The sequence below is a fragment of the Enterococcus sp. genome (assembly GCF_032555305.1).
GTDB lineage: Bacteria > Bacillota > Bacilli > Lactobacillales > Enterococcaceae > Enterococcus_A.
Genome location: NZ_JAWGOQ010000009.1, coordinates 57672 through 115342 on the forward strand (window position 1 = coordinate 57672; position 57671 = coordinate 115342).

The following is a 57671-nucleotide window of genomic DNA, read 5'->3' on the forward strand; positions in this document are numbered from 1 at the left end:
GCATGTTTTTCGCAAGCTGGATGCCAACGGAAAAGTCTTCATTGAGTATGCGCCATTAGAATCAGCCTGGGTGCCGGTAGTAGGGGAGAATTATTTGTACATTTACTGCTTATGGGTCTCTGGCAGCTTCAAAGGCCAAGGACACGGAAAGAATTTGTTGAACTATTGTATTGAGGATGCAAAACGGCAAGGAAAATCAGGCATCTGTGTTATTAGCGCAAAAAAGAAGTCGCCTTTTTTATCGGATAAAAAGTTTATGACGAAAAATGGATTCAAAGAAGTTGATGAAATCGAAGGTGGGTATGAACTTTTAGCGTTATCCTTTGACGGAACTATTCCAGCCTTTTCTGATACCGCCAGAAAACAAACGATCGATAATCAAGAATTGACGATCTATTATGGTCGCCAATGTCCCTTTATTCCTAACGGACTGAAGGAAGTGCAAGCCTACTGCGACGAAGAAAAGATGCCACTGACGTTGATTCCGGTGGATAGTGTTGAAACGGCTAAAAATTTACCAGGTATTTTCAATAATTGGGCTGTCTATTATCAAGGAAAGTTTTTGACTGTGCATATGTTGAATAAGAATGTTCTAAAAAAATTGCTAGCAGATCAGTGAGGAAAGTCAGTGAAAAAATATATCGCTCTTTTGCGGGGAATCAATATTGGCGGTAGAAATAAAATCGCGATGCCGTTGTTGCGAGCCGCCTTTGAGAAGAAGGGTTTTTCGAATGTAACGACGTACATCAATAGTGGAAATGTTCTTTTCTCTAGTAACATTCAGGACAAGGACGAACTGATCGACATCTGCGAAGCGTTGATTGTGGAAGAATTTGATTTAGCGATTCCTGTCGCAGTGATTTCGGTCGAAGAGGCAGCGGAACAGTTAAGTCATGCGCCAGAGTGGTGGAACCAAGAAAAAGAAACGATTCATTACGTTATTTTTCTGATTCCGCCAATGACCGTGGAAGAAGTATTTGCGTCGGTTGGTGAAATTAAGCCTGAATACGAACAAATCGCGTATTATGGCGATATGATTTTCTGGTCAGCACCGCGAACAACCTTCAATAAAACTCGTTGGTCCAAAATCGCCAGCTCATCCGTCAATAATCACGTAACAATCCGCAATGCCAATACCGTTAATAAATTATTATCAATGGCTCAATAAAAAAGAAAAATCAAGCAGTTTGCGGCTGCTTGATTTTTTTCGTTTTATAAAAGCGGTACGATCTCTTGCTGAATAAAGTCGATTCGATCATAGACGTTTTCTTTAAAAAGAGCAGTGATAGCTATGACTAATTGTTTCTCATGATTGATATAGAGAACATTACCGCCATCGCCCATTGCGGCAATGATTGGCTTGGCGCTGTCAACGACCCACCATAAATAACCGTAATCCAGCTGTTCTTGCTCCCAATGACTATGCTTTTTCTGCATAGTATCTAACCACCTTTTTGGGATGATCTGCTTATCCTTCCAATACCCTCGATTCAAAATCAATTGGCCGATTTTAACCAGATCACGGTTTGAAAGTGTCAAGCCCCAGCCGCCAGCGTTCAAACCAGTGGCATCTTCCACCCAACCATTTGCTGTAGTTGATTGATTGAAGGCCATTTGGTTTTTGGCGGTCTTCAATTGGATCGCTTTTTCGACATTGATGTCCAACGGTTCGAACAACTCTTTACCTGCGAAGTTTAAAACACTTTGTTTGGTCGAACGAGCCAAAATCGCTGATAAAAGATCTGGTCCTATCAGTGGTGTGTACTTGAATTCCCCGATCGGCCGCTTGCCGCCAAGTTGTTTTAGCGTAAACTTAGTCCAATCTTTGCTGGTAAAATATTTGATATAGGCCAATGGTCCGTCTTTGTATTTATAAGGGGTTGTCATTGTTAACAGATTTTCTAGTGTGATCTTTCTGATGTTAGCGTCTTTCGTCTGAAACTCCGGAAAGTAGTCTAAGATCGGACGACTCACTTCCCCAATATATCCCTGTTCCTGTGCGATACCTAATAATAATGAGAGAATACTTTTAGTTACCGAATAGACATGAATCTTACTTGCTTCACTACAGTCATTAAAATAATGTTCATACAGCAGCTGTTCATTTTTTTGCACAGTAATCCCAGTGATATTCCCATAATCTGCTTCGATTTTTTGTTGGATTGTCTTGAATTTATTGTCGTTCATTGTGTTCCTCCATTTCCGAAGGCGCCTTCTATCCTTAGAGTAAATGCATTAAAAATCATAATCAAGTGTTATTTTAAAATTTCTTCAGAAATGTTTTGCTTCCTCTCTGAAATACACTCATGAGAATACACCAAAGAAAAAATGATCGCTCCTGCTACTTTCATTATGGAAAGAAATATGTGATTTGGCTTTACTTTTATTAAGTACAGTTCGAAAATACTTTACGATCTGCTCCTTCTCTTTTTTTGCTTCAAAAAGGGTAAAAGGAAATCTAGTGGACTTTGCTATAGTGAAGGAAAGAAAGAGAGGGATTAGTTATGGAACATCGAATTGTAGAATTAGAAAGTTTTAAGTTAGTTGGATTTAAGAAGGAATCAACGAATGATAAGCGGCAGGGCATGAAGGATTGTCCTGCATTTTGGAATGAGATTTTGTCTTCTGGTAAACAGGAAGCACTTTTACCGTTGATTAATCATGAACCATTTGGGCTGATTGGTGCGAGTTTTTATAATGTTGATGAGCAGGATGCTAAGAGATTTGACTATTATATTGCGGCGGCAACCACCAGTGATACGCCAGCTGAATTAGCTGAAGTGGAGGTTTCTGGCAATACATGGGCAGTCTTTCCATGTACGAGAAAAACTTCTGGCAAGACACAATTTGAGATCGTAACAAAATGGGCGCCTGAATCAACTGAATACGCATTACTGAATGATGGCTATGCAACAGGAGAGATGACTTCTGCCGGGCCAGATCTTGAGGTTTATGGACAAGGGGATGAGATTGAAATCTGGGTACCGGTTAGGAGAAAGTAAGTCAAAAAAATTTAATGCCCCTTCCTGAATATGCTATTCTTACTATAGAGAATTTTCAGGAGGGTACTATGTCAAAAGATTTAGAACGTTTTTCAGCTACTTTGGCTTATATCGAAAATCATTTGTTTGAAAATATTTCACTTAAAGAATTAGCCAAACAGGCTCTATTATCCGAATATACCTTTCATCGATTTTTTACCTATTTGACCGGTTTTTCCTTTTCAACGTATTTACGTAATCGTCGACTTTCTGAAGCAGTGGAGCAATTACGCAGCGAGGCTGCAATTGATGAAGTTTCTGAGTTATGCGGTTACGCAAATCGTTCGGCTTTTAACCGAGCGTTCTCAAAGTTTCATGGAATCACGCCTAGTCAAGCGAAAGAGATCAACGCTGCCATCAATTTCTTCCCGCCGATTCGGCTGGATATTCAAATTAACGGTGGAAAAACGTTGAATTATCACATTGAGCAGCTGCCGGGCTTTACCATCGTTGGAAAGATGGCGGAGTATCAGTTAGAGGAGGAGCTATTCCAGCATACTGGCAAACATTGGGAAAGTTTCTTTTCTGATCAAAAGCTGCGAGAATTTGCGGAAAGTGAAGCTACTAGAAAGAATTTCTTCGGATTAAATCGCGAACCCTATTTCGCAATCGCCAATCCTGTGGCACCAGTTTCGGGTTATTTGAATTATTTTACCGGGTTTGTTTTGAGTGAAAACGATGAGTCGGATTATTTAACACTGGAAATTCCTAAGCAGACTTATGCTGTTTTTGTCAGTGAACCTTATGATTACCGTCGAACTGAAAATGTCTCAAATGCCTACTATCAACTACAACAGCAAATATTTAACTCTTGGTTGCCGCAAACAGAATACAAGAAGCTCGATGGTCCTGAGCTGGAAACGTATGTCTCTCTGGAAGACAAAGCTTGTTTGGAAATCTGGTTGCCGATTGTAAAGTAACGATCATTTTAGAGCAAGGATACGTAAAGTATTCTTGTTTTTTACTTGACGTTTGTAAAGATTTGACGATATTTTACTATCCATAAAACGCAACGAAAGAATGAAATGCTTGAAGCTTACAGTCATACACCACCCGAGTTCAACATGCTAACCTTATATAAAAAGTACGGGAGGTTAGTCCTATGAACACTTCAATGAAACAAAAGATCATTCTATTTCTAGCTAGTCAAAACATTTCACTATTCGGTTCTCAATTAGTCAGTTATGCGATTATTTGGTACATCACTTTAGAGACATCCTCTGGTATTTGGCTGACTTTGGCTACTGTGTGTTCCATGATGCCACAGGCCCTTATCTCCTTATGGGGAGGTGTGTTAGCTGATCGCTATAATAAAAAGAAGCTGATCATTCTTGCTGACATGTTTATTGCAGTCGCAACGCTTTTACTGACTATTGCCTTTTTTTCAGGATACAAAAGTTTATATTTGATTCTGCTCGTTTCAATCATTCGCTCGATTGGTGCAGGTATCCAGACGCCTGCTGTCACCTCGTTTTTCCCTGAGCTCGTGCCTGAAGAGCAATTGACACGGGTTCAGGGAGTCAACCAAACGTTAGGCTCCGTAATGATGCTGTTGGCACCAGCTTTAGGCGGATTGGTTTTGAGTCAAATTGGCATTGTCTGGTCATTCTTGATCGATGTCTTATCAGCTATATTAGCCGTAGTAATCATGCTAAAAATAAAAGTTGAAGTGGAAGTAAGTAAAGAAAAGAAAACGACCATTCTATCGGATTTAACAAATGGATTATCCTATGCCTATCATCACCCAACATTGAGAGTGATCATGCTTGTTTATGCTGTTTCCTTTGTTCTTTTTGCTCCAGCAGCTAACTTGGCTCCGTTGCTCATTGAGCGCAGCTTTGGAAATGAGCTTTGGAGATTAAGCGTCAATCAAATTATCTGGGGGCTTGGTTCTATTGCTGGTGGAATGCTGATATCGTTTCTGGGAGAAATAAAGAGTAAAGTAAAAATAAGTTCTTGTCTTTTAAGCTTTTTTGGATTATTACTTATTTTAGAGGGTACTGCAACGAACTTCTGGATTTATCAACTTTTAGTCGGTATTTCAGGGATTTTACTTCCGATCATTATTACACTTCTGACAGTCAGTATCCAGCAAACTGCTGATATAAAAATTTTAGGTAGAGTTTTTTCAATTGTACAAGTAATCACTGCCAGTGCCATGCCGATTGCTATTCTCTTTTTTGGTCCATTGGCAGATCTAATAAGTATTCAAATAATTTTAATCGTTACTGGAGCGGGATTAGCGATAATGGGGTTGTTCTATCTGAAGAAAATGAAGCGGCAAAGCAAACTATTTAGTATCAAATGAGAGGATAAGTAGGATGAATGACAATAAACTTTACCATCCGATTGATTTAGCCAGAATGTTTGATGTTCACCCAAATACCATTCGGTTATATGAAAAATCTTCTTTCATCAGTAAAGCCGAGCGGAATAAGAATGGCTATCGAGAGTTCACGGAACTGCATGTTCTTCAGCTGCAAATCTGTCGGCGCATCTTTGGCTATCCATTTACTAAAAGACATATTAGAGATACAGGTAATGACTTGCTGCATTCTATAGCTGATCAGGATTGGTCATTGAGTCGAAGCCGCTACGAAAATTATATTGAAGCCATCAGGCAGGAGATTATTGTAGCTGAGTATGCTGGGAAAGTATTACACGAATGGAGCAAGCGAAAAAAAGATTTAGATAAAAAAATTGCTCCCAAAAGGTACAGTAGAAAAGATGTAGCTGAAAGATTTGGCGTCACCGTTGAGGCTGTAAGAAATTGGGAAAGAAACGGATTAGTTCATGCCGTTCCTTTAGAAACAGAGAAGCAGGTAGTATATTCCGGGGATATGATTGATCGTTTCTATGTTATCTATATGCTGCGACAAGCCGGTTATAGTATTTCTGCGATTCATCGGAGCATGAGAAATTTTGATCAAAGAGAACCTAATAACGTTTTGAGTTCTCTCCATCAGCCGGACCAGGACGAATTGATATCGGTTGGAGATCGCTGGCTGTATGAGCTGAAGAAACTGGAGAGGAATGGTACTGAAATTCCAGCAATCATTGATCGGCTCATGCTTCTGAAATCTGAAAATCCATGAATTTATTTTGAAAGAGGGCAAGTCAGATCAAGTATCTGATTTGTCTTTTTTTATAATGGAATAAAAGGGGGAGATTCAATGAAAACAGCAACCTGTTTATGCGGCAAGGTATCGATCAAGGTGAAGGATTTTCATTCAGAAGTGGGAGCCTGCCATTGTTCCATGTGTCGAAAATGGGGCTCAGGTCCGCTTTTGACTGTCGAAGCCGGAATAGCAAACGATATTCGTATTCAACCAGAAAACTTAGTTACCAGATTTAAATCTTCTGAATGGGCCGAAAGAGGCTTTTGTTCCCAGTGCGGTTCAAATTTGTTTTACCATTTATTGCCGACGGATGCCTACAGTATCCCAATTGATCTATTCGATGATCAGGAAGATGCTGCATTATCGACGGAAGTTTACTACGATCAAAAACCAGCATATTATGACTTTGCGAACAAGACGAAGAAACTGACCGAAGCAGAAATCATGAAAATGGTACAAGAAAAATATTTTGATGAATAGAAAGTGCTGATAGAATAAACGGATTCTAACGGTAAGAGATTCTTAAGATTTTTTGACGATAAAGCGTTTTCGTGCTATCGTAAAATCATAAGAAGAAAAGTGAGGGATCCCGTATGTATTATTCATCAATGAAGTAGAAAAGCTGCATTAAGACTGTACCTCAGGAGACTAAGGGAGCAGTGTGCAGATTTTCGAAAAATTGGTGGATGTACAGCGGGGTTCTTTTTTGCGCAAAGAAGGCTTATTTTTCTATAGGTCTGTTTGTCTAAAAATAGCTCAGCGACCCAGTTTTTCGAAAATAACTGGGTCTTTATTGACTTCATTTGAAGTCAAAACGAGGTGTTTATTATGACAAACATAAAAATCGAGCATTTAACATTTGGTTATGATCAACTAGGAACATTGCTGTTTGATGATGCGCAATTAAATATTTCAGCAGATTGGAAACTTGGCCTAGTTGGACGAAACGGACGTGGAAAAACGACGCTATTGAATTTATTACAAGAAAAGCTGCCTTACCAAGGACAGATTACCCACCAATTAGAAATGAACTATTTTCCCAAAAAAATCAATGATCCAACGCAGCTAACGTATTATGCACTGTCGGAAGAGAAGGAATTAGAGATTTGGAAGCTGGAGCGAGAATTGACCCTGATGGGTTGTGATCTGGATATTCTGTGGCGCCCTTTTTCTACTTTGTCAGGCGGCGAACAGACCAAAGTCCTTTTGGCACTCTTGTTTCTGGATGATCAATCGTTTCCTTTGATTGATGAACCGACGAATCATTTAGATATAAAAGGACGACAGCAAGTAGCGGAGTATCTTGGTAAGAAGCGGCAAGGCTACATCTTAGTCAGTCATGACCGAACTTTTTTGGATCAAACCGTCGATCATATTCTAGCCATTGAGAAGAGTCAATTGATTCTCTATCACGGAAATTTCTCGATCTATGAAGACCAAAAAGCTCAACGAGATGCCTATGAACAGGCACAAAACGACAAGCTGAGAAAGGAAATCACTCGGCTGCAAAAAACAGCAAAAGAAAAAGCTGAGTGGTCAAATTCACGGGAAAAAGACAAAATGAATAAACCCAAGGGCTGGATCGATACAGAATATCGACGTGTTAGTCCAGGAGCGATCGGAGCCGATGCTGCACGTATGATGAAACGTTCGAAGGCGATCATTCAGCGGGTGGAAGGGCAGATCGGTGAGAAGGAAAAACTGTTGAAAAATATTGAAACCGTTGATGCACTCAAAATGTCTTATGAACCGAGTTATCATCGGCGAATTTTGCAGGTAGAAGACTTATCGTTAAGCTATTCGGGAAAAAACTTGTTGAATGGAAAGAATTTTGAGTTACTACTTAACGAATGTATAGCAATTACAGGAAAAAATGGAAGTGGTAAGACGTCACTGATCCAAGCTTTATTAGGTGAGTTTGAAGGGGAGATTACCGGCATGATCCATCGTGCAAATGGATTGAAGATCAGTCGGGTGCGCCAAAATTACGAAAGCAATCAAGGGTCATTAGAGGATTTTGCGAAAAAAGAAGGATTGGATTACTCACAATTTTTAAACAACTTGAGAAAACTCGGTATGGAGCGTCGTGTTTTTGCCAACCGCATCCAGGATATGAGTATGGGACAACGGAAAAAAGTCGAACTGGCAAAATCTTTATCACAAACGGCTAATTTGTATATCTGGGATGAACCGTTGAATTACCTTGATGTCTTCAATCAGAAACAAATTCTAGAACTTCTGCGACGAGTCAAGCCAACCTTAATCTTGATTGAACATGATGAGTATTTTGTCCAAAAAGTCAGCAATAAAATTGTTTGCTTATAATTTTGTATTAATTAAAAAAAATGAATATCTATTTTCTGACAATGATTGAACATCTGGTTTGAGATTGATACAATTTTTTTAGAAACTGAATAGGATACTAGAAAGAAGAAAAGATGAAAGCTGGAAAGCGAAGAATGATTATACGGATCGTACTTGCCTTGCTGATGATGCTATTGCTTTATTTACTGGTTCAGTGGTTTTTGTGTCAGAAAACTGTAGGACAAGGCGAAGAAAGACTAAAAACTTATCAGGCAGAAAAAGTCGAGTTGAGCTATGGTAATATGACCTATGTTGATAAGGGAAGCGGAGAAACCATTCTCGTGGCGCACGGCATCAGTGGTGGTTATGATCAAGCTTTTGATACAGTCAAAGATAAAGCAGAGGAATACCGAATACTTGCTCCGTCACGGTTTGGTTACTTGGGAAGCGATATACCAAAGGATGCGACACCTGCTTCACAAGCGAAAGCTTATGTTGAGTTGTTAGACAAATTAGGAATCGAAAAAGTTTACATGCTGGGGACTTCAGCTGGCGGGACGAATGCTATTCGTTTTGCACTGGATTATCCGGAAAGGACAGCGGGATTAATCTTGTATTGCTCAGCCGCTCCGTTGACCAAGAAACCTGAAAAATATCTGAAGTACCAAGGTCCACCTGCTGTTTTATGTAATAATTATGCCATGTGGCTAATGAAACCACTTTTTGGTCCAATCATGGGGATGGAATCAGAGACCATTTATGAAATGATACCTGTAAATGAGCGGAAAGAAGGGATGGTGATAGATGCTTCCATCACTAATCCGGACATGGCTAGAAATTATGCTGAGTATCCGATTGAGAAGTTGAAGGTCCCGACGTTGATTTTCCATGCAAAGGATGATAAGTTATCCGATTATTCAGCAATGTCTAAAGTAGTTCGACGTTTTCCAAAAGCTACTTTTGTTTCGTTTCCTGAAGGTGGGCACCTTATGTCCGGACATGGCGAAGAAATAGACGAGGCGCTATCACATTTTATCAAGGAAAATCAATAACAAGAAAAGCCAAACAATCAATTACGATCAATTTTGAAAGTAATTGATTGTTTGGCTTTACATTTATAAAGTATTTTTCTAGAAGACTTTTCGATCTCTGCTGTTTGAACGATTACAAAGTCTTACTCAAGCGATTGTAGGCGATGATGCCAAAAATATATTGGAGAATCAGTAACCCTCCTAAACCAATACAGGCATATCTTGAAAACGGAGCAAAATACCCGAGAATACTTAGAATAGAGAAGGCAAATGCTAAAGCCAATTGCAAAATCATCGTCGCGATATAGGCTAGACGCCCGCTTTTATCGCGCAGCATAATCTTTCGTTCGTCCTTTAAATCAATGTTTTCTTTTTGTATCCGATTCGCATATTCAGCTTGATGCTCTGGTCTCAACCAGTAAAAATACCTTCCGATAATCAGGACACCTGGACCAATTCCTGCGCCGGCAATCCCCCAAAGCAATGCTTCAAGACGAAATTCTGTTGTTAATGCGATGATCATGCTGGTAATACCGACAAAACAATAAGCAAAACCTGTATAGAGCGTTGATTTTTTCATTGTGCTTCCTCCTCATAAATGAAAATATCTTCGATGCTGACATTAAAATAGCGAGCAATTTTGAAGGCCAAAAGAATGGAGGGATTGTACCGGCCATTCTCCAATGAGCCGATCGTTTGTCGGGATACTTCTAAAGAAATAGCCAACTCTTCTTGTTTTATACCACGTTCTTTACGCATTTCCTCTAAGCGATTTTTCATTTCATCACCTCAATTAAGGAAAGTTTACTTTCCATACATTAATTATAAACCCAATTCAATTAAATGTAAAGCTAACTTTCCATGCGTAGGAATCCACAAAAAAACCAGCTGAATAGGACATCAACTGGTTGTGTATTTAGCGTTTGATAAAATCATGGGGGACGCAGATTTTATCGTGTTTATTGTGATAAAAAGCTTCGAAAGCTTTTTTCCCGCAATCAGGCAAGTGATGATCTAGTGTAGAAAAGCCCATTACTTCACTGATCAGCAAATTTTCCCTTCCAATCACTAAAGGTTTGTTTGTTCTATATTGCTGCAAAATAGTAGCGGCAATATCGTCACCAAATGTCAAGATACCATCAACCTTTTGTTCTTTAAAAAAATGGGCAGCTTGAATTCCGTCAGAAGCCATGATGCAATCCCAAAAAATATTAGCCTCATCAAAATCAGGATAGACATCCTTCGCGATGCGGATCGAGAATCTTGAGTTATGACTGATATTTTTACTCCGACCCAACGTCATTCCGGGACGCTTAATCCCTTTTTCCTTCATGTAAGAGAAAGCTTCTCGAAGGGATTGTTTAAGATTTATATAGACACAGCTGACATCAGCATTTGGAATCTCTTCACAAAAGATGATGGGACCATATTGGAAATAGTCAAAAAATTCTTTGATCGGGTTAGATTTCGTAGTGACGATCAAGCCATCAAAGGATCGTTTTGCGAACTCTTCTAGATAGCGTTTCTCTAATTCTTGATCATAGTTGGTGGGTAGCAAACTAATCTGATATCCATGGTCAAAGGCCGCTTGTAGGATGCCGCTGAGCATCTGATCATAATAGGCATGATTAACAAAAGGCAGGATTACTCCGATGTTTTTTGTTTTGCCATAACTCAGATTTTGAGCGGATCGATTAGGCACATAATTCAACTCTGTCATAACCTCCAGCACCCTAGCTCGTTTTTCGTCATCGACATAAGGATGATTGTTGATGACACGAGAAATCGTGGAGACAGAGTAGCCAGTGAGTTTTGCGATATCGCGGATATTTGCCATGGAAACACCTCTTTGCTTTAAGCAGCTAAATTTTCTTTTAAATATTCAATGACAGCAGGACCAAATTGATAAAACGTATATCGACGATCCTGATAAAAGAAACTGACGATTGGACACCCTAACATTTCATTAATAAATAAATGTTTGATTTCAGACATTTTAAGATACTCGATAATTGGTCGCCGTAAACCGCGATTTCTAACCAGTCTTAATTGATCATTAGAAAAATGCAGGGAAACTTGAAAATGTTCTTGTGTATCAGCTTGTTGAACCTTTACATACGTATTCATAAAAAATTCCTCCTTTTTTTCTTTACAAGGGAAGTATAAGTTATGAAACGAGTTTCAGAGCAAGCATTTTATTCTACTTTTCTAAAATAAGGAGAGCTGTTCACGTTTATCTTCAAATTCATGTAAATAACCAAAAACTTCTTCTGTCCTCCAAAGGATATCATGTTTTTGACATGTGTCGATGAAAATCTCCATTAGCCGATCATTATTTGGACTATTACAAACATAATTATCACCGAATGCGTACTGATATTTTTTCTTCATACCAGGGAAATGCTTATCCAGTTGCTCATAAAAATACTCACGATTGCCGGCACGCATGGTGACACCAAAACCAAAACAGAGAATTCCTTTGACGCCTGCTTGAATGCAATAATTTAAAATTCCCCGCAGATTTTCTTCGCTGTCATTAATAAAAGGTAAGATGGGGGATAGCCAAACGACGGTGGGAATGCCGGCTTCTTTGAACGTCATCAAGGTTTCAAAACGTTCTTTAGTAGTAGAAACGTAAGGCTCCAGAATTTTACACAACTCTTCGTCATAAGTTGTTAACGTCATCTCCACGACCGCTTTTGTCTTTTGATTGATTGACTTTAGGACTTCTAAGTCGCGTAAGATTCGAGAAGATTTTGTTTGGATCGCTACACCAAATTCATATTTATCGATTAATTCCAAAGCACCCTGTGTGATTTTTAATCGTGGTTCTAATTGAATATAAGGATCAGTCATGGCTCCAGTGCCTATCATACAAGGTTTTCGGCGTCTCTGCAGTTCCTGTTCAAAAATTTCTAGCGCGTTCGCCTTTATTTCAATATCTTCAAAAGTATGGTTGATCTGGTAGCAATCACTGCGGCTATCGCAATATATACATCCGTGTGTACAGCCGCGGAAAAGATTCAGGCCGTTTTTCGCTGATAAAATTGTTTTGTATTCTTTATAATGCATAGTGCCACCTCCTAGAACGAATGTTCGTATTAATTATCCCATAAATTTTAGCTGATAACAATCGAAAGTATCGGTATAATTAGTAATGGAGGTGTTTTTATTGTTGAAAATAGGGGAATTTTCCCAACTCGGACAAGTATCGATCCGCACATTGCGCCACTACGACGAGATTGATCTGCTTCACCCCATATTAGTCGATGAAGAATCCGGCTATCGTTACTATTCAGTGAAACAATTAGAAGTGCTGGGCCAAATTGTTTTACTGCGTGAATTGAAATTTTCATTAAAAGAGATAAAAAGCCTGATTCAGCAGGATCCGAAGATTTTTACCGCTGCTTTATTAAAAAAGGATCGTGAAATTGAAAAGGAGATTCAGCGTGATCAATTTCGGCAGCAGCAGATCCATCAAATGATCCAACGAATGAAGCATAAAGGAAAATATCAGGTGACAATAAAAAATGTCCCTGCTTGTACCATCGTTAGCCTTAGAAAAAAAATCAAGAGCTTTTATCATGAAGGGTTATTATGGGAAGAATTCAAGACCCTTCTGGAAAAGCAGCAAATTGAATTTCCTCCAGAGCCTGATCAAAATTTAACGATTTTTCATGACAAAGAATATCTGGAAGAGGGTGTGGATGTAGAAGTTGCGATTGTTTCAGAAGCGGCAGCTCAGAGTCCCTTGAAGATGAGACAGCTTCCCGAACTTGAGCACGCTGCGATCATGTTTGTGGAAGGAAATTATCATCAGCTACCGGAAGCCTATCAATCATTCGCTAAATGGCTGGATGAACATCCAGAGTTTGAGATGGTGAAAGCAACTCGACAAATCTGTCACATAGGACCAGAACATACGGACAATCCAGAAGAATATCTAACAGAATTACAAATTCCATTAATTCCCTTGACTCCCTTGACTCTCACATAACGTGAGGATTTATCTTCTAATTAGAGGTCGCGACTCAAAATATTATTTGAAGAAAAGGGGAATTTGTCATGGAAATAAAAGAAATCGGTAAAGTAAAACAGACAGATGCAGGTGTTTATTTAGAGCTTTTGCCGGAATATCAAGAGGGTTTGATTGGATTGGATGATTTTAGTCATTTATATGTTTTGTATTGGTTCCATCATTTAGATATTCCTGAACTAAGAGGAACCACTGTCAGCAAGCCTTATACGAATGGACCCGAAGAATTAGGAACCTTTGCTACACGCGGACCGGTTAGACCCAATCCGATTGCTTTATCGGCTGCAAAAATTACCAGTATCCAAGGAAACAAAGTCTATCTCGAGTATTTGGACGCGGAAGATGATAGCCCGATTCTAGATATCAAGCCCTATACAGCGAGCTCAGATGTGTTAGAAACCTTCAAAGGCCCCGACTGGTGTGCGCATTGGCCGCAAAGCTTTGAAACCTCCGGCGATTTTGATTGGGCTGCAGAATTTAATTTTCCAGAGTAAAGCTAGAAGTCTCAGAAATGAGGCTTTTTTTTGTGATTGGTAGAATCGTCTTTACGATTTTTTGGAAAAATGCTCTATTTAAAATGAAGTAGCTGTCAATAAATTCTTGTCTTTAAAAGTAATTGTGACCGAAAAATATGTAAATAATTGAGAAAAATGAAAATTTCAATGATTTTCTGATAAAACAACTATTGTCGATGTTTCATCGTTGATAAATAAATACAATGATGCTATATTATCAAATGTAAGTGATACAGATTTTAAGGAGATGTAATACAGTGAGCAAAAAAGGTTCAGAAATCATTGTAAGTAGTTTAGAAAATCATAACGTACCATATATCTTTGGTATTCCCGGTGCCAAGATCGATGGTGTTTTTGATACATTAGAAGATCACGGGCCACAATTAATCTTGGCTCGTCATGAGCAAAATGCCGCTTTTATGGCGCAAGCAATCGGTCGTCTGACTGGAGAACCCGGTGTAGTAATCGCTACAAGCGGTCCTGGAGCAAGTAATTTGGCTACAGGTTTAGTTACCGCAACAGCAGAAGGCGATCCTGTTTTAGCGTTAGCTGGACAGGTAAAACGTTCCGATCTTTCGAAATTAACACATCAAAGTATGGACAATGCAGCACTATTTGCTCCTATTACAAAATATAGTTCAGAAATCCAAGATCCAGAGACCTTATCAGAAAATATTGCCAATGCTTTCCGAATCGCTAAGACGGCTAAAAAAGGAGCCAGCTTCTTATCCATTCCGCAAGATGTGACCGATGGAGAAGTCAAGGGAGAAGCAATCAAGCCTTTGTCTGCGCCAATTCTAGGAGCAGCTTCAGATGAAGACATCACGGATTTAGCAAAGCGAATCCAAGAAGCGAAACTACCAACCTTATTAGTCGGTATGCGGGCTTCTGGTAAAAAAGAAACAGCATCCATTCGTAAGTTAGTCGAAAAAACCGGCTTGCCAGTTGTTGAAACCTTCCAGGGTGCCGGGATTATTTCTCGTGAGTTAGAAAATCATTTCTTTGGTCGAGTGGGTTTATTCCGCAATCAACCAGGGGATATGTTGTTAAAACGCAGTGATTTAGTTTTAGCAATTGGTTACGATCCAATCGAATACGAAGCACGAAACTGGAATGCAGAGAAAGATGCACGTATTGTAGTAATAGACGAAGTGCCGATGGAAATCGATCAATACATGCAGCCAGAAGCTGAATTGATCGGCAGCATCGCGAAAACGATTGAAAAATTAAGCGATTCGATCGACAACTATCAATTATCAACGGATGCAAATAATTATTTATCGACACTGCAAGAAAAATTAGCCAACGGCAAACAGAAAAGTGAAACAGTTGAAGGCCGTGTGCATCCGTTAGAAGTAATCGACACTTTGCAAAAAAATGTCACCGATGAAATGACAGTAACAGTCGATGTCGGCAGTCATTATATTTGGATGGCCCGTCATTTCCGCAGTTACGAACCCCGTCACTTATTATTCAGTAATGGTATGCAAACCTTGGGCGTTGCTTTACCATGGGCAATTTCTTCTGCGTTGGTTCGACCTAATACGCAAATCTTTTCAATTTCTGGTGATGGCGGCTTCTTGTTCTCAGCGCAAGAACTAGAAACGGCGGTTCGGTTGAAACAAAAGATTATTCATTTGATCTGGAATGACGGCAGCTACAACATGGTGGAATTCCAGGAAGAAATGAAATACGATCGTTCATCAGGGGTTCATTTTGGTCCGGTTGATTTTGTGAAATACGCGGAAGCCTTTGGGGCAAAAGGGCTGCGTGCAACGTCAAAAGCTGAATTAGAAGCAGCAATTCAAGAAGGTTTAGCAACTGAAGGTCCTGTGATTATCGATATTCCAATCGATTACTCTGATAACAAAGAATTAGGTAAGACGATTTTACCGGATCAGTTTTATTAAAAGGACTATCTATCGAATACAGCAATCAGAAGTAGAAGGGGATTTCTCATGACAGTGAAAACTAAAAGTTATATCTACCAGCATGGAACACTTGGCGGATTGATGCAGGATCTAATGGACGGCACCGAAAAAATCGGGACTTTGTCTAACTATGGCGACTTTGGCTTAGGTACATTGGAAGGGTCCAATGGAGAAGTTATTTTCTTGGATGGCGTCATTTACCAAGCAGACGAAACAGGAAGGGTTAATCTGTTATCTGGCGATGAGCTGACACCCTATGCGGCAGTGACAAACTTTGAGTCAGATGAAGCATTTTCATTAATGCAAGTTTCTGACGATTCAGTAAAAAAAGCAATTCTTGAAAAAATCAGCCATAATCTATTCGCGGCTGTGAAAATAGATGGGACATTCAAGCACATGCACGTGCGGGTGGCTCCAAAACAAGAGAAGCCTTATCCGCGTTTCGTGGAAATCGCCCGCAATCAACCAGAGTTTGAAGCGGATAACATTTCAGGAACGATCGTTGGTTTCTTTACACCAAGATTATTTCATGGGGCTGCCGCTGCAGGTTTCCATTTGCATTTTATCAGTGATGATCGTAAATTTGGCGGACATGTTCTGGATTTTGAGTTAGCAGATGGAACAGTTGATTTGATGGAGTTGGCAGAATTCCGCCAACACTTTCCAACGGAAAATGCGGATTACCTATCAAACGAGATCAAACTAGAGGAAATCACAAAAGATATCGAAGAAGCAGAATAAAAACAGCAGAGCTGCAGGTTACCTGCAGTTCTGCTGTTTTAAACTTCTTTACCCATTTTTGATTTTGATGAGATCAGGCGGGAGCGTCCGGGTGCTTGGACTAAAAGCGTCAGTTCCTTCAACGCATCTTTAGCGATCCAATTTTTTGCTTTCGAATCTTCTTTTTGCATCGTTTCAGCTGCTTCTATAGCTAAGTTTTTTGCTTCTTCATTGGTTTTTCCAAGTTCTCTTAGCGCCCAAGAGGCAGCTTTCTTTACTAACAAGCGATCGTCATCAGAATAATCAGCGATCATTTTTAAATAATCCTTAATTTCTGAGATGGAAAGAGAGGCATGGGTGGAAGTACTAGCGATTAAGGTAAAAGCTGCCCGTTTGTAAAATAATTCATCAGAATTGATCCAATCCCTAATGAAATGGTCAAAGTCGCTTTGTTTTATCAGAATACTTTTACAAAAAAGATCGCAGAGATCCCATGAAATGATCCCGCTCATAAAGTAGCTGATGTCTTCATCCGTACAGTCTTTAGGCTTGAGCGCCAATACAGCGAGGATTCTGCATTCATGATAATTCGTCTGCCACAGTTCCATTAGAAAATCCTTGTCCTTAGGCAGCTTTCGCGCGAACTTGCGCAGTTCAGAAGTGGGGACACCGATTGTGTGTTCAGCAGGAATGCCTAATTTAATAATATTCTTTTTGAATTTTTCTGAGGAAGAAGCTTTCAAATAAGTAGTGATTTCATCAATCGTCAATCTTCGACATCCTTTCTCGTATTAAATAAAAAGTGTAAAACAATGATCAGAGATATTCTGATGATTGCTTTACACTTTTTATATCGTTCTTAAACGCCTAATAATGGGGCAGGGTTAACAAAGCCTGACCATAATGCAGTAGATACACCGAAGTGTAAATGAACACCAGTTGAATTACCAGTCGTTCCCATACCGCCTAAAACTTGTCCAGCGCTGACTTCAGAGCCAGTACTGACACTTGGTGCAGAGACCATGTGCATATAGTATGAATAGTAGCCGTCTGGATGCTGAATTACAACATGGTTACCAGCTGACCAATGGAAGCCTGCTTCTACGACTTTTCCGCCTTTAGAAGCCATGATCGGAGTACCAGCAGCTCCAGCAAAATCGATGCCATCATGCTGAGTACCAGAGGCTCCTGTTGGGTCTTGACGCGGTCCAAATGGACTAGTAACGACTAATCCGATTGACAAAGGTGAAGCCCAACCACTGCTATTTGTCGCAGGTTTTGCTTCATTTGTCGTTGGAACTGTTGGATTTGTAGTAACTTGACTAGCTCCAGCATCTGTAACAGTTTGTGCTTGCTGTTCTTGTTGTTTTGCTTGTTGCTCTTGTTTCTCAGCTTCCAATTGAGCGATTTCTGCTTCTTGCTTTTGTTTAGCAGTTTCAGCTGCAGCCGCTTGCTTTTCCGCTTCTTCAGCCGCTTTTTGTGCTTCCTCAGCAGCAATTTTCGCTTGCTTTTCAGCCTCAACTTGTGCTTTCGCACGTGCTTCTTCTTCTTTTTTCCGTTGTTCTTCCAAGGCTTTCAAAGCTGCTTGACGTTTCTTCTCAGCTTCTTCCTTTTGTTTTTCATATTTCTCTTTTTCGCCTTTTTCAGTTGCGATGCTGGCTTGAATCTCATTGATCTTCACTTGCTGATCTAATTTTGTTTGAACTAATTGCTCTTGTTTGGCTTTTAGTTCAGCAGTTTTCTTGTTGATCGATTGCAAGCGTTGTTCGGCTTCTTTTTCAAGCTTTTCTAGCTCAGTTTTGTCCTTTGTTTGTTGCTCCATGATGTTTTTGCTAGCTGTTAGAATAGTAGAGACAGCCATTGTTTTTTTCACGGCTTCGCCAACAGATTTAGAATTGATTACAGCATCAACAAGTGACGCGGAATCTTGTTTTGTTTGAACATCACGAGCTTGGCTGCGAATCTGTTCGTCGCGTTTTTGGATTTTTTCTTGAAGAATTGCAATTTTAGCGGTCAAATCGCTTAATTTCTTTTCTTCGTTCGTTTTTTCTTTTAAGACAGCCTGCACTTCTTGTTCAACAGCGGCAACTTGCTGTTCTAATGCTGCTTTTTGGTTTTCAGCCGATTGTTCTGTTTGTTGCAAGTCAGAGATCTTTTTATCTTGATCGGCAATCTTTTGATCGTACTCATCTGCTAGAACACTAATTGGGGTAGCGGTTAAGGTTAAGGCACATAAAGTTAGTGCTGTATATTTTTTTAACTTAATCAATGGATTCCCTCGCTTTTTTCATCTTTCGCGTTCAATTATATAAGAATTTGTGAAGAAAAAGTTTAAAGTATTTGAATTTTTATCTAACCGTATAGATTGTAATGATAATGAAATATTATGACGGAGAAATAAGTGATAAATCACTTGACAATCCAATGTATTACTGAGTTTTAATTCTTATTTTTTGTTTGATCGTCTATATCTTAAACAATGGAGTTATTCATCGAATTGGGGTAGAATAAACCAAAAGTGTCGACGCTCTTTACACGCGTGAATATTGAGAGTGGCACGACCAAAGAAATATTTATTTTATTGAATAGAAATTAGGAGGAATTACTGTGTCCTGGAAAAATCAAGAAGCAAAAGAAGAAGCATATAAACTATTATTGTTGCAGCAAAAAGCATTACTGGAAGGTGAAACTGATTTGATCGCCAATCTGGCAAACTCATCAGCTCTGCTGAATCAAACGTTACAAGAAACGGTCTTTGCAGGGTATTACTTGTTCAAAAATGATGAATTGATCTTAGGCCCATTCCAAGGCAATGTCTCATGTGTGCATATTGCGATGGGCAAGGGCGTATGCGGAGAAGCGGCTGAGAAGAACCAGACCTTGATCGTTGAAAACGTGCTGGAGCACAAGAATTATATTGCTTGTGACTCAGCGGCACGCTCAGAAATCGTTGTGCCGATGAAAAAAGGCGATCAATTAGTTGGTGTATTAGATTTAGACAGTTCTGAGATCGGTATGTATGATCAAATTGATCAATTTTACTTGGAACAATATGTGACGTTATTACTAGAAAATTTAAACTAAAAATTTAAAAAATAGCAAAAAAGATGGTTATTTGATAAATAACACCCTTAATGTAGTAATTCATTCCACTTAATGCTACTATATAAGTGTAGTATAAAACATTAATGAGGTGGTTGAATGAATAAAGAAGCGATTATTGTAGGGGAAAGCTATGAATGCCGGAAAACTGATTTTGCTCGGCCGATCATTGGAGAGGTGATCCGTAAAGAGAATAATGGCTGCATCGTGAATGTTGAGCGCTTTTACGGTTTAGATGCAGATAAGATTGATCAAGTAAATGGACATGTACTAATCAAATATAGTGAAGTAGCAGGGATTGTTTCTAAAGAATGTTTCTTTAGTTAACAGACTGTCCTGTTTAAAGAAAATCACTCAGATAACTTATTTGAGTGATTTTTTTGTGCTTAATTTTTAGATGATTAATCGATGATCAAATAAAAAAACATCTCCTTTTTTCTTATAATTCTTCAAAAAAATAGTTTCAGTATTCTTAAATAAAGATCGTAATGACGTTAATATGCGCATAAAGAAACCCATGGAGAAATTTCAACCATGGGTTTCTTTTGCTAAGCATTTTACATCGACTCAATTAAGCAGTCGGCGAACTTGGATGTTGATAATTCTTCAATCTCAAGCATTTGAGCAAAATCATGTGTCATTTGATTGCTTAGTAACGCTTGTTCGATGGCTGACATGATTTTATGGCTAGCTTCAAACCAACCAAGATGATCGAGCATCATGGTAGCTGAAAGCAGTAATGAGCAAGGATTCGCCCAGCCTTTACCAGCGATGTCAGGCGCAGTTCCATGAGTGGCTTCGAAGATTGCATGTCCAGTCTTGTAATTAATGTTCGCTCCTGGTGAGATACCGATTCCACCAACTTGTGCAGCAAGGGCATCAGAAATATAATCGCCGTTCAAATTCGTCGTAGCAACGACCTGATATTTTTCTGGATATAGGAGTATCTGCTGCAAGAAATTATCTGCGATGACATCATCAACGATAATTTTACCTGCGTTTCTTGCTTCCTCTAGTGCTGCATTTGCTGTTTCGTTGCCTGAATCAGCAGCGATTTTTTTGAATTGATTCATCGTGAAGGCTTGTGGATAGTTCTTTTCAATCAAATCATAGCCCCAGTTCTTAAAGCCGCCCTCAGTAAACTTCATGATATTTCCCTTATGGACTAAGGTGACACGTGTTTTCCCTTGTTCAATAGCATAATCAAGTGCTGCCCCGATCAATCGTTCGCTGCCTTCTTGAGAAATCGGTTTGATTCCTAACGCACTGGTTTCCGGGAAGCGAACTTTAGTAACAGACAGTTGTTCAGTTAAAAAGTTCAAAAGATTGTTTACTTCTTCCGACCCTTTGGCGAATTCGATTCCAGCATAGACATCCTCTGAATTTTCACGGAAGATCGTCATATCGGTTTTTTCCGGTTCTTTCAAAGGAGAAGGGACTCCTTTGAAATATCGTACAGGACGTACACAGGCATATAAATCCAGCTCTTGACGCAAGGTAACGTTCAGGGAACGGAAACCTTCCCCAATAGGAGTCGTCAAAGGTCCCTTGATTGCAACTTTATGTTCCTTGATGGCTTCCAATGTTTCTTCAGGAAGCCACGTACCTGTTTGATTAAAGGCCTTTTCACCGGCAAGAATCTCTAACCAGTTGATTTTTCGATCATCAGAGTATGCGGAGGAGACTGCTGCATCAACGACTTTTTTAGTTGCCTGCCAGATTTCTGGTCCGATCCCATCTCCTTCGATGTAGGGGATGACTGGATTCAATGTGTTTGTCATTATGCTTGCTCCTTTTGCATTTTTTTATTAATCACTAATGGTAAAATTCCCTGATTCTTCCAATAAGCAATATCTGCTTCAGAATCGAAGCGTAATTTTGCTTGGAAGTGGGTGTCTATTTCACCTTTTGCAGTCACATCGACCACTTGGTTAATCGTAGGTTCAGCAGGAAAATCAAAGCTATAGCTTTCCAAGCCGGTCAAACCAAGTGAATCAGCAGTTTCGCCCGGTAGGTATTCAAATGGGATTACACCCATCATCACTAGATTGCTGCGATGAATACGTTCGTAGCTCTCAGCTAAAACAGCTTTCACGCCTAATAGATTCGTTCCTTTAGCTGCCCAGTCACGAGAGGATCCCATGCCGTAGTCTTTTCCTGCAAGAATCAACGTGCCGATTTGTTCTTCCTGATAGCGCATCGCCGCATCATAGATTGACAGTTCTTCGCCAGTCGTCGCTAATTTTGTGTAACCCCCAGTAGTATCAGGGGTCAGTTGGTTCTGAATCCGAATGTTCCCAAATGTACCGCGCATCATGACTTCATGATTGCCTCGTCGAGAACCAAATGAGTTGAAGTCTTTATAGGTCAGACCACGATCTTTTAAATACTTCCCAGCAGGTGATTGAAGTCCGATGTTTCCGGCTGGAGAAATATGATCGGTGGTGACGGTATCGCCAAATTTAGCTAAGACTTGCAGGTTGGCTAGTGGATTTTCAACATCGCTCTTCTTGCCTAGATTGGTAAAGAATGGCGGATTTGCGATATAGGTAGACGCGTTATCCCATTCGTAACAATCGCCAACAGAGGTCTCTATTTGATTCCAACGTTCGTTTGATTGATAAACGTTTTTATAGGCTTCGCAGAAATCGTCAGGATTCAAGAAATCATTGATATAGGCATTTACTTCTTCTTGAGAAGGCCACAGATCTTTTAAGAAAATCTCTTTCCCATTGATTGTCGCTAGAGCTTCGGTTGTTAAATCCTTTTTGACCGTACCAGCCAGAGCATATGCAATCACTAAAGGAGGAGAGGCTAGATAGTTCGCTTTGATTAACGGATGAATACGTCCTTCAAAGTTTCGATTCCCAGATAAGACAGCGGAAACGACTAATTCGCTATCTTTAATTGTCGTTTCGATCTCTTCAGCTAATGGACCAGAGTTCCCGATACACGTTGTACAGCCATAGCCGACGATATCAAAACCTAAATCAGCTAAAGGCTCAAGCAAATTGCCTTTTTCCAAATATTGCGTCACGATTTTGGACCCAGGAGCCAAAGAAGTTTTGATTGTCGCAGGGACTTTCAAACCTAGTTCAACCGCTTTTTTAGCTAATAAACCAGCAGCTAGCATGACAGAGGGATTGCTTGTGTTTGTACAACTGGTGATTGCCGCTAAAGCAAGATCACCGGTCTCAATCGCATCGTCGCTCCCAGTGATTGCAACTTTGCGATCTATTTCATCGCTCTCCAAACCAAAGCCCTTTGGACCGCTTGGATTAGTCAATGAAGCCTGGAAATTTTCTGCTACCTCGGCTAAAGGTATCCGATCTTGCGGACGCTTGGGTCCAGCAAGAGACGAATGTACTGTTGATAGATCTAATTGGATAACGCGGGTATAGGTCGGTGTTTCGGTACCATCATAAAATAGTTGGTTTTGCTTTGCGTAAGCTTCGACCAAAGCGACCTGCTCTTCGGAACGACCAGTTAGGCGAAGATAACTTAAAGTTTCTTCATCAATCGGGCAGAAGCCGCAAGTAGCGCCATATTCGGGGGCCATGTTCGCGATCGTCGCCCGATCAGAAAGGCTCAAGCTCTTATAGCCTGTTCCAAAGTATTCGACAAATTTACCAACCACTTTTTCGTTACGTAAAAGTTCAGTCAGATATAGTGCTAAATCAGTTGCGGTGGCGCCCGGGCTCAATGCTCCAGTCAATTCCACACCAATTACTTCAGGAGTAGGAAAATAGGAAGCCTCGCCTAAGATAGCAGCTTCGGCCTCGATGCCGCCGACACCCCAGCCAAGTACACCAAGACCATTAATCATGGTCGTATGGGAGTCTGTTCCCTCTAATGAATCAGGGAACAGCAAGTTTTCATCATTTTTCAAAATAACATCCGATAAATATTCAAGATTAACCTGATGGATGATCCCTGTTTCAGGCGGAACAACTTCAAAATTGTCAAAGGCTTGCTGTGCCCATTTCAGGAACTGGTAACGTTCATGATTTCGTTCAAATTCTTTCTCGGTGTTATAAGCCAAGCTCTCTTTAGTCCCAGCACAATCCACTTGAACTGAATGATCCACGACTAAAGTAACAGGGATCTCTGGATTGATGACTCTTGGATCTCCGCCCAGCTTCACTACTGCGTCACGCATCGCCGCAAGATCAACAACCGCTGGAACTCCGGTAAAGTCTTGTAAAACAACTCGCGATGGTCTAAATGGAACAACTCCTGACGGTTGACTTGCATCAAAAGCAACCAAATTTTCTAAATCAACAAGTTCTTGATGACGTGCCAAACTTTCTAATAATACACGAATGCTGTATGGATAATCAGCGATGTTTTTTTTGTACGACTTAACAATTGATGAAAGATCGTAGTATGTATAATGTTCGTTATTGACGAAAAGCTCTTTTTTCCAATCCAATCCAAAATCCCTCCTGAGTACGTTATCGTTTAAAATCAGATGGGTTTATTATACGAATAAAGAAAAAGAAAGTAAATGATATTATTAAAAGTATTTCATTTTACGCCAATGGTGTTATAATGTTTCTTAACCCGATTGTAAAATTAAATATGGTTAGGAGGACACAAGAATGTTAGATTTGCACCAAATGGCTGAAATATGCCGAAAAGAGGATTATTTAGATGCTTCTTTATATAGGAAACATAACGTAAAAAGAGGGTTGCGTGACCTCGATGGAAAAGGCGTATTGGCCGGTTTGACCAATATTTCGACGATTCATCCGCAAATTATGGATGGTGATAAGGTTATATCTAAATATGGAGAATTGCGTTACCGCGGAATCGATATCAATGAATTGGTGAACGGATTTGTTTCTGAAGAACGTTTAGGGTTTGAAGAAGTTAGTTACTTGTTATTATTTGGCTCGTTACCGACCAAAGAAGAACTGGCGGAATTCAAGGCGTTGATCGGTAAAAGACGAACGCTTCCGACCAACTTTGTTCGTGATGTTATTATGAAGGCGCCATCACATAATATCATGAATATGATTTCCCGCAGCGTTCTGACATTGGGATGTTATGATGATAAACCAGATGATATCAGTATTGAGAATGTTTTAGATCAAAGTTTATCATTGATTGCTATTTTTCCTATGATCGCAGTTTATTCATATCATGCGTATAATCACTATAGCAAAGGTGATAGTATGTATATTCACCGCCCAGATGAAAATTTAAGTACTGCGGAAGCTATTTTGACGATGCTGCGCCCAGATAAGAAGTACACTTTCCAAGAAGCGCAAACGTTAGATATGGCATTGGTTTTACATATGGAACACGGCGGAGGGAATAACTCAACCTTCACAACTCGAGTCGTTACTTCCAGCGGCACGGATACTTATTCAACTATCGCAGCGGCTCTAGGTTCTTTAAAAGGTCCTAAGCATGGTGGCGCCAATATTAAGGTGACTCAGATGATGGAAGATCTAAAGGCGAACGTCAATGATTGTGAAGATGAGAACGAGATTCGAGCCTACTTGGAAAAGGTCCTAAATAAGGAGGCCTTTGATAAGCAAGGCTTGATCTACGGTATGGGCCATGCGGTTTATGCTGAATCTGATCCGCGAGCTGAGATTTTCAAACGTTATGTAGAAAAATTAGCGGCGGAAAAAGGTTCCGAGGCATCAGCAGAATTCAACTTATACCGCAAAGTTGAACGATTAGCTCCTGAAATTATCTCTGAGAAACGTAAAGTCTATAAGGGGGTTAGTGCGAATATCGATTTCTTTAGCGGCTTTGTATACCACATGTTGGATCTGCCGCAAGAGTTATATACACCGATGTTTGCCATTGCCCGGATCGTTGGCTGGTCGGCACATCGAATCGAAGAACTGATCAACGTGCAAAAAATAATTCGTCCTGCTTATATGGAAGTTTCCGAAGATCGGGAATACGAAGAAATCAATGAACGCTAAAAAAGTCCGCCAGATTATTCTTCTGGCGGATTTTTTCTATTCAGTGATTAATCCTAGATCGACACAGGCTTTCCAGATGCCGTCATCTCCAACAGATGTTGTCACATGAGCGGCTTTTTCTTTTAAAGCTGGCGCTGCATTCCCCATTGCCACGGGAAATCCGACCACATCAAACATGGTAAAATCATTTTCTTCATCTCCGAAGGCCAAGGCTTGTCTAGCAGTAATATTCATTGATTCGCAAATTTTATGGATTCCCTCTGCCTTCGTTCCCGTTTTTAAGTGGATATTAGCCGCAACAGGTGCCACTTTTTCTACGATTAAGGGTGAATCCATCTCCAATTTGAAATCAGCTTTGTCACTCCAAGGCACAATCAGTTGAATGACGTCATCTGGCAGGGGATCTGACTTACTCAAAAAAGTTTTTTGTGAGAAATGGTCGCCTTTGTACTGATTTGTTTCAAAGCAGTATAGCTCGTGAGGCGTTTCGATCAAGCATTCTAACTTAAATTGATCCAAGTAATCGAGTAATTCTGCTAACAGTTCCTGAGGGATAATATTCTGATGGATCATTTCCCCCTGATAATGGATACAGTTTCCATTGGATGAAATGACACTATCTACTCCTAAGCCATGTGCCAGGTCAGCCAGTGCACCGTAATGACGACCAGATGCGATTACAGGTTCGATCTTGTTTTCTTTCAATTTGCGGAGGGCGAGTTTGGCAGAATCAGGAATCCGTTCAGCGAAAGATAACGCATGAGGCAAATTGTTATCAGCTAATGTGCCATCAATATCAAAAAAAGCAACACGATAATTTTCCATGGGAACACTCCTATTTTTATTAGTATAATCATTTTCCAAATAATGGATTAGAAGAGGAACTGAAATCCTAAGTGAATTCGATTACAATAAGTATAAAAGAAAACACTGGAAACATCATTACATTTTTTACTCAAAAACTTTACTTAAAAGGATTGATCGACATGATTGTTATTATTACTGGTGCCTCACATACGGGTAAGACCGTTTTAGCCCAGAAACTGTTAGAAAAGTATCACTATCCTTATTTATCGATTGATCATCTGAAGATGGGGCTGATCCGCAGCGGTGAAACAAAGTTGACGCCAGCAGATGATCAAGACCTTACGCCGTATCTTTGGAATATCCTGAAGGAAATTATTAAAACTGCAATCGAAAATAAACAGAATCTCATTGTCGAAGGACTCTATGTTCCTTTTGATTGGAAACAATCTTTTTCAGAGGAATATTTGCAAGAGATTCGCTATTATTGTTTGGTTATGACAGAAGATTATATAAAGTCGCATTTCTCTGATATCAAAAAATTCGCTAATACGATTGAAAAGAGGTTGGATGATTCTGATTTGACGATTGAAACAATGATTAATGAGAATGCAAAAACTTTGGCGATGTGTCAAAAATATGGATGCAACTATATTTTGATTGATCAGACCTATGACTTTGAATTGGAGCTGTAAAAGGAGGGCGAAGCATGGAATTAGAATCGGATAAGCTAGCTGATTATCTGCAAGATTTACCGGTGATATGTTTGAATGAGCCTGCGATAAAAAACTTAAGTCAAAAGCTTTCTTCAAATACTAAAAATGAAATTGCTAGCATTCAACGAGCCTTTTATTATGTTAGAGATAAAATTGATCATTCGTGGGATATCCAAGCGACCAGAGTGACCAAGACTTCTGTTGAAGTTTTAGAAAGCGGACACGGAATTTGCTATGCAAAAGCCAATTTACTGACAGGATTATTGCGAAGAGCCGGAATTCCGACCGGTTATTGCTATCAAAAGCTGCTTCTTTTTGATGAAGTAGATAAGCGGTATTGTATCCATGCACTGAACGCCGTGTACATAAAATCCCAGGATGCATGGTTTAGGCTCGATGCCCGTGGAAATAAAACAGGAATTGATGCACAGTTTTCTATGAATAAGGAGCATCTTGCTTTTAATCCAGACACACGTTTAGGTGAACGAGATTATAACGTAATCTATACAAAGCCTAATAGGAAAACCATGCGGGTGTTAGAGGAGAGTAACGATGCTTTGGCAATGTATGTGAATACCTTACCGGAATCTCTTTAAGTGAGTGATTAGATTGGTTGTCTTTCCATTCGTTTAAAAATTCGCTACAATATTAAAAAAAGATAGTCGGAGAAGAGCACATGAAAAAAATTACCATCAAAGAGGTTGCGGAAGAAGCGGGCGTTTCAAAAACAACGATTTCACGCTTTCTTAATAATAATTACGGCAATATGTCGAAGGAAACCAAAGCGAAGATCGCAGAAGTGATCGAACGCCTAAACTATCGTCCAAGTAAACAAGCACAGTCACTAAAATCAAAACATAGTTATCTGATTGGTGTAGTGGTTGCCGATATTTCCAATCTGTATTCCTCATTACTATTAAAAGGAATCGGGTCTGTACTTGAACAAAGTGGCTATCAAATGATCATTGTGGATGCTGCTAATTCAGTCACGCAAGAAAAAGAGTTGTTGGAAAAACTACTAGATCAGAGTGTGGAAGGAATTATTCTGCAGCCATCCTCGCGACAAACAGCTAACTACGAGTTTATTACTGAACGGAATATCCCCCTCTTGCTGGTTGATCGGCAAACTGAACCGGAAAAATGGTCTTCTGTAATGACCAATAATATTGCTGCCACCCAAGAAGTTTTGGAAAAAGCTTTAAATATAGGCTATGAAAATGTGGTCGTTGTAAGTGAACCCGTCAAAGATGTGAGTACTCGGGACTTACGTTATCAAACCGTCAAAAAAACCGTTCAAGCAGCAGGAAAAACCTGCAAGCTGCTTGAAATTACTGATGAGAATCAATTACCTGATTTACTTCGACCAATTATTGCTGAATCGAAAAAGAGCCTGCTTTTTGCCTCCAATGGTCGAATGTTGATGGATGTTTTGGGATGGTTGATCCAACAAGAAATTGAAATACCCGCAAAAATTGGTATCACTGGGTTTGATGATTGGAACTTAACTGAGCTAGTCGGACCAGGGATTACCAGTATTGAGCAGCCTTCGAAAAAGATTGGTAAAATTGCCGCACAGAACCTTTTAAAATTACTGAAAGAACCGCAAGAAAGACAGGAAATTATTGTTCCATCAGATATTCGTTGGCGAAAATCAGTTTAATATCAGTTATTTTATAAAAATAATTTAGTGAATAAGCAATGTATAGGAACCGGTTTCCATACATTGCTTATTTATTTTATTCAAAATAATATGTTTTTTAAATCTGAAACCGTTGACATTTTTTGGAAACCGGTTTACTATACGAGTATAGAAACCGGTTAACTAATTGGAAGGACGCGATTTTATGAAGGATAGTAGATTAGTGCTTAATTTTTTAGTTTTTGCAGATAGAGTAGCAGATGGTGCGTTGCAAAGCGATTTGTTACAAGAGATTTCTGATTTAGGGTTTAATCAAGTAGAAATCAGAAGAGAGTATTTTAAAGATATTAATAATGAAATTGATGTTATTCAATCGGAAGCTGAACGTTTAAACATGCAATTGTTCTACAGTGTTCCGGACGAAGTCTATGTAGATGGAAAGATCAATCCAAGATTAGAGCAGTATTTAGAAGAAGCCAAAAAAATGGGTGTAAAACACATTAAATGGAATATTGGCGATTTCAATGGAGAGCTTCATGAAACTGAATTGAAAGCGCTTCTTGAAAAAGGAGTAGAGATTTCGATTGAAAATGATCAAACTCAAACTTCAGGTACGATCAAAGCCATCAGTAATTATATGAAGGCTGTGAAGCGAGCGGAATTACATATTGGTTACGTTTATGATTTAGGTAACTGGCGCTTCGTTGGTGAGGATGAAATTGAGGCGGCCAATTTATTAAAAAGCTACGTACATTATATTCACGTGAAAGATGTAGCCTATACAGACGAACAACCACAAGCGGCGGGATTAGATCATGGTGAAATTAATTGGCGTAAGGTCTTACAAATTCTACCCAAAAATGTTCCAGTTGCAATTGAATATCCAACAACTGCCAATGCAGAGATTCTAGAAGCCAAAGAATTATTGGAGAGTGAAATCTAATGACAGAACAACAAACAAAAATCGATCCAGAAAAATTTGCTTACCATTTTATGGAAACGATTCATCGTCCTGAGATCGATAAGGAAGATATGGAAAAAGCGGCCAAGGAAGCATTAGCAGCTTACCTAACAGGTTATTACTTAATTCAAAAATTCAACCATATGGAAAATGACTTCTTCGTTGAAGATCATGCCAAACCAATTTCAAAATACCAACGCATTTTAAGCGAATTAAACAATTATTAGGAGGTGAACGAAATGGGTAGCGCAATAACTGGAATCTTATTAGCTGTAACCTTTATCATCTTTGTTCTCTATGCTATGAAGGGCGGAAACTTAACTGTTGGCTTCTTCGTAATGGCAATCTTGTGGACGGTCATCGGAATGGTGCCTTTCAATACAGCAGTAAAAGAAATTTTCACAGAGCCGGTTCTGAATTATGGTAAGACAGCGGCATATATTATCTTTGGATCTTGGTTTGGACGAGTCTTAGTCGATACGGGAATCGCTGGCAGTATTAGTCGGCGCACGGAAAAGGTCGGTAAGAAAAGTCCCGTATTAGCAACGATTTTAATCACTCTTGTAATCGCTTTAATATTCACAAGTTCTTATGGTGTCGGATCAGCTATCGCTGTAGGAGTCATCTTATTCCCAATCATGTTTTCGATTGGCGTTCCGAAAAACATTGCTGTATCGGTTTTTACAATCGCAATTGGTGCAGCTATGTATGTCAACAATGTGTTGTTTGTCCAATTTCAGGTCTTCTTTCCAAAAGTAGCATGGGGACCACATTACCAACGCTTTGGTTTTGTTGCAATGGGTGTTCAGATGGTGATCTTGATACTTTTCATATTGTTCAACGCGAAGAAAATCCGTAACGGAAAGCCTGAAATCGTTGAAAGTACTACAGAAAAAGAAGTAGTAGAAGTTCCAATTTGGACTTACGTATTACCAGTCATGCCAGTAGCTCTAAGCATATTTGCTAAATGGGATGCAGTACCAGCACTTCTACTGTCTACGATTATTGCCTTTGCAGCGACAGGAAATATGAAACGCTACAGTAAGTTCGTCACAATGATGAATGAAACCGCTAAACATGCGATCAGTGATATCGCTGGCTTGCTGATCATGCTCTTCGTCTTAACGATGTTCCAATCTGCTGCGGTTCATGCGATGTCAGGTTTTACCAGCGTATTCCAGGAAATTATTCCAAGCAGCAAGCTTGTTTTGATCATCATAGTTGCAATCATAGCGCCGCTTTCATACTTCCGTGGTCCGTTGATGCTATATGGTGCCGGCGCCGCAACCGCTGCGATCTTAGTGGGAACTGGAATGTTCGATCAATATTTCTTATATGGATTGCTAGTTGTGCCTTCTATGATGGGTGTCTCAGCTTGTATCACGCAATCATGGAATTTATGGTCAGTACAATATGCCGGCTTGGATACCAAAACCTTCTTAATGACGGGAATGCCGTGGGCTTGGGCTGCTACCGTTTTGAATTTGATCGTTGCTTATATTTTACTTTAAAGAAAATAAAAACAATAAAATGAAAAGAGGAAGTTAACATGAGTGAATTTTTAACTATTGGTGAACCAATCGCATTATTCGGATCTGAGGAAGTTGATAAATCATTGAAAGATGCTAGTCATTTCCAAAAATTTCTGGCTGGTGCAGAAGTCAATGTTGCTGTCGGTGTTTCTCGCTTAGGTCACAGCAGTGAATACATTACCCAAGTTGGAAAAGATCCTTTTGGTGAGTTCATTATCGATCGTTTGCATGAAAACAAAATCGGAACGGACTATATTTCTGAAACTGCTGATTTTTGGACGGCTTTCCAATTGAAGGATCGTGTCAGTCATGGCGACCCAAGTATTTTCTACTTCCGTAAAGGTTCAGCAGCGGCGCATTTTGATCAAGCAGTCTTAGATAAGATCGATTTTTCAGAGGTGAAAATGGCACATTTATCTGGGATTTTCCCAGCGATTTCGACTGAAGCTCAAGAAGCTTTCCGCTATTTGATCAGTTTATTGGAAAAGAATAATATTCGTACCACTTTTGATCCAAACTTACGTCCACAGCTCTGGGCTAGCCAAGAAGAAATGGTGGAGACGATCAATGATCTCGCCTCACATGCAGAGATTGTTCTCCCAGGTATCAATGAGGGGGAAATCTTAATGGGCAGCCGTGATCCTGAATCGATCGCTGACTTCTATTTAAAGAATGGTGAGGCGACTAAAACTGTTATTGTCAAACTGGGAACAGAAGGTGCTTATGTGAAGCAAAAAGACGGTACTAGCTTTACTGTTCCAGGGTTTAAAGTAGATAAAGTGGTGGATACTGTCGGCGCGGGAGATGGTTTCGCGGTTGGATTGATTACAGCTCTGATCGAGGACAAATCATTGAAGGATGCTGTTATTCGAGCAAATGCGATTGGCGCGATGGCAGTTCAATCCCCTGGCGATAATGATGGTTATCCAACCCCGGATGAGTTAGCAAAATTTTTACAACAACAGGAAGTGGAAGCATGAGATTACAAGCGGCAATCGACCGTGTCTCATTAGAAGATGCGGTGGCTTTAGCTAAACAATTAGATGGTAAAACAGATATTTTAGAAATGGGCACGTCATTGGTCAAGGATTACGGAAATCTTGCAATCGTGAAATTGAGAGAGGTTTTGACGCATACAACGTTGCTAGTAGATAGTAAAACGATTGATGAAGGTGCCTATGAATTTAATCAAGCTTTTCGTCATGGTGGAGACATTGTCACGGTGATGGGAGCTGCATCGGAAGACACCTTGAAGGCTTGTTATGAGGTCGCTCAAAAAGAAAACAAGACTATGATGATTGACTTGTTAGAAGTGGCGGACGAAAAAATTGAAAAGATCAAAAACTTTCCAGAGGCAATCTATGCGTTGCATCACTCTGTTGACCGCAAAGATCAATTCAATGCTGCAAGCAGCGTTGAGGATTTCCGCAAAAAGCATCCAGAAATCAAGCGTCTTGCAATCGCTGGTGGGATTGACCTAGAGCAAGCGAATTTGTTAGCTGAGCAAGGAATCATCGAAGTGGTTATCGTAGGATCAAAAATTACCAAGGCGGAAGATCCGCTCAAAGCAGTAAAAGAATTTATGGGAGCTGTTCACATATGAAAACAATTGCAACGATTATGGAAGAAATTAATCAAGTCATGAAGCTAGTCGATGAAAAGGATTTGGACGATGCCTTACCGCTATTCCAAAAGGATAAACGAATCTTTGTGATCGGAGCAGGTCGTAGCGGTTTTCAAGCGAAAGGCTTTGCGATGCGCTTGATGCATATCGGCTATACAGATTATGTCATGGGTGAAACGATCACACCTTCGATCCAAAAAGGTGATACATGGGTCGCGATTTCCGGTTCAGGTACGACAAAAGGAATCGTGGCAGATACCGAATCCGCAAAAAAACTGGGACTTGATATTGTTGCTTTAACTAGCGATAAAGAATCGCCATTGGCAAAACTGGCGGATAAAGTCATTACAGTACCCGGTGCGACAAAAACAGGCGCAGGCATAAAATCCGTTCAACTTTTATCTAGTCTGTTCGATCAGACTGTGCACATCACCTTAGACGCATTGACCTTGAAATTAGCAGAACGTGATCAAACTTCTAATGAGGATGCGCTTCATGAGCATGTCAATGTGGAGTAGGTGTGAACAATGAAAAAAGTTGAGATCTTAACACGTATAGAAAAAACAGGTGTTGTAGCGGTCGTTAGAGAAAACTCTCGAGAGCGTGCATATGAATCAGCTAAGGCGGTAATCAAGGGTGGGATCAAAGGGATCGAAGTGACATTCTCAGTGCCGCAAGCGGATAAAGTAATCGCTGATTTGAAGAGTGAATATCAGGGTGATACGAGTGTTGTGATTGGTGCTGGTACAGTATTGGATGCAGTGACTGCGCGGTTAGCGATAATAGCAGGAGCAGAATTTATCGTGAGTCCTTGCTTTGACCAAACTACGGCTGAGCTTTGCAACTTATACCAAGTTCCGTACATGCCTGGTTGCATGACAATCACGGAAATGCAGCGAGCATTAAAAAGTGGCGCGGATGTAGCGAAGCTGTTTCCAGCTAATAATTTTACTCCGCAAATGATCAAGGCAGCGAAGGCACCATTACCACAGATTAACATCATGCCGACCGGTGGGATCAACTTAGAAAATATCACACAATGGAAACAAGCTGGAGCGGTCTTAGCTGGTGTCGGCGGAAACCTATTCAAAGGCGCGGCAGAGGACGATTATGACTTGGTTGCGCAAACGGCTGGAAAATATATAGAAAAATGGCGGAATAGCTGACCATAAATGAAAAATAGCTTTCTCGGTTTTGGAAACCAAGAAAGCTATTTTTTGAAACGAATGATTATATTTCGAAGAGTGGGCTGCACTTGAAAGCTGGCTGAGTTTTGATTTGTTCTCCATTGACAAGCGAGAATTTCTCTGCTATTTTATTAGCAATCGAAGAAACGCGATGATAAAGAGAGTAAAGTAATCATATTTGCTAAAGAGAGTCCTTATTTGGTGGGAGAGGATGCAAATCAGTTGCTTGAAAATGGCTTTTGAGCGGATTTCCCGAAGGTTTAAGGAAATACGGATGCCCCCGTTAGCAAGGCACAGTCTCCGAAAAAAATTTTTTTGGGTACTGATTGAGGTAAAGTCTGTGAGGATTTTACGATTAAAGGTGGTAACGCATAGTCATGCCCTTAGCAATTTTTTTGCTGAGGGCTTTTTTGTGTTTTCTTTTAAGTTAAGGTGACGATCTTAACAGGTAAGACTTCAATGACTAATCTCAGAGGATAATCGTAGAATTGGAAGGTGGAAGAATTATGGCAGGTTTTTTAGTAGTTCAAACGGATTTTGGTTTACAGGATGGTGCGGTTAATGCAATGTACGGGGTGGCTTATCAAGTTGAACCGACATTAAACATCAACAATTTGACCCATGAAATTGAACCTTATAACATTCATGACGCAAGCTATCGGTTATTACAGGCGGTTACTTATTGGCCGGCTGGTACAGTGTTTGTTTCAGTGGTTGATCCTGGAGTAGGCTCAACTCGCCGCAGTGTCGTCGCGGAGCTCAAAGACGGGCAATATGTCATTACACCTGATAATGGCACCTTAACCTATTTAGCTCAGTATGTAGGCATCAAGGAAGTGCGGCAAATCGATGAAGAAACCCAGCGTTTACCAGGCTCATCCGAGAGTCACACATTCCACGGTCGCGATGTTTATGTTTACAATGGGGCTCGCTTGGCAAGCGAAAAAGTTCGCTTTGCTGAACTAGGAACAGTCATTCCAATAAGTGAATTAGTATCATTTCCATTAATCGCACCTGTTCAAAGTGAAAAGACAATTACCGGAACAATTGATATTACAGATATCCGTTTTGGCTCGCTATGGACGAACATTCCAGTGGATTTTTTCAAAAAATGGCAGGTTGAATATGGACAAAGCCTGCTAGTAAAAATATACTATCAAGGTGTGATCCGTTATCAAGACGAAGTCGTCTTCGGTCGTTCCTTCGCTCAAGTCGCACCAAAAGAAGCTGTGCTTTACATCAATTCATTACTGAATGTTGGTTTGGGGATTAATTTGGATTCCTTCTCTGGTGTCTATAAGATTGGAACGGGTAATGATTGGACGATCGAACTGACAAAAATTTAGGAATCAAAGCACTTATTTATGGGTAAATGGTTTGAGAAGCAACACATTAATAGAAAAAGGGAGTAGAAAAGTATGAACAAGAAATTTACAGTAAAACACATTGTAGCTATCGGGATTGGCGCAGCAGTTTTCTTCATTTTAAAACGTTTTGTGACAATTCCTACGGGGATTCCAAACACAGATATCGCAACGGCCTATCCGTTCTTGGCGCTGCTTGGAGTTGTCTATGGCCCAATCGTTGCTGGACTAGCTGGCTTCATTGGTCACGCGTTAGGAGATTTGACAACATATGGCGCTTGGTGGTCTTGGATCGTCGCTTCAGGAATTTTAGGAGTATTCTTTGGTTTATTAGCAAAGCGAATTCCAATCGAACAAGGCATTTTCGGCAAGAAAGAAATCGGAACATTCTTAGTTGGTGAAACGATCGCCAACTTGGTTACTTGGGTTGTCATTGCGCCTATCGGTGATATTCTGATCTATGCAGAAGCACCAAGCAAGGTATTTACCCAAGGTGTTGTTGCCGGAATCACGAATGCGATCGTAACTGGAATTATCGGCTTTATTTTATTAAAAGCTTACGCACAAACCAAAACGAAAAAAGGCAGTTTGAACAAAGAAGCTTAGAACGCGAGGATATAAAATGATCGAGTTTCGTGATTTTACATTTCAATATGACAGCCAGGCTGAGCCAACGTTAAAAAAAATCAATTTGACGATCGATCAAGGTGAAAAGATTTTGATCATGGGCCCCAGCGGCTCAGGTAAATCAACTCTAGGAAAGTGTTTGAACGGCATTATCCCGCAAAATGAAAAAGGGACGTTTACCGGCAGCTTAAGTATCAACGGAAAAGCCTTTAGTGAATCCTCGATTTACGATCTTTCTCTTGATGTTGGAACGGTGCTGCAGGATACGGACAGTCAATTTGTCGGCTTGACTGTAGCTGAAGATATCGCTTTTTCACTGGAAAATGAAATGATTGAACAGGCGGAGATGCGAGAAGCAGTAAACTACTGGTCGGAAAAAACGAATTTATCAGCCCAATTGGAAAAACGGCCGCAGGATCTCTCTGGGGGACAAAAACAACGAGTAACAATGGCTGGTGTCTTAATTGATGAAACGCCGATTCTCTTATTTGATGAACCCTTAGCCAATCTTGATCCTCAGACAGGCTATGAAGCGATCCAAATGATTGACCAATTGTATCAATCGCAAAAGTTTACAACGATCATCATTGAGCATCGCTTGGAAGAAGTCTTAGCAGCACCAATCGATCGGGTCATCTTGATGAATGAAGGAACGATCATTGCGGACATGACACCAACTGAGTTACTGAAAAGTGATCTATTGGCAGAATATGGGATACGTGAACCGCTATATATTACAGCGTTGAAACGAGCAGGAATCCCGCTAACGGATTTCGCTGATCTCACACAGGTTGATCAATTGGTCTCACCAGAAATAGCGGCTGCGTTAGCAAAATCGCAAGGAGCATTTAAACCGATTCCCAAAAAGGAAGATTCGTTATTAACATTGAAGCAGCTTTCCTTTGGTTTTGGCAATGAACTGGTGATTAGGGATATTGATGTGACGCTTTACCAAGGCGAGATGGTCAGCTTAGTAGGGCATAATGGTGCGGGTAAATCGACATTGTCAAATCTGATCACAGGTTTCTATCCACTTCAATCAGGAGAACTATTATGGAAAAACCAATCAATCGCAGATGAAAGTATCAAGGAACGAGCGGACAAGATCGGCTATGTTCTGCAAAACAGCAACCAAATGCTATCCAAGAATATGATTTTTGAAGAGGTCTCTTTAGGGTTGGAAAATCGTGGAGTTGATCCGGACACGATCCAAGAAAAAGTATTAGAGACTTTGAAGGTTTGCGGTCTTTATGAGTTTCGTAATTGGCCGATCTCTGCTTTGAGTCATGGTCAAAAACGTCGTGTGGCGATTGCTGCAATTTTGGTGTTAGAGCCGGAGTTGCTGATCTTAGATGAACCAACGGCGGGTCAAGATTATTATCATTACAATGAAATGATGACCTTCTTGCGTAAATTGAATCAACGAGGGATCACGATCTTGATGATCACTCATGATATGCATTTGATGCTGGAGCATACCCAACGGACACTGGTCTTAAAGGATGGACAGATCATCGCTGACGAAATGCCTGCGAACGTACTATCTTCAGCAGAACTTGTCGCTTCAGCAAGCTTACGGCAAACGAGTCTATATCATTTGGCAAAAAACAATCATTTAGCTGACGCTACAGGCTTTGTGTCGGCATTTATTCAGCAGGATGAGGGAGGATCTTATGGAGGGCAATAATTTAATCGGTTATTTGCCGAAAAAAACCGTGATCCATCAACTCAGCGGCTTTACGAAGCTGTTATGCTTCTTGATGATCTCAGTTGTTGGGATGATCTCTTATGATACACGCTTCTTGTTGGGACTGGCGATTTTTTCAGCAATCTTATTTCGTACAGCACAGATCAGTTATCGTGAGATTTCATTTGTCTTGAAATTTATCGCGTTCTTCTCAATTTTGAATTTACTGACTGTTTATCTATTTGCTCCTGAATATGGAGTGACAATCTATGGAACGCGTCATGTGATCTTCGAAGGAATCGGACGCTATACAGTGACACAAGAACAGCTTTTTTATGAGTTCAACCTGTTAGTCAAATATTTTGTTACGATTCCACCAGGCTTGATCTTCATTCTGACAACAAACCCTAGTGAACTTGCTTCTAGCATTCATCGGGTTGGCGGGTCTTACAAAATCGCTTATGCCTTTTCATTAGCGTTGCGCTATATTCCAGATATTCAGGAAGATTTTCGGACGATTTCCAAAGCACAGCAGGCGCGAGGTAATGAGCTTTCCAAGAAGGCTTCATTGATGAAAAGAGTCCGGGGAAACTTAACGATCGCGATCCCGCTGATTTTTTCAAGCTTGGAACGTATCGAGACGATTTCTTCAGCGATGGAGCTGCGTCGATTCGGAAAGAAGAAAGGTCGAACATGGCTGTTGGCAAAACCATTGAAGCGTAATGATTACCTTGCTTTATTATTTGTTATTATCTTATGTTCAGCAGGAATCTCATTGCTGGTCATCAACGGCGGCCGCTTTTACAATCCATTTCGTTAAAAAACGAAGCTCTCTATAGTGTCCAGAGAGCTTCGTTTTTTTTAAATCTATATTAACGATCTAAACTAATTTTTAGTTCACTGAATTTACTCAGCACGATTCGCAATTCCAGGGATAAATTTCAAACAGTAAAGTGCACATAGTCCGACAACGATGTAGATAATTTTTGCTAGGATCGCTGTACTTCCACCTGATATTGCTGCCACTAAATCATACTCAAAAAGACCAACTAATAACCAATTGATTCCACCAACGATCAACAAGATAAGTGCGATAATATCTAGGTATTTCATCCGTAAACCCTCCTCTCTAATAGCATTAACTGTACCACAGTTAAACCAGACCACCCACAGATGTGCTCAAAATATGTGAAATAGGATACGAAATTTGAAAAAATTCCACGGATTTTAGAGAAAAATTCATTTACTTAATAAAACGAACTTTTTTTAATTTATGGCCCAATCCATAAGCTCAGCGCGTATAATGTACTTGAGAGAGTTTGGTGACAGAAAGGGAGCGAGTTGAATGTTGAATCCGTTTATCAATGCTGGGCTAGAAGTAGCCTTAAAGGACTTATTTCGCGATAAATTCACTACTGGACAGGTTTATCCGGCAACCGCAACCGATGTGTGTAAAGAACGCTTGATCGTTTATGTATATCCCACAAGTTTGAAGTTTGTTTTTGTTGATCAGGAACAGGAGGCATTAGAGAAAGAGAAGATAGAGCAGGTTGAACAAGAAACAGTTTAAAACATAGATAGTATTATGTTGCCTATAATAAAAAGCCAAAACGCCTATTACTTAGCGTTTTGGCTTTTTATGTTTGAAAAATAATGGAGCCGAGGGGATTTGAACCCCTGTCCAAACACTCCGAATACCTAAAAATCTACGCTCATAGTCAGCTCTATTGAAGTTTCGCGTGATCAGTTGCCGAGAGACAGGCGACTGATTTTGCTAGTCTGATGATCTCTTTTTTAACTTGCAGACGGGAAGTTAAAACGTATCCCACTAATTTTGAGACCCTTACCCGAGCACATGGGCGATACCGGGAGGATCTACGCTAACTGTTTTTAGGCAGCTAAAGCGTAAGAGTTATTGTTGTTTTTAGCAGTTATATTTAACTGTAACGTTTTATCGTAGACGTAACCTACGAAGCGCAATTCAGGCTCGAACCGTGCCTGTCGAATCCAGAACGGCCCCTAAAAATAAATTGGTGCAAAAAAAAGTATAACATCTCGTTATAAAAAAAGCAAAGAAGTAATTGGATAATGAAGAAATTGCTATCCCAAACCAAAAAGATTGAAGAAAAAACAAATTGTTAGTGAAGATACGGGTAAGGTAATGGTTCAAAAAAATGAAATAGAGTATACTTAGAATGAGAATCAGATGATATCAGGGGGTTAAAGTATGAATATTTTAATGATTGAAGACAATGAATCCGTTTCTGAGATGATGCAAATGTTTTTCTTGAATGAAGGCTGGGATGCGGAATTTAAATACGACGGGCAAGAAGGCCTTGATGCGTTTAAAGCAGATCCTGAAAAATGGGATATGATTACACTGGATTTGAATCTGCCTAGTATGGACGGCATGGAAGTAGGTCGTGAAATTCGCAAAATTTCCAAAACTGTTCCGATCATCATGTTAACAGCAAGAGACTCTGAAAGTGATCAGGTAATTGGTTTAGAGATGGGTGCAGACGATTATGTAACGAAGCCTTTCTCACCATTGACCTTGATAGCAAGGATCAAGGCTCTGCATCGCCGTAGTGAGTTGACGTCTGAACCGCAAAAAGAAGCGACAGCATCGAATAACAGCTTTGATATTCAAACGGATCATTTCAAAATGAATCTGAAAACGCGGGAAGCTTATTTAGATGGGCAGCCTATTGAAGGATTGACGCCAAAAGAATTTGATTTGCTCTATACGATGGCGAAAAAGCCACGCCAGGTATTCACCAGAGAGCAATTACTAGAATTGGTTTGGGATTATCAGTATTTTGGTGACGAGCGAACGGTTGATGCCCACATCAAAAAATTACGTCAAAAAATCGAGAAGGTCGGTGCACAAGTTATCCAAACTGTTTGGGGCGTAGGATATAAATTCGATGACACCGAGGTTGGTCGATGAAATACCTGTATCAACAATTACTGGCTTTTGGCGGGTTAATACTGTTGATCCTATTGACATTAGGACTTTCTTTTACTCAGTTTACTCGTAAGACATTGGAGGATAACAACTACAAAGAACTACTAGGCTATGCGCAATCGATGGAAAAAAATAATCTTTCTTTAAGTCGAGATATTCGCTTCGAAGGCATGTCCAGCAATGAGATTTTTCAATTTGCGATCAAAGTGACAGAGTCGAGCTTGAATCAGCAGGATGTGTCATTTGTTTTTATTGATAAAGACCGTACAGTACAATATCCTGAGGAATCAGGAAAAGTGAATCAGCATCTAGTCAGCGACTCTCAATGGCGTGCATTAAAAGCTGGACAGCAACAGAAGGAAACCAGTGCGAAGAATGTGATGGGGCAAAGTCAAACGACCTCTTATGCAATGGTTCCTTTCTTCACCGATGGCGTTTTCTTTGGCGTGCTGCTGGTCAGTCAGCCGGCTATGAACGTAGAGACAAGTGTTAATTCAATTGTAACAGACTTGTTCAAAGCCTTTATAATCGCTTCGATTATCGCGATCATCGTCAGCTACTTCTTTGCGACGCAACAGGTGAAGCGGATCAATCGAATGCGTTCAGCGACAAAAGAAGTGGCAGCTGGAAATTTTGATGTGGCAGTACCAAATCGAAATCGTGATGAGTTTGATGATTTGGCAGATGATTTTAACCGAATGACTGTATCGCTAAAGGAATCACAGGAAGAAATCGAGCGACAAGAAGAACGGCGAAAACAATTTATGGCGGATGCTTCTCATGAAATGCGGACGCCCCTGACAACAATCAATGGATTATTGGAGGGGATGCAGTATAATGCGATTCCTGAAAATCAGAAAGAAAAAGCCATCAAGCTGATGCAGAATGAAACATCTCGTTTGATTCGTTTGGTCAATGAAAATCTGGACTACGAAAAGATTCGAACCAATCAGATCACTATTTTACTTCAGGAATTTAATGCAACAGAGACTGTCGGCACGCTCTTGTCTCAACTAGAGGGGAAAGCAGAGGCTTCAGGTGACCATTTGATCCTGCAAACAAAAGAACCGATCACCGTCTATGCTGATTACGATCGTTTTGTTCAAGTCATGGTGAATTTGATCCAAAATGCGATCCAATTTACAAAAGATGGCACCATTACTGTTGCGATTAGTAAATTGGAGAAAGCTACGGAGGTCAAAATTTCTGATACGGGAATTGGAATGTCGGAGGACCAAGTGAAAAATATTTGGGATCGCTATTACAAAGCGGATCCATCAAGGAAAAATACAAAATATGGCGAATCTGGACTAGGCTTGTCGATTGTGGATGAGCTGGTTCGCTTGCATAACGGCACGATTGAGGTTGACAGTAAATTAGAAAAGGGGACAACCTTTACCGTCGTATTTCCGGACAAACCAGAGGAAGCAAAGAAAACAAATGAAGAAAAAGAAGCGTAAAACCAAATCGGTTTTACGCTTCTTTCATTGTGTTTTTAAAGTATCGCTAAGATAATAAAGTTCAAAATAAATAGCAGATCCACGATCCAAAGAATCGGAGAGATTTCTTTTGTTTTGCCTTTGATCACTTTAACGATCGTATAGAAGATAAAGCCTGCGGCGATCCCGTAGGAAATACTGTAGCAAAGCCCCATGAAAACACTCGCGAAGAAAGCAGGAACAGCTTCTTCTAAATCTAACCAATTGATATCTGCGAATGAAGCCAACATCATAACGCCGACTAAAATTAAAGCAGGTGCTGTTGCTTGCGCAGGAACGACCGCGATCAATGGTGAAAACAAGCTGCTTAATGCAAATAAAGCAGCAACAACGACAGAAGTTAGACCAGTACGCCCACCAGCACCGATACCAGCGGCAGATTCCACATAAGTCGTTGTATTAGAAGTACCAAAGATGGCACCAATCGAAGTTGCGATCGCATCAGCGAACAAGGCTTTGTCCATTTTTGTTTTAAAACCACGAGAATCATCATCCAAGGCTTTTTCGTCTTCCTTAGAGAAGATGCCTGTACGACGACCTGTCCCGATGAAGGTTCCGATCGTATCAAATGTATCTGATAAACTGAAAGCCAAGATCGTCATTAAGACCTGAGGCAATTTAGACGAGTCAGAGAAAAGTGATCCCATACCAGCTGAACCGAAAGCAGCCCCAAAAGTAGTACCTAGTTCTTGGATCGAACTGCTCAATGAGTTTGATTGCCAATCGATTGCTCCTAATTGAACCACACCCATAGGAATCCCTAATAGGGTAGTGATGACGATACCGATCAAGATCGCACCGCGTACATTTTTAACAACTAAGATAGTCGTGATAACTAAACCGAAAACTGCTAATAAAATCGGAGCATTGTTAAAGTTTGCTAACGCGGGAACAATACCGCTGTTAATGGAAACGCTCGTTGCTTTACCGCCTTCAACGATACTGCTGGTGATTGCTCCTGAGTCTGCAGTAAAAGAAAGTAGTCCAGCATTTTTGATCCCCACATATGCTACGAAAATTCCGATCCCGCCGCCGATTGCGTGCTGCATGCTTTCTGGAATCGCGTGAATGATCAACTTACGAATTTTTGTCACAGTGATTAGAATATTGATGATTCCACAAATGAATACCATTGCCAAGGCTTGCTGCCAAGAATAACCCAGTCCGAAAACGACTGTGTAAGTGAAAAAAGCATTCAACCCCATACCAGGTGCTTGCGCATAAGGAACATTAGCGAACAATCCCATAACTAAAGTCCCAATCACAGACGCGATGATGGTAGCTAAGAAGACCGCTTGAAAGGGCATCCCTGAAGCTGACAGGATAGTAGGATTTACGAACAAAATATAACTCATAGCAAAGAATGTAGTGATTCCAGCCATTACTTCAGTGGAAATGTTGGTGCCTTGCTCTTTTAATTTAAAGAATTTCTCCATTATAATTTAACGCTCCTTAAAAATAAGTTCATTATATCCGTAAAAACCGAATACTTTTTAATTATAGTGAAGAAACAATCGACTTTCAACAATTAGTTCAACTAAAGAACAAATAAAAAAAAGAATGTTCGTGTTTAGCGAGCATTCTTCTTTCTTTTGATTGCACTGATTAATCGGAAAGATAGGATTAACAGACACAAGCAAATAAAAATATAAGAAATAGCTTTAAATAGTGCATTGAAAAAAAGGTCTAGCAAGGTTGTAGAAGAAAGTTCAAAGGAAAGGGAGGAACGTATTGAATAGGCGATCCCGCTTGTCCCGTTACTTAAGACAAAGTTTGGTAGTTCTTTCAATTGATTCAACCCTTGATGATAAAAGGATTGTAAGATTGATTCATAAACAGGTTCAAATATAGTAAACAGCAAAATCAGACAGGTAGCTGCGATCAGTAGACCGATTAGAAACTCGAGTCCGGTTGAATAGATTATTTTTTTCATTGAAGAAGCAGTGTCCTTTTGACGATGGATTTTTATTGCTAAAAAGACTAGCAATAAGAAGAACAATCCTATCGCACTCAGGATTAACCGATCGGAGAAGTATCGCTGCAATTGATCTACTTCCTTTGAAGTAAATAATTGGATTTGAGCGGAAGAATCAAACTGATGCAAAACTAACTTTATCATGCCCAAACTGGTCAAGACAAAGAGAGCGACCAGACAGATCACCCATGAAATTGAAAACTGTATTCGATGTCGTTTGATAGTTGAAAGCGTCGTTGAAATAAGTTCCATGGATTCCCACCTCTTCCTAATAAGTATAAAATCCTAATTTGAAAGAAGTATGAATTCTATCGGAAGAAATAATTGTAGATAAAAGAACACCCTTCACATTTGTTTGCGAAGGGTGTTCTCGGTATTATTGTTGTTGATTTTGCTCTTGATATTGCTTATAAGTCTCAGTCTTATAGAGGTCTTGAGTGGATTTTTTACCTTTTTGATCAAATAAGCTAGTAGATTTACCCCCTAGTTTATTCTCGATTTTTTCCATCTGATTCAGACCATCTTTATAGTCGTAATCAGAAACATCAATTGGTTTCAATCCGCTATTTGAATGGAAGCGAAGCAGATCACCATTATTGATATTATCTGAGGTATTTAACTGAGTAGAAACGGCTTCTTTCCACGCCTCGGTTTGTTTTTGTAAAATTTCGCTTGGCTCGGTGATTGCCATACCATCCTTGTTACTATATAAGCTTCCGCTGTAGTATGTGTAATCTGGTGTGACATAATCTCCATCACGGAAAGCAACGATTTGATCGTGCTCTTTAGACAATAGATCTTGTCCCAATTGAATGTAATTACTCGTATCAACACCTAGAAGATGCAAGAGGGTAGGTAAAGCATCAACTTCGCCACCATACGTATGGTTGATACCGCCTTTGTCTTGGCCTGGAATGTGAACCATATAAGGAACACGCTGCATTTGAGCATTGTCAAAGTTTGACCAAGTTTCTTTTGATTTTCCAAGTAACGGTGCTAAGTCAGAGTTCCGAGAGTTAGATATCCCGTAATGGTCACCATACATTACGATGATGGAATTCTCATATAAACCAGAAGATTTCAAGTAATTAAAGAACTCTTCGACCGCTTTGTCTAAATAGTTTGCTGTGGCGAAATATCCGTTGATGGTTTCATCTCCGGTATCAGCCATTGGGAATCCGCCTTCGTCGTTTTTGAACTCACTATAAGGATAGTGGTTCGAAACAGCGATAAACTTCGTATAGAATGGTTGTTGCAGACGTTCCAGATACTTCACAGATTGTTGGAAGAATGGTTTGTCATGCAAGCCGTATTGGAATGAATTTTCATCGTTCACATCATAATAAGATGAATCGAAGAAATAATCATAGCCAAGGTTTTTATAAGTCTCAGAACGGTTCCAAAAGCTTCCAGAATTCCCATGGAAAGCTGCACTTGTGTAACCTTGTGTTTGTTTCAAAATGTTCGGTGCAGCTTGGAAAGTATTTTTACCGCCTAGTTGCGAGAATAGCGACCCTTGGTTTAAACCAAACAACGAATTTTCCATCAAAGTTTCTGCGTCGGATGTTTTGCCGGCTTTCACTTGGTGGAAGAAGTTATCAAAACTAAATGTGCTATTGCTGTGGAAAATGCTGTTCAAGAATGGTGTCACTTCATATTCCTGACCATTTTCATCTTTAAGTTTATAATCGATTACAAACTGTTGCAAACTTTCTAAATGAATCGTAATAACATTACGTCCCTTAGCGATTCCGTAATACTCGCTGTTTGGTGCTGCATAATGATCTTTAACGTAAGACTCAACTTCTTTTAAGTCATTGGCACTGGCTTCGGCGCGAACCTGATTCGTCTTGTAAGTTTGGATACCATCGTAAACAGTAAAGGCGTTCACCCCAAGATACTTAATCAAATAGTCGCGAGAGAAAGTACGCGTCAATAATTCCGGACGATCAGCTTCGGCTAAGAAGAGATTTCCTGAGAAAATCATGATTGATAGGGCCGTCATAGCGAAAGCCATCCTTGCACGGACCGGACGATCTTCTCTCTTGATGCGTTTGCGCCACAAAAGAATTGGCAAAATCACGATATCAATCATATATAAAACATCGTAAGGACGGAATAAACGAATTGCACTTTCACCTAAACCACTAGCTACTTTGCCAGCACCTAAGAAAGTATTGACAGTGATGAAGTCAGTAAACTCACGATAATAGACAACGTTGGCGAAGAGCAATAAGCTTGCCAGTCCATATATGACCATCATTGTCGTGTACGAGGCTTTCGACCGTCGTACATATAGAGCAATCGACAGTAAGAACATTGTCGATGCGATTGGATTGATAAACAGGATAAAGTACTGTGTCAGACTTTCGATCCCTAAATTAAACTCAAATAAGTATGCAAAGATACTTTTCGCCCATAATAAGAATGTCAGTAACGCATAAAAGCCGAGACGTTTATTCAAAAATCCAAGAGCTTTTAGTTTTTTCAATAGAAACTTCCTTTCTGCCGCAGAAAAAATGCGAAATGTTCACTTGTTACCTAGTTTACTCGCTTACATCCAACCAGTCAATTCTTATTAAAACTTGAGCAATCAGGTTTAAAGAAAACTTTATAAGCGAAATTTACTAATTTTTTTTGCTATACTATAGAAGAAAGCAGGGATGAGTGTGAAAATAGAATTAAATAATTATGGAATTAAACGAATTCGTCAAGGAAACCCATTAATTCAAGAAGAGGATTTAAAACAAAAAATTAATGAAATTCCTTTAGAATGGGTGACTTTTGTTGATAATAGAAATAAGTACGTCGCAACTGGCTATCTAGGAAAACAAAATAAAGGATTCGGCTGGGTGCTTGATCAGACACAACGACCGATCGATCAGGCTTTTTTAATGGAAACATTTCAGCAGGCGATTCAGCAGCGACAACCCTTTTTCGCAGATGAAACAACGAATGCATTTCGTTTGTTTAACGGGGAAGGCGATGGCTTTGGCGGCGTAACCGTCGACTATTATGCGGATTATTTGGTAATTTCCTGGTACAACGAAACGATTTATCATTTCCAGAAGCTGATTGTTGATAGTTTATTGGCGGTCTTTCCAAGTACTAAAGGAGCTGTCGAGAAGATTCGTTTCAAAAGCGAACTGAAAGAGAGTCGCTGGTTGGCCGGAGAAAAACCGCAAGAACCGTTAATAGTACTGGAAAATGGCGTTTCATATGCCGTATACTTAGATGAAGGCTACATGACAGGTATCTTCTTGGATCAAAAGGAAGTCCGCGGGCGACTGACTGAAGGCATGGCAGCTGGGCAGAAAGTATTAAATATGTTCAGTTATACTGGAGCTTTTTCAGTGGCAGCAGCATATGGTGGTGCCACTGAAACAACAAGTGTTGACTTGGCACAGCGCAGTTTACCGAAAACGCAGGAGCAATTTGAAGTAAACGGACTACCATTAGAACAACAAAAAATTATCGTAATGGATACATTTGACTATTTCCGCTATGCAGTAAGGAAGGATTTAAGTTATAATTTGATTATCTTGGATCCGCCTAGTTTTGCACGAAATAAGAAAAAGACATTTTCTGTAGCAAAGGATTACGGACGTTTGATCGAAGACAGTGTAGATATCCTTTCTGAAGAAGGAACGATTATCGCGTCAACCAATGCGGCGAATCTTCCGATCAAGAAATTCAAGCAAGCGATCGAAACAGCTTTTAAGAATAAAAACGTTCGCTATCAGTTATCAGAAAGCTACCGGCTGCCAGCGGATTTTCCAGCCAGCAATTTTGAAGAAAGCAATTATTTGAAGGTATTGTTTTATACGGTAAAAAAATAGAAGAAAATGGGATGGGATGCGTATGATGGATATTCAAGTAAGAGAGGTACGATTTGATGCGGGAAAACCTAAAATCTGCGTGCCGATTGTTGGAAGGACTTTCGAGGAAATCATCGAGCAGGCAAATGTGGCCAAGAAAGTTGCAGAAGTAATCGAATGGCGTGCGGATTATTACGAAGATGTCTTAGATGACGACAAGTTGAATTCAACATTATTAGCATTACGGGATGAAATTCGCAATATCCCATTAATTTTTAACCTGCGAACACCAGAGGCAGGGGGAGAAATTGATATTTCCTTGAATCAATACCGTCATATTAATGAATTTGCGGTTTCCTCACGGGCAATTGATCTGGCTGATGTGGAAGTATCGATCATTGATCAGTTATCGACGACCTTCATTAAATGGATGCAGGCATTGGATGTAAGGGTAATCTTAAGCTATTACAACTTCAAGGAAACACCCGAAGACGCGGTGATTCTTTTTAGACTAAATCTCATGGAGCACTGGGGGGCAGATATCGCCAAAATTGTGGTTGAGCCGGAAAACGAGGCAGATGTCCTGCGTCAGATGGAGATCGTAATGAAAGCCCAAACCTTCGTTTCCTTACCAGTCGTCTCTGTCTCTCTGGGACGCTTAGGGAAGTTCTCACAGATCAGCGGCTCTTTAGATGGCTCCTGCATGACCTATGGTTGCTTAGAAGGTCAAGCTAGTCCGGATGCACAGATTGAGGCTGATAAGTTGGCTTTGATGATTGACGAATTAAAATAGAAGTAAAATTAAAAAACCGAGGGATCATAAACTATCAGAATGATAGAAAATGACCGCTCGGCTTTTTTATTCAGTTATTCCATGACATCAATATCAAATACTTCAATATTATTTAAACCGCCGTAAATGTCATACCAAGGTTTGGCGTATTTGTTCAAAATGTCATTCAATTCTTCAACATTTTCGCGTCCTTTGGTATCTAGCCATTTAACCAACGCATCTTTCCCACCATCAGCGTAGACTTGAACGCCGTCACGCCAAGTAGCTCGTCCGCCAAGAATACCGCTATAATTGGCACCATTCTGACCGGCGAATTCCAACTCTTCGCGGAAAATATCCGCAGGAACACCGGCGCTTAGATAAATGAAGGGGCGAGTAGCAGCTTCTCCTGCCTCTTTAAAATAGGCAGCCGCTTCTTCTTGAGTATAAACCACTGGATCGTCGCCTTGATTGAAGCCTTCCACATATTTGAAGAGTACGGGAACTTCGACTTTCAATATATCAATGTGGTATTTGTCCTTCGTAAATTCTTTGATTGTATCGATCACTTTTTGTGGTTTGATTTCAGCGAACTCTGGCGAGTGATCGTCGGTGATTTTATTATCATAAACAATCGGTTCAACAAAAACAGGGATGTCCGCTGCTAAGGCTTCTGTTCCCAAACGTTCTAGGAAGGCATGCTTTACTTCTAAGATTTCTTGCGGTTCATCAGGATCATAGTAAACTAAAACTTTTGCAGCATCCGCCCCCTTTTCTAATAAACGATTTAAGGATTCGTTGGGCAATAGTTCAGGTAAACGACCGGGAGTATTCGCATCGTAGCCAGTTTTTTCATAAGACATGATTAATCCTGAATCAGGATCTTTGGCTTTAATACCTTTGAATCCATATTGTTCATCCAGCAGGATAGCGCTGACGTGCTTGGTCAATTCTTGAGAAACAAGTTCTTTAAATTCATAAACTTGGTCCATTGAAAATTTATCTTCACCCACAGCGGCTTGCATCATCTTTTTCATAGAGCCCCGTTGATCGATTGCTAAGGCCGCAATGACGCCGTGATCATTTGACAATTGTTGCACCTTTTCAAACTTTCCTCTTGAGATTCTTTTCATGATGAAAACATCCTTTCTGTTACAGATCCAGTGTAGGACTTTTAGAAAAAAAGACCAAACAAAACGACCGATTTGTTTCCTAACGGCTTTTTTGCTAGACTTTAGAAAAATGTATGAAGTGAGGGATAGTCTTGGCTAAGAAGAAAATTCAGAAGACGAATGCGATTCGATTAGTCGAACAAAAGAAAATCGCTTATATTGAGCATGAATACGCCTGGAGCGAAGATGATCTCGGGGCAGGGCATGTCTCTGAGCAGGTAGACATCGAACCAGCGAGAATATTTAAAACGCTCGTAGCAGTAGGCAATAAAACGGGGCCAGTCGTGGCAGTGATCCCTAGCGATCATGAGTTAGATTTGAAAAAGATCGCAAAGGTCAGTGGTAATAAAAAAGTCGAGATGCTGCATTTAAGAGATTTGGAAGCAACGACTGGCTATATTCGTGGCGGCTGTTCACCGATCGGAATGAAAAAACTATTTCCAACTTTTGTTGATGCTTCGGCTGAAAACTTTGAACAGATTGCAATTTCTGCGGGCAGAAGAGGGCTGCAAATGGAAATTGCCCCCAACGCCATCTTAGATCTGACGCGAGGACAATTTGCTGAATTGACGCATTAAGCAAAAGCATTATAAGCAGCGTGAGTGCCAGCCACATAGCCAGTACAAAAAGCGGTAGTGATATTATAACCACCTGTATACCCGTTAACATCAAGAACCTCCCCGGCAAAATACAAGCCGGGGATTTTTTTACTGGATAATTCTTTTGGATTAATCTCTTTTAGCTCGACTCCGCCGCCAGTGACGAAGGATTTTTCCAAACCAAACGTTTTGTTGGCAGTCAAGGACCAGTTCTTGCAGTAAGAAACAAAAGCTTCTAATTGTTCTTTTGATGTCTGGTTATAGGTTTGTTCACTGATATCAACTTGCTCTAAAAAGAAGAGCAGCAGTCGTTCTGGTAAAAAGCTGGTAAGAGCATTTTTTAATTGTTTTGTGGAGCCTGATGAGCGCTCGCTGATTTCCTCCAATAATTGAATGGCTGATTTTTCTGGGAAGCAGTCTAGCTTTAGTGTTACGTTTTCTTGTTCTCGAAGCAGTTGGTTAACAAAACTTGAACAACGTAAAGCAGCAGGACCAGATATACCGAAATGAGTAAAAAGCAGATCCATCTCGTGACTGGTGACGGTTTTGTTTCTATCATCCACAACCGATAATTTAACATCCTGCAAAGACAACCCTTGTAAAGTTTTGTTCGTTATAAAGCTATCTGTCAAAAAGATTGGTGATTCAGTCGGATACAAGGGTGTAACATGATGCCCGACACTTTTGGCAAAGCGATAGCCGTCTCCTTGTGACCCAGTCGATGGATAGGTGATTCCACCAGTCGTCACTACAACGCTCTTTGCGGAATAATCACCTTCAGCCGTACGAACCCCTCGAATGACGGAATCGTCGGCGATGATTTTCTCGATCGGTTCTTTAAAATGCAGCTCAACCTGCAGATTCTCTAATTCATCCTTTAGCGTGTTTACTATCGTTGCTGATTTGTCAGAGACTGGGAAGATCCGTCCATGATCTTCTTCTTTTAAAGCGACCCCGCGTTCACTAAAGAAATTCATCACATCTTGGTTGTCGAATTGCGAGAATGTACTATATAAGAAGCGACCATTGCCGGGAATGTGTGTAATCAAGTCCTCGACTGGTCGATTGTTCGTCACATTGCAGCGACCGCCGCCAGTCATTAACAATTTCTTGCCTAATCGTTTATTTTTTTCGAATAGTGCGACCTGAGCGCCGTTCATCGCCGCCGTGATAGCGGTCATCATGCCTGCTGGTCCGCCGCCAATCACAATTACATCAAATGTTTTACTCATTAATACTAACCTCATTTATCCATTGATTTATTGGTACACCATGTATAATCATACTGTAAATACGAACAATTGGCATTCAACTTGCAGTGTAGCATGAATTTTTTTTCACTTCTATTAGAAAATGATGTAAACTATGAGTATTAACTGTGAGGAGGAATTTGATGGAAGTACGAGAATATGTTGAACAGATTCAAAAGAACTTAGAGGCAAAAGATCCGAACCAAGAAGAATTTTTACAGGCGGTGGAAGAATTTTTACCTACCGTGATTCCTTTTCTAGAAGAACATCCTGAGTATGTTGAGAAAAATATTTTAGGCATGATCATTGAACCAGAAAGAATGGTCCAATTCCGTGTGCCTTGGCAAGATGACAAGGGTAATTGGCAAGTCAATCGCGGTTATCGCGTACAATTTAACTCAGCGATTGGTCCTTATAAAGGCGGCTTACGTTTCCACCCAAGTGTGAATCTAAGTATCTTGAAATTTTTAGGTTTCGAGCAAATCTTTAAAAATAGTTTGACAGGTCTTCCAATCGGTGGGGGAAAAGGTGGATCAGATTTCGATCCGAAAGGAAAATCTGATTCGGAAGTGATGCGTTATTGCCAAAGCTTCATGACAGAACTATCAAAACATATTGGTCCGAACTTAGACGTACCGGCAGGCGACATCGGTGTCGGCGGACGCGAGATCGGCTATCTATTCGGTCAATACAAGCGTTTGCGTGAATACGATATGGGCGTGCTGACTGGTAAACCTTTAGGCTTTAACGGCAGCCTAGGCAGAACAGAAGCGACCGGATATGGTGCAGTCTACTTCGTGAAACATTTATTAGAAGATCGCAAGGATTCTTTTGAAGGCAAAAAAGTTCTTGTCTCGGGTAGTGGTAACGTAGCAATTTATGCAATCGAAAAAGCGCAGGAACTAGGCGCAACTGCAATCACTTGTTCAGATTCAAATGGCTATATTTATGATAAAGACGGAATCGACGTTGAACTATTGAAGGACATCAAAGAAGTTCGTCGTGCTCGTTTAACAGAATATGCGAAGGAACGTAAGACGGCAGAATACTATGAAGGTTCTGTTTGGGAGCTAGAAACAGAAGCGGATATTGCTTTACCGTGTGCAACACAAAATGAAATCGATGATAAAAAAGCGGAACTCTTAGTCAAAAATGGTGTGAAAGTAGTCGCTGAAGGGGCAAATATGCCAAGTACCAACGGAGCGGTTAAGTTGTACCATGAAAACGGTGTTCTTTATGGACCAGGGAAAGCAGCCAATGCAGGCGGTGTAGCGGTATCGGCATTAGAAATGAGTCAAAACTCTCAACGTTTAGCATGGACAAAAGAAGAAGTCGACGGAAAACTTGATGATATCATGAAAAATATTTATGAAACTTGTCGTGATACAGCTGCAAAATATGCTGATAAAGATAATTTTGCTGCTGGCGCGAATATCGCTGGTTTTGCAAAAGTTGCCGCAGCAATGTTAGCCCAGGGAACTGTTTAATTTTTAAATGGTTTACGCTTGAAAAATAGTCAAAAGAAACGTAAAGTATAGATTGTTATGAAGTGACTTTCAAGGAGGAAAAACAATGGCACACATTCATTTCGATTATTCGAAAGTAGCACCATTCGTGAGCGAACATGAAATGGACTACATCAAATCTGAAGTAGCTCTAGCTCACAAAGAATTACGCGAAGGTACTGGCGCAGGAAATGATTTCCTAGGCTGGGTGGATCTTCCAGTAAACTATGACAAAGATGAATTTGCGCGCATCAAAAAAGCGGCTGAAAAAATCAAATCTGATTCTGAAGTATTAGTGGTTATCGGGATCGGAGGTTCATACCTTGGAGCTCGTGCAGCAATCGAATTCTTACACCAAAGTTTTTTCAATGTGTTAGATAAAGAAGACCGCAAAGCACCACAAGTATTCTTTGCAGGAAACTCAATCAGCTCAACATACATTGCTGACTTGATCGAAGTGATCGGCGACCGTGACTTCTCAGTTAACGTAATCTCTAAATCAGGTACTACGACTGAACCAGCTATCGCTTTCCGTGTCTTCAAAGAATTATTGATCAAAAAATATGGTGAAGAAGAAGCCAACAAACGTATCTATGCAACAACAGATAAAGCTCGCGGAGCAGTTAAAGTTGAAGCAGACGCAGCAGGTTGGGAAACTTTTGTGATTCCTGATGATGTCGGTGGACGTTTCTCAGTACTTACAGCTGTGGGTCTATTACCAATCGCAGCCAGCGGTGCGGACATCGATGCGTTGATGCAAGGTGCAGCTGACGCTCGTGAAGCTTACTCAAGCGATAACTTAGATGAAAACGAAGCATATCAATATGCTGCACTTCGTAATATTCTATACCGTAAAGGCAAAGTGACTGAAATCTTAGTCAACTACGAGCCAGGTATGCAATATTTCAACGAATGGTGGAAACAATTATACGGCGAATCAGAAGGAAAAGACTTGAAGGGGATCTACCCATCAAGTGCAAACTTCTCAACTGACTTGCATTCATTTGGACAATACATCCAAGAAGGTCGTCGCAACATCTTCGAAACGATCGTGAAAGTGGAAAAACCTCGTAAATCTGTGGCGATTCCTGCACAAGAATCTGACTTAGATGGACTTGGCTACCTAGAAGGAAAAGATGTTGACTTTGTTAATTCTAAAGCATATCAAGGTACACTATTAGCTCATACTGATGGCGGTGTTCCAAACTTTGTATTAAACATCCCAACAATGGATGCTTATACTTTAGGTTATGCAATGTACTTCTTTGAAATCGCAGTTGGAATCTCTGGATACTTATTGGGTGTTAACCCATTCAATCAACCAGGTGTGGAAGCTTACAAGAAAAACATGTTTGCGTTGCTTGGAAAACCAGGATTTGAAGATTTAGCAAAAGAATTGAATAATCGTCTATAGAACATTGAAAAGAGCCCTCGCTACGCGAGGGCTCTTTTTTAATTGGTATAGTAAAAGTAATTGACAGCTAAGCAAAATTAACCACAAAAAACATAATAAAAGCATAATGAAATCGGTTTTAAACAAATAAAGATAAATTAAAAATGAATAGGAGATTAAAAATAACCTCAGTTGTTTATGTTGGTGTTTTGCGAATTTTCTAACAATTGTGACGAACCCCTTGATATAAAAGCAAAAAAAGTAATAAAAAACGTTTTCAATTTTACTTCATTATGTTATTATAAAAACGTAGAATTAAAGGGGGATTTATTATGGAAATGACAGAAACTATTGAAATTGGTCTTGCTTATGAGTGTAAAGCAATTGGAATCGAAAAGGAAGTTATTGGAGTTGTCGAACAGCTTTACAATAATACGGTATTAATCAATGTTGTATCTTGTGCTCCGTCTGATCGAGCAGCAGTTATCGAATTGCAAAACCGCTTATTAGTGAAATACGAGAATGTGCATGCCTGTGTTGCGGTTGAATGCACTGCATAAATTTTTTAAGCAAGCATGTGAAAAACTTATTTTGACAGGAAAAGAATTCGGATCTTTCAATAAGGTCCGAATTTTTTTATTAAATAGCAATATAAAAGAAAGTGTCAAAAACATTTCGGTGTATCGTATTGCGATACTTAGGCGTCAGTAAGTTAACAAAGAATCGATTGAACCCTCTGCTTAGAAGAAATACAATAAGAATATAAAACGATATCGTTTAGAGGAGTATGTCGTTTGATAGAAAAGAGGGATCCTAAATGAATGCGATCGAAATCAATCAATTAGAAAAAATATATCCTGAAGGAAAGAAAGCATTAGATAATGTTAGTCTGGTGGTACCTCAAGGGACGATCTTCGGTTTTTTAGGACCGAATGGCGCGGGGAAGACTACAACGGTTAAATTGCTAAACGGTATTTTAGATCCGACTGATGGAGAGATGCGCGTCTTAGGTCTCGATCCAGTTAGTGAGGCAGAGAAGCTTCATCAATCTACTGGTGTTTTAACCGAACATGCCGGGATGTACGACCATTTTTCCGGCATTGATAATTTGCGTTTTTTCGGACAGCTTTTTGGAATGAGCAATGCAGAGAGTGACTTAAGAGGTCGACAACTGTTGGAAAAGTTGGGTTTAACCGAGGCTGCTGATGTGAAATTAAAGAGTTACTCAACCGGGATGAGGCAAAGATTATCACTAGCCCGGACGTTGATCCATCGCCCACAGGTTCTATTTCTGGATGAACCTACTAGCGGTCTTGATCCTGAAAGTACTAAGAGTGTCAACGAGCTTTTACTGGAGTTGTCCAAAGAAGAAGGAACGACAATCTTTCTTTGTACTCATCAATTAAGATATGCGCAGGAGATATGCAATGAATATGGACTGATGGATAATGGACAACTGCTCGCTTTAGGCAGTTTGAGAGAATTACGCAAGCGTACCTTTGATAGCTTTAAGGTGATGCTTGAAACAGATCTGATGCCGCTAACGATCGAAAGCAATCGAGTCAAAGGTGATCATTACGAAATAAGTATCCAGAGGAAAGACGAAATTGCTCAATTAGTAAAAAAAATCGTTGCTCAAGGCGGCAATATATCACAGGTAACGCCAGTTGACTATTCACTGGAGGATATCTATTTCGCTTTATTGGAAGGAGGGGAGACACATGATTAATAGTCGTCAAAAGGCGATCATGATCAAGGATATACGTGGGATTACTGAAAATAAACGCTACTTTTCAGTATTGACGATTCTTCCGTTGGTTTTCTCGATTCTTTTCCCGACAATGATGCTGTTGACTGTTCTGCTGAGCCCGACAGATTCCTCATCATTTACCGAGATGGCACGTATTTTACCAAATTTTCAAACACTGAGCAAAGAGCAGCTAATTTACGATCTATTATCGCTCATGGTTAATAATGTCATTCCGATTTTCTTTTTGATTATTCCAATAATGACTGCAAGTGTCATGGCAGCTAGTTCATTTGTCGGTGAAAAGGAAAAACGAACGCTGGAAACACTGCTGTATTCTCCTTTGTCAATCAGAAAGATTTTTCAAGCAAAGGTCTATGCTTCCTTTCTTGTCGCAATCTTTGTGACCTATGTTTCATTTCTGTTAACCGTGGTCGTTGTTGAGGTTGAGGTGTATCTTCTTCAAGGAATACTGCTGCCTTTCAGTATCAACTGGCTTTGGGTTATGCTGTTGATTGTTCCAGCGATAACGATTATTTCTATCGTCCTAATCGTCAGAGGATCTGCAAAATCTACCACGATTGAAGAGTCACAACAAAAAGCAGCCTTCTTGATTATGCCGTTGGCTTTGCTTCTCGTTGGCCAGTTCACCGGTATTCTCGTTTTTGGTGGTTGGATCGTCATCTCTATTGGATTGATTCTACTCATGATTGCACTGCTGCTATTAAGGTTTTCTATGACAGGTTTTACATATGAACGCCTATTAGATCGTTAAAAAAGGACCGTGAACACTCTTCTAAAGGAGAAGACTGTTTACGGTCCTTACTTTAATCAAATTGAAGAATTCCAGCAGTTTTTGCCTTTATATCCTCTGTTCCAGTCTCGAATACACTCAAATCATCGGATAAGATGCCATTTACGCGTTGGTAACGATAAATAGCTGCTTGTTGCTTAGAATTGACTGGCCATACATAGATTCCTTGATTACGATGTTGTAGAAATTGAATCAGGTCGCCGCAAGCCGTTCGTGACTCGATATTGATGAAATCTAAGGATGTTTTGGGCGCACCGATCAAATCCAAAGGTAA

General features: G+C 40.1%; 59 protein-coding genes, 1 other RNA gene and 1 other annotated feature (2 of these 61 cut by a window edge). Of the genes, 41 read left to right on the plus strand and 19 right to left on the minus strand.

Annotated elements, in window-relative coordinates; translation table 11 throughout:
* Together E6139_RS08615 and E6139_RS08620 are read left to right on the plus strand one after the other, a co-directional pair.
* On the plus strand, positions 1-619 hold the 3' portion of the coding sequence (locus E6139_RS08615; RefSeq protein WP_316402654.1) for a GNAT family N-acetyltransferase. Its footprint begins 131 nt before the window's first position; 619 of the gene's 750 nt are visible here — the last part of the coding sequence; its start codon lies beyond the left edge, outside the window; it ends in the stop codon at positions 617-619.
* A 9-nt stretch (positions 620-628) separates the two neighbouring features.
* Entirely contained in the window at positions 629-1168 is a 540-nt protein-coding gene (locus E6139_RS08620) for a DUF1697 domain-containing protein (protein ID WP_316402655.1), read from the plus strand.
* A 44-nt stretch (positions 1169-1212) separates the two neighbouring features.
* Here E6139_RS08620 and E6139_RS08625 read toward each other — a convergent pair whose 3' ends face one another.
* Entirely contained in the window at positions 1213-2187 is a 975-nt protein-coding gene (locus E6139_RS08625) for a serine hydrolase (protein ID WP_316402656.1), read from the minus strand.
* A 317-nt stretch (positions 2188-2504) separates the two neighbouring features.
* Here E6139_RS08625 and E6139_RS08630 point away from each other — a divergent pair, with 317 nt between their 5' ends.
* The 7 genes from E6139_RS08630 (at position 2505) to E6139_RS08660 (ending at position 9516) form a co-directional block, all read left to right on the plus strand.
* Entirely contained in the window at positions 2505-3002 is a 498-nt protein-coding gene (locus E6139_RS08630; protein ID WP_316402657.1) for a GyrI-like domain-containing protein, read from the plus strand.
* Positions 3003-3070: 68 nt separating this feature from the next.
* Positions 3071-3961 (plus strand): effector binding domain-containing protein, encoded by an 891-nt coding sequence (locus E6139_RS08635; protein ID WP_316402658.1) that lies wholly within the window; start codon positions 3071-3073, stop codon positions 3959-3961.
* A 182-nt stretch (positions 3962-4143) separates the two neighbouring features.
* Positions 4144-5349 (plus strand): MFS transporter, encoded by a 1206-nt coding sequence (locus tag E6139_RS08640; RefSeq protein ID WP_316402659.1) that lies wholly within the window; start codon positions 4144-4146, stop codon positions 5347-5349.
* A gap of 13 nt (positions 5350-5362) precedes the next feature.
* Positions 5363-6136 carry a MerR family transcriptional regulator gene (locus tag E6139_RS08645; protein WP_316402660.1) on the plus strand — a complete coding sequence of 258 codons (774 nt, stop codon included), beginning with the start codon at positions 5363-5365 and terminating at the stop codon, positions 6134-6136.
* A gap of 78 nt (positions 6137-6214) precedes the next feature.
* On the plus strand, positions 6215-6640 hold the full coding sequence (locus tag E6139_RS08650) for a GFA family protein (RefSeq protein WP_316402661.1): 426 nt from the start codon (positions 6215-6217) through the stop codon (positions 6638-6640).
* Between the two features lie 348 nt (positions 6641-6988).
* Positions 6989-8485, plus strand: coding sequence for a ribosomal protection-like ABC-F family protein (gene abc-f / locus E6139_RS08655; protein WP_316402662.1), 1497 nt, complete (start codon positions 6989-6991; stop codon positions 8483-8485).
* Between the two features lie 113 nt (positions 8486-8598).
* Complete coding sequence (locus tag E6139_RS08660; RefSeq protein WP_316402663.1) at positions 8599-9516, plus strand: alpha/beta hydrolase; 918 nt, start codon at positions 8599-8601, stop codon at positions 9514-9516.
* Between the two features lie 112 nt (positions 9517-9628).
* Here the strand turns inward: E6139_RS08660 and E6139_RS08665 are convergent, their stop codons facing one another.
* The 5 genes from E6139_RS08665 to E6139_RS08685 all read right to left on the minus strand — a co-directional run bounded on the left by E6139_RS08665 (position 9629) and on the right by E6139_RS08685 (position 12567).
* Positions 9629-10075, minus strand: a complete 447-nt coding sequence (locus E6139_RS08665) for a hypothetical protein (RefSeq protein WP_316402664.1) — start codon at positions 10073-10075, stop codon at positions 9629-9631.
* Entirely contained in the window at positions 10072-10275 is a 204-nt protein-coding gene (locus tag E6139_RS08670) for a helix-turn-helix transcriptional regulator (protein WP_316402665.1), read from the minus strand. The genes E6139_RS08665 and E6139_RS08670 overlap by 4 nt, the downstream gene beginning before the upstream one ends.
* A 136-nt stretch (positions 10276-10411) precedes the next feature.
* The gene (locus tag E6139_RS08675) at positions 10412-11332 is read right to left on the minus strand and encodes a LacI family DNA-binding transcriptional regulator (protein WP_316402666.1); all 921 of its coding nucleotides are present in this window, start codon (positions 11330-11332) and stop codon (positions 10412-10414) included.
* Between the two features lie 17 nt (positions 11333-11349).
* Positions 11350-11622, minus strand: a complete 273-nt coding sequence (locus tag E6139_RS08680) for a hypothetical protein (RefSeq protein ID WP_316402667.1) — start codon at positions 11620-11622, stop codon at positions 11350-11352.
* An 81-nt stretch (positions 11623-11703) separates the two neighbouring features.
* Positions 11704-12567, minus strand: a complete 864-nt coding sequence (locus E6139_RS08685; RefSeq protein WP_316402668.1) for an SPL family radical SAM protein — start codon at positions 12565-12567, stop codon at positions 11704-11706.
* 100 nt (positions 12568-12667) lie between these two features.
* On the opposite strand from E6139_RS08685, the gene E6139_RS08690 reads away from it, so the two are divergent.
* From E6139_RS08690 to budA, 4 genes are all read left to right on the plus strand, one after another.
* Positions 12668-13492, plus strand: a complete 825-nt coding sequence (locus E6139_RS08690; RefSeq protein ID WP_316402669.1) for a MerR family transcriptional regulator — start codon at positions 12668-12670, stop codon at positions 13490-13492.
* A gap of 68 nt (positions 13493-13560) precedes the next feature.
* Positions 13561-14025, plus strand: a complete 465-nt coding sequence (gene tsaA, locus E6139_RS08695) for a tRNA (N6-threonylcarbamoyladenosine(37)-N6)-methyltransferase TrmO (RefSeq protein ID WP_316402670.1) — start codon at positions 13561-13563, stop codon at positions 14023-14025.
* A 278-nt stretch (positions 14026-14303) separates the two neighbouring features.
* Entirely contained in the window at positions 14304-15956 is a 1653-nt protein-coding gene (gene alsS, locus E6139_RS08700; RefSeq protein WP_316402671.1) for an acetolactate synthase AlsS, read from the plus strand.
* 48 nt (positions 15957-16004) lie between these two features.
* Positions 16005-16718: an acetolactate decarboxylase gene (gene budA / locus E6139_RS08705; RefSeq protein WP_316402672.1), complete on the plus strand. Its 714-nt coding sequence runs from the start codon at positions 16005-16007 to the stop codon at positions 16716-16718.
* A 38-nt stretch (positions 16719-16756) separates the two neighbouring features.
* Here the strand turns inward: budA and E6139_RS08710 are convergent, their stop codons facing one another.
* Both E6139_RS08710 and E6139_RS08715 read right to left on the minus strand, forming a co-directional pair.
* The gene (locus E6139_RS08710; RefSeq protein WP_316402673.1) at positions 16757-17467 is read right to left on the minus strand and encodes a DNA alkylation repair protein; all 711 of its coding nucleotides are present in this window, start codon (positions 17465-17467) and stop codon (positions 16757-16759) included.
* 89 nt (positions 17468-17556) lie between these two features.
* The gene (locus tag E6139_RS08715; protein ID WP_316402674.1) at positions 17557-18966 is read right to left on the minus strand and encodes a peptidoglycan DD-metalloendopeptidase family protein; all 1410 of its coding nucleotides are present in this window, start codon (positions 18964-18966) and stop codon (positions 17557-17559) included.
* A 338-nt stretch (positions 18967-19304) separates the two neighbouring features.
* On the opposite strand from E6139_RS08715, the gene E6139_RS08720 reads away from it, so the two are divergent.
* Complete coding sequence (locus tag E6139_RS08720; protein WP_316402675.1) at positions 19305-19781, plus strand: GAF domain-containing protein; 477 nt, start codon at positions 19305-19307, stop codon at positions 19779-19781.
* Between the two features lie 117 nt (positions 19782-19898).
* Complete coding sequence (locus E6139_RS08725) at positions 19899-20126, plus strand: hypothetical protein (RefSeq protein ID WP_316402676.1); 228 nt, start codon at positions 19899-19901, stop codon at positions 20124-20126.
* A gap of 230 nt (positions 20127-20356) precedes the next feature.
* On the opposite strand, the gene icd is transcribed toward E6139_RS08725, so the two are convergent.
* Together icd and acnA are read right to left on the minus strand one after the other, a co-directional pair.
* Positions 20357-21580, minus strand: a complete 1224-nt coding sequence (gene icd / locus E6139_RS08730) for an NADP-dependent isocitrate dehydrogenase (protein ID WP_316402677.1) — start codon at positions 21578-21580, stop codon at positions 20357-20359.
* Complete coding sequence (gene acnA, locus E6139_RS08735) at positions 21580-24231, minus strand: aconitate hydratase AcnA (protein WP_316402678.1); 2652 nt, start codon at positions 24229-24231, stop codon at positions 21580-21582. The genes icd and acnA overlap by 1 nt, the downstream gene beginning before the upstream one ends.
* Positions 24232-24418: 187 nt before the next feature.
* Here acnA and E6139_RS08740 point away from each other — a divergent pair, with 187 nt between their 5' ends.
* Entirely contained in the window at positions 24419-25744 is a 1326-nt protein-coding gene (locus E6139_RS08740) for a citrate/2-methylcitrate synthase (protein WP_410470518.1), read from the plus strand.
* A gap of 36 nt (positions 25745-25780) precedes the next feature.
* Here the strand turns inward: E6139_RS08740 and E6139_RS08745 are convergent, their stop codons facing one another.
* Positions 25781-26569, minus strand: a complete 789-nt coding sequence (locus E6139_RS08745; RefSeq protein ID WP_316402680.1) for a Cof-type HAD-IIB family hydrolase — start codon at positions 26567-26569, stop codon at positions 25781-25783.
* Positions 26570-26730: 161 nt separating this feature from the next.
* Between E6139_RS08745 and E6139_RS08750 the strand changes: the two genes are divergently transcribed.
* The 14 genes from E6139_RS08750 to E6139_RS08815 all read left to right on the plus strand — a co-directional run bounded on the left by E6139_RS08750 (position 26731) and on the right by E6139_RS08815 (position 38705).
* Positions 26731-27243 (plus strand): AAA family ATPase, encoded by a 513-nt coding sequence (locus tag E6139_RS08750; protein WP_316402681.1) that lies wholly within the window; start codon positions 26731-26733, stop codon positions 27241-27243.
* A gap of 14 nt (positions 27244-27257) precedes the next feature.
* Positions 27258-27860 carry a transglutaminase family protein gene (locus tag E6139_RS08755; protein WP_316402682.1) on the plus strand — a complete coding sequence of 201 codons (603 nt, stop codon included), beginning with the start codon at positions 27258-27260 and terminating at the stop codon, positions 27858-27860.
* Between the two features lie 80 nt (positions 27861-27940).
* Positions 27941-28924 carry a LacI family DNA-binding transcriptional regulator gene (locus E6139_RS08760; RefSeq protein WP_316402683.1) on the plus strand — a complete coding sequence of 328 codons (984 nt, stop codon included), beginning with the start codon at positions 27941-27943 and terminating at the stop codon, positions 28922-28924.
* A gap of 184 nt (positions 28925-29108) precedes the next feature.
* The gene (locus E6139_RS08765; protein ID WP_316402684.1) at positions 29109-29846 is read left to right on the plus strand and encodes a sugar phosphate isomerase/epimerase family protein; all 738 of its coding nucleotides are present in this window, start codon (positions 29109-29111) and stop codon (positions 29844-29846) included.
* A complete protein-coding gene (locus E6139_RS08770; RefSeq protein WP_316402685.1) occupies positions 29846-30091 on the plus strand; it encodes a hypothetical protein in 246 nt (81 codons plus the stop codon). The genes E6139_RS08765 and E6139_RS08770 overlap by 1 nt, the downstream gene beginning before the upstream one ends.
* A gap of 12 nt (positions 30092-30103) precedes the next feature.
* A complete protein-coding gene (locus tag E6139_RS08775) occupies positions 30104-31375 on the plus strand; it encodes a gluconate:proton symporter (RefSeq protein WP_316402686.1) in 1272 nt (423 codons plus the stop codon).
* Positions 31376-31413: 38 nt separating this feature from the next.
* Positions 31414-32376 (plus strand): sugar kinase, encoded by a 963-nt coding sequence (locus E6139_RS08780; RefSeq protein ID WP_316402687.1) that lies wholly within the window; start codon positions 31414-31416, stop codon positions 32374-32376.
* The gene (locus E6139_RS08785; RefSeq protein ID WP_316402688.1) at positions 32373-32999 is read left to right on the plus strand and encodes an orotidine 5'-phosphate decarboxylase / HUMPS family protein; all 627 of its coding nucleotides are present in this window, start codon (positions 32373-32375) and stop codon (positions 32997-32999) included. Before E6139_RS08780 ends, E6139_RS08785 begins: the two co-directional genes overlap by 4 nt.
* Complete coding sequence (gene hxlB / locus E6139_RS08790; protein ID WP_316402689.1) at positions 32996-33538, plus strand: 6-phospho-3-hexuloisomerase; 543 nt, start codon at positions 32996-32998, stop codon at positions 33536-33538. Before E6139_RS08785 ends, hxlB begins: the two co-directional genes overlap by 4 nt.
* A gap of 9 nt (positions 33539-33547) precedes the next feature.
* Positions 33548-34186: a bifunctional 2-keto-4-hydroxyglutarate aldolase/2-keto-3-deoxy-6-phosphogluconate aldolase gene (locus E6139_RS08795; protein ID WP_316402690.1), complete on the plus strand. Its 639-nt coding sequence runs from the start codon at positions 33548-33550 to the stop codon at positions 34184-34186.
* Positions 34187-34349: 163 nt separating this feature from the next.
* Positions 34350-34595: a binding site (T-box leader), on the plus strand.
* 118 nt (positions 34596-34713) lie between these two features.
* Positions 34714-35553, plus strand: coding sequence for an S-adenosyl-l-methionine hydroxide adenosyltransferase family protein (locus tag E6139_RS08800; RefSeq protein WP_316402691.1), 840 nt, complete (start codon positions 34714-34716; stop codon positions 35551-35553).
* A gap of 72 nt (positions 35554-35625) precedes the next feature.
* The gene (locus E6139_RS08805) at positions 35626-36177 is read left to right on the plus strand and encodes an ECF-type riboflavin transporter substrate-binding protein (RefSeq protein ID WP_316402692.1); all 552 of its coding nucleotides are present in this window, start codon (positions 35626-35628) and stop codon (positions 36175-36177) included.
* Positions 36178-36193: 16 nt separating this feature from the next.
* Positions 36194-37885 carry an ABC transporter ATP-binding protein gene (locus tag E6139_RS08810; RefSeq protein ID WP_316402693.1) on the plus strand — a complete coding sequence of 564 codons (1692 nt, stop codon included), beginning with the start codon at positions 36194-36196 and terminating at the stop codon, positions 37883-37885.
* Positions 37872-38705 carry an energy-coupling factor transporter transmembrane component T gene (locus E6139_RS08815; protein WP_316402694.1) on the plus strand — a complete coding sequence of 278 codons (834 nt, stop codon included), beginning with the start codon at positions 37872-37874 and terminating at the stop codon, positions 38703-38705. Before E6139_RS08810 ends, E6139_RS08815 begins: the two co-directional genes overlap by 14 nt.
* An 86-nt stretch (positions 38706-38791) precedes the next feature.
* Here E6139_RS08815 and E6139_RS08820 read toward each other — a convergent pair whose 3' ends face one another.
* The gene (locus tag E6139_RS08820) at positions 38792-38998 is read right to left on the minus strand and encodes a DUF378 domain-containing protein (RefSeq protein ID WP_216409494.1); all 207 of its coding nucleotides are present in this window, start codon (positions 38996-38998) and stop codon (positions 38792-38794) included.
* 232 nt (positions 38999-39230) lie between these two features.
* On the opposite strand from E6139_RS08820, the gene E6139_RS08825 reads away from it, so the two are divergent.
* Complete coding sequence (locus tag E6139_RS08825) at positions 39231-39455, plus strand: hypothetical protein (protein ID WP_316402695.1); 225 nt, start codon at positions 39231-39233, stop codon at positions 39453-39455.
* Between the two features lie 81 nt (positions 39456-39536).
* Here the strand turns inward: E6139_RS08825 and ssrA are convergent.
* Positions 39537-39905: a transfer-messenger RNA gene (gene ssrA, locus E6139_RS08830) on the minus strand.
* A gap of 207 nt (positions 39906-40112) precedes the next feature.
* Here ssrA and E6139_RS08835 point away from each other — a divergent pair.
* Positions 40113-40835: a response regulator transcription factor gene (locus E6139_RS08835; RefSeq protein WP_316402696.1), complete on the plus strand. Its 723-nt coding sequence runs from the start codon at positions 40113-40115 to the stop codon at positions 40833-40835.
* Positions 40832-42313, plus strand: coding sequence for a HAMP domain-containing sensor histidine kinase (locus E6139_RS08840; RefSeq protein WP_316402697.1), 1482 nt, complete (start codon positions 40832-40834; stop codon positions 42311-42313). Before E6139_RS08835 ends, E6139_RS08840 begins: the two co-directional genes overlap by 4 nt.
* Positions 42314-42348: 35 nt before the next feature.
* Here the strand turns inward: E6139_RS08840 and E6139_RS08845 are convergent, their stop codons facing one another.
* From E6139_RS08845 to E6139_RS08855, 3 genes are all read right to left on the minus strand, one after another.
* Positions 42349-43788 carry an NCS2 family permease gene (locus E6139_RS08845; protein WP_316402698.1) on the minus strand — a complete coding sequence of 480 codons (1440 nt, stop codon included), beginning with the start codon at positions 43786-43788 and terminating at the stop codon, positions 42349-42351.
* Between the two features lie 134 nt (positions 43789-43922).
* Complete coding sequence (locus E6139_RS08850) at positions 43923-44579, minus strand: hypothetical protein (RefSeq protein WP_316402699.1); 657 nt, start codon at positions 44577-44579, stop codon at positions 43923-43925.
* A gap of 124 nt (positions 44580-44703) precedes the next feature.
* Positions 44704-46818: an LTA synthase family protein gene (locus E6139_RS08855; RefSeq protein ID WP_316402700.1), complete on the minus strand. Its 2115-nt coding sequence runs from the start codon at positions 46816-46818 to the stop codon at positions 44704-44706.
* Positions 46819-46996: 178 nt separating this feature from the next.
* Between E6139_RS08855 and E6139_RS08860 the strand changes: the two genes are divergently transcribed.
* Together E6139_RS08860 and aroD are read left to right on the plus strand one after the other, a co-directional pair.
* The gene (locus tag E6139_RS08860; RefSeq protein ID WP_410470517.1) at positions 46997-48166 is read left to right on the plus strand and encodes a class I SAM-dependent rRNA methyltransferase; all 1170 of its coding nucleotides are present in this window, start codon (positions 46997-46999) and stop codon (positions 48164-48166) included.
* A gap of 22 nt (positions 48167-48188) precedes the next feature.
* The gene (aroD, locus tag E6139_RS08865; protein ID WP_316402702.1) at positions 48189-48938 is read left to right on the plus strand and encodes a type I 3-dehydroquinate dehydratase; all 750 of its coding nucleotides are present in this window, start codon (positions 48189-48191) and stop codon (positions 48936-48938) included.
* 74 nt (positions 48939-49012) lie between these two features.
* Here the strand turns inward: aroD and E6139_RS08870 are convergent, their stop codons facing one another.
* Positions 49013-50050, minus strand: coding sequence for a tagatose 1,6-diphosphate aldolase (locus E6139_RS08870; RefSeq protein WP_316402703.1), 1038 nt, complete (start codon positions 50048-50050; stop codon positions 49013-49015).
* A 131-nt stretch (positions 50051-50181) separates the two neighbouring features.
* Here E6139_RS08870 and ybaK point away from each other — a divergent pair, with 131 nt between their 5' ends.
* Positions 50182-50667, plus strand: a complete 486-nt coding sequence (ybaK, locus tag E6139_RS08875; RefSeq protein ID WP_316402704.1) for a Cys-tRNA(Pro) deacylase — start codon at positions 50182-50184, stop codon at positions 50665-50667.
* Here the strand turns inward: ybaK and E6139_RS08880 are convergent.
* On the minus strand, positions 50664-51920 hold the full coding sequence (locus E6139_RS08880; protein ID WP_316402705.1) for an NAD(P)/FAD-dependent oxidoreductase: 1257 nt from the start codon (positions 51918-51920) through the stop codon (positions 50664-50666). The genes ybaK and E6139_RS08880 overlap by 4 nt on opposite strands.
* A 161-nt stretch (positions 51921-52081) precedes the next feature.
* On the opposite strand from E6139_RS08880, the gene gdhA reads away from it, so the two are divergent.
* The 5 genes from gdhA to E6139_RS08905 all read left to right on the plus strand — a co-directional run bounded on the left by gdhA (position 52082) and on the right by E6139_RS08905 (position 57358).
* Complete coding sequence (gene gdhA, locus E6139_RS08885; RefSeq protein ID WP_316402706.1) at positions 52082-53425, plus strand: NADP-specific glutamate dehydrogenase; 1344 nt, start codon at positions 52082-52084, stop codon at positions 53423-53425.
* A gap of 85 nt (positions 53426-53510) precedes the next feature.
* Complete coding sequence (locus tag E6139_RS08890) at positions 53511-54857, plus strand: glucose-6-phosphate isomerase (RefSeq protein ID WP_316402707.1); 1347 nt, start codon at positions 53511-53513, stop codon at positions 54855-54857.
* Between the two features lie 311 nt (positions 54858-55168).
* Entirely contained in the window at positions 55169-55396 is a 228-nt protein-coding gene (locus E6139_RS08895; RefSeq protein ID WP_316402708.1) for a hypothetical protein, read from the plus strand.
* A 257-nt stretch (positions 55397-55653) separates the two neighbouring features.
* Positions 55654-56565, plus strand: coding sequence for an ABC transporter ATP-binding protein (locus E6139_RS08900; protein ID WP_316402709.1), 912 nt, complete (start codon positions 55654-55656; stop codon positions 56563-56565).
* Positions 56558-57358, plus strand: coding sequence for an ABC transporter permease subunit (locus E6139_RS08905; RefSeq protein ID WP_316402710.1), 801 nt, complete (start codon positions 56558-56560; stop codon positions 57356-57358). Before E6139_RS08900 ends, E6139_RS08905 begins: the two co-directional genes overlap by 8 nt.
* Positions 57359-57410: 52 nt before the next feature.
* On the opposite strand, the gene E6139_RS08910 is transcribed toward E6139_RS08905, so the two are convergent.
* A protein-coding gene (locus E6139_RS08910) for a glycerophosphodiester phosphodiesterase family protein (protein ID WP_316402711.1) crosses the window boundary here: on the minus strand, positions 57411-57671 show its end. It continues 1308 nt past the right edge of the window; only the last 261 of its 1569 coding nucleotides appear in the window; the start codon falls outside the window, past its right edge; it ends in the stop codon at positions 57411-57413.

Bases quoted from the DNA above. Each gene is read 5' to 3' on its own strand.
- E6139_RS08625 (WP_316402656.1), bottom strand. From the start codon at position 2,187: ATGAACGACAATAAATTCAAGACAATCCAACAAAAAATCGAAGCAGAT.
- E6139_RS08630 (WP_316402657.1), top strand. From the start codon at position 2,505: ATGGAACATCGAATTGTAGAATTAGAAAGTTTTAAGTTAGTTGGATTT.
- E6139_RS08635 (WP_316402658.1), top strand. From the start codon at position 3,071: ATGTCAAAAGATTTAGAACGTTTTTCAGCTACTTTGGCTTATATCGAA.
- E6139_RS08640 (WP_316402659.1), top strand. From the start codon at position 4,144: ATGAACACTTCAATGAAACAAAAGATCATTCTATTTCTAGCTAGTCAA.
- E6139_RS08645 (WP_316402660.1), top strand. From the start codon at position 5,363: ATGAATGACAATAAACTTTACCATCCGATTGATTTAGCCAGAATGTTT.
- E6139_RS08650 (WP_316402661.1), top strand. From the start codon at position 6,215: ATGAAAACAGCAACCTGTTTATGCGGCAAGGTATCGATCAAGGTGAAG.
- abc-f (WP_316402662.1), top strand. From the start codon at position 6,989: ATGACAAACATAAAAATCGAGCATTTAACATTTGGTTATGATCAACTA.
- E6139_RS08660 (WP_316402663.1), top strand. From the start codon at position 8,599: ATGAAAGCTGGAAAGCGAAGAATGATTATACGGATCGTACTTGCCTTG.
- E6139_RS08665 (WP_316402664.1), bottom strand. From the start codon at position 10,075: ATGAAAAAATCAACGCTCTATACAGGTTTTGCTTATTGTTTTGTCGGT.
- E6139_RS08670 (WP_316402665.1), bottom strand. From the start codon at position 10,275: ATGAAAAATCGCTTAGAGGAAATGCGTAAAGAACGTGGTATAAAACAA.
- E6139_RS08675 (WP_316402666.1), bottom strand. From the start codon at position 11,332: ATGGCAAATATCCGCGATATCGCAAAACTCACTGGCTACTCTGTCTCC.
- E6139_RS08680 (WP_316402667.1), bottom strand. From the start codon at position 11,622: ATGAATACGTATGTAAAGGTTCAACAAGCTGATACACAAGAACATTTT.
- E6139_RS08685 (WP_316402668.1), bottom strand. From the start codon at position 12,567: ATGCATTATAAAGAATACAAAACAATTTTATCAGCGAAAAACGGCCTG.
- tsaA (WP_316402670.1), top strand. From the start codon at position 13,561: ATGGAAATAAAAGAAATCGGTAAAGTAAAACAGACAGATGCAGGTGTT.
- budA (WP_316402672.1), top strand. From the start codon at position 16,005: ATGACAGTGAAAACTAAAAGTTATATCTACCAGCATGGAACACTTGGC.
- E6139_RS08725 (WP_316402676.1), top strand. From the start codon at position 19,899: ATGAATAAAGAAGCGATTATTGTAGGGGAAAGCTATGAATGCCGGAAA.
- icd (WP_316402677.1), bottom strand. From the start codon at position 21,580: ATGACAAACACATTGAATCCAGTCATCCCCTACATCGAAGGAGATGGG.
- E6139_RS08740 (WP_410470518.1), top strand. From the start codon at position 24,419: ATGGCTGAAATATGCCGAAAAGAGGATTATTTAGATGCTTCTTTATAT.
- E6139_RS08745 (WP_316402680.1), bottom strand. From the start codon at position 26,569: ATGGAAAATTATCGTGTTGCTTTTTTTGATATTGATGGCACATTAGCT.
- E6139_RS08750 (WP_316402681.1), top strand. From the start codon at position 26,731: ATGATTGTTATTATTACTGGTGCCTCACATACGGGTAAGACCGTTTTA.
- E6139_RS08755 (WP_316402682.1), top strand. From the start codon at position 27,258: ATGGAATTAGAATCGGATAAGCTAGCTGATTATCTGCAAGATTTACCG.
- E6139_RS08760 (WP_316402683.1), top strand. From the start codon at position 27,941: ATGAAAAAAATTACCATCAAAGAGGTTGCGGAAGAAGCGGGCGTTTCA.
- E6139_RS08765 (WP_316402684.1), top strand. From the start codon at position 29,109: ATGAAGGATAGTAGATTAGTGCTTAATTTTTTAGTTTTTGCAGATAGA.
- E6139_RS08770 (WP_316402685.1), top strand. From the start codon at position 29,846: ATGACAGAACAACAAACAAAAATCGATCCAGAAAAATTTGCTTACCAT.
- E6139_RS08775 (WP_316402686.1), top strand. From the start codon at position 30,104: ATGGGTAGCGCAATAACTGGAATCTTATTAGCTGTAACCTTTATCATC.
- E6139_RS08780 (WP_316402687.1), top strand. From the start codon at position 31,414: ATGAGTGAATTTTTAACTATTGGTGAACCAATCGCATTATTCGGATCT.
- E6139_RS08785 (WP_316402688.1), top strand. From the start codon at position 32,373: ATGAGATTACAAGCGGCAATCGACCGTGTCTCATTAGAAGATGCGGTG.
- hxlB (WP_316402689.1), top strand. From the start codon at position 32,996: ATGAAAACAATTGCAACGATTATGGAAGAAATTAATCAAGTCATGAAG.
- E6139_RS08795 (WP_316402690.1), top strand. From the start codon at position 33,548: ATGAAAAAAGTTGAGATCTTAACACGTATAGAAAAAACAGGTGTTGTA.
- E6139_RS08800 (WP_316402691.1), top strand. From the start codon at position 34,714: ATGGCAGGTTTTTTAGTAGTTCAAACGGATTTTGGTTTACAGGATGGT.
- E6139_RS08805 (WP_316402692.1), top strand. From the start codon at position 35,626: ATGAACAAGAAATTTACAGTAAAACACATTGTAGCTATCGGGATTGGC.
- E6139_RS08810 (WP_316402693.1), top strand. From the start codon at position 36,194: ATGATCGAGTTTCGTGATTTTACATTTCAATATGACAGCCAGGCTGAG.
- E6139_RS08815 (WP_316402694.1), top strand. From the start codon at position 37,872: ATGGAGGGCAATAATTTAATCGGTTATTTGCCGAAAAAAACCGTGATC.
- E6139_RS08820 (WP_216409494.1), bottom strand. From the start codon at position 38,998: ATGAAATACCTAGATATTATCGCACTTATCTTGTTGATCGTTGGTGGA.
- E6139_RS08825 (WP_316402695.1), top strand. From the start codon at position 39,231: ATGTTGAATCCGTTTATCAATGCTGGGCTAGAAGTAGCCTTAAAGGAC.
- E6139_RS08835 (WP_316402696.1), top strand. From the start codon at position 40,113: ATGAATATTTTAATGATTGAAGACAATGAATCCGTTTCTGAGATGATG.
- E6139_RS08840 (WP_316402697.1), top strand. From the start codon at position 40,832: ATGAAATACCTGTATCAACAATTACTGGCTTTTGGCGGGTTAATACTG.
- E6139_RS08845 (WP_316402698.1), bottom strand. From the start codon at position 43,788: ATGGAGAAATTCTTTAAATTAAAAGAGCAAGGCACCAACATTTCCACT.
- E6139_RS08850 (WP_316402699.1), bottom strand. From the start codon at position 44,579: ATGGAACTTATTTCAACGACGCTTTCAACTATCAAACGACATCGAATA.
- aroD (WP_316402702.1), top strand. From the start codon at position 48,189: ATGATGGATATTCAAGTAAGAGAGGTACGATTTGATGCGGGAAAACCT.
- E6139_RS08870 (WP_316402703.1), bottom strand. From the start codon at position 50,050: ATGAAAAGAATCTCAAGAGGAAAGTTTGAAAAGGTGCAACAATTGTCA.
- E6139_RS08880 (WP_316402705.1), bottom strand. From the start codon at position 51,920: ATGAGTAAAACATTTGATGTAATTGTGATTGGCGGCGGACCAGCAGGC.
- gdhA (WP_316402706.1), top strand. From the start codon at position 52,082: ATGGAAGTACGAGAATATGTTGAACAGATTCAAAAGAACTTAGAGGCA.
- E6139_RS08890 (WP_316402707.1), top strand. From the start codon at position 53,511: ATGGCACACATTCATTTCGATTATTCGAAAGTAGCACCATTCGTGAGC.
- E6139_RS08895 (WP_316402708.1), top strand. From the start codon at position 55,169: ATGGAAATGACAGAAACTATTGAAATTGGTCTTGCTTATGAGTGTAAA.
- E6139_RS08900 (WP_316402709.1), top strand. From the start codon at position 55,654: ATGAATGCGATCGAAATCAATCAATTAGAAAAAATATATCCTGAAGGA.
- E6139_RS08905 (WP_316402710.1), top strand. From the start codon at position 56,558: ATGATTAATAGTCGTCAAAAGGCGATCATGATCAAGGATATACGTGGG.